Origin of the sequence: Epilithonimonas arachidiradicis (assembly GCF_003610695.1) — a bacterium.
In the GTDB taxonomy this organism is placed as follows: Bacteria; Bacteroidota; Bacteroidia; order Flavobacteriales; family Weeksellaceae; genus Epilithonimonas; species Epilithonimonas arachidiradicis.
The window spans coordinates 288,358-346,028 of the sequence record NZ_RAQH01000002.1 but is presented as its reverse complement, the minus strand read 5'-3'; the positions used below and the strand labels follow the sequence as shown (position 1 = coordinate 346,028).

The following is a 57,671-nucleotide window of genomic DNA, read 5'->3' as shown; positions in this document are numbered from 1 at the left end:
GAAACTAAAGTCGCCTTGGTATAGACTTTTTCTAAACCCTGTGGATATAGAATAAGAAATCCAAAAAAATATGCTAAACTTACTATTATACATAGTGGTGATAATATTTGCATTGTAATAATTGAAGAATTAAAATCCACTCCTCCCATAAAAGAAATTATATTTTGAGAAAATACAAAAAAATAAATTGTACAGGGCACAGATAAAATCATCATCAAATGAAGGCTTTTTTTTAAATACTCCTTGTATTGTATTTTATCATTTAAAAATAAAAAAGACAATCGCGGTAACATTACAGCTCCAATTACAGTAATAAAAGAAATAGCATACCTAATTAATTTATTTGCCATTGAATAGTAACCAACATATTTGTCTCCGGATAAAATTCCTATTAGGAAGTTATCTAGTTGCAAATAAATATTTATAGAAACTGTTGCTATAAAAACCGTGAAAATAGGCTTCAAATGCTGAAGTATGTTTATCTCTTTTACATTAATTTTTTGTTTAAGTAATTTATAGATTAAAAAAATAAAATTAATTAAGTTAGCTCCGAAACTCAACATAACCACCAAAAAGGCATACTTTTGATAATCTTCAGTTTTATTTACAAATAAAAAAATTAAGATAAAAACCAAAAATCTTACTGTTATATATCTGATAGTAATAAACTTTTGATTCTCTATTCCTTGAAAGTACCATTCAGCTCCAATATTGCTTAGGAACACCATCGAACTCATTATAATTATTAATTCTCGGTAGTTGGAAAGGAAGCTTACATTAATCAAAACAAATATCAGTAAGTAAGATAATATTGTAGTAATAAAAAGTATTAAATAGAGCTCAAATACAAGTTTAAATAACTCCTTCTCATTATCTCTTTTTTTTGACACCTCCCTAATGCCATACATAGGAATTCCAAGAGCTGAAAAGAGCACAAAATAATTTATAATAGTATAAACATATTCTACTTTTCCCAGATTTTCAGCACCTAATACTCTGGTAATGTATGGCATTGTTAATAAACCAACAATAGCCGCCGAAAATATTCTTAAAAAATTTAGAGCGAAGTTAACTTTAATACTTGGTTTCTTTATTTGGTGAGCATCCATTAGCAGGAGTTTGTTTAAAATATTTTTTGCCACCACTTCTTCTCCTCAGCTTGATAACCATAGCCATATTTATTACCATAGCCAAAATTACTCTTATGGACATCATTAAGTACAAATGCCACATTTTTAATTTTTTTCGTCTCAATATTTTTGTTAGCAAAGTCAATGAAGCCTTTCTCCGTTATCTCAGACCGGGTCACATAAACTGTAGCATCAGCAACTTCAGATATCAGGAATGAATCTGTAACCAACATTAGAGGTGCTGTGTCTAAAATGATATAGTCATAATCATTTTTCAGTGAATCCAATAATAATGAGTATCTACCATTTTGTAAAAGATCCGTCGGATTAGGCGGGATAACTCCAGAATAGATAAAATCACAGTTTGGGTGGAAGTTGCTTGGATGTATTATTTCTTTAGGACTATCTATTTCTTCATACAGATATTCGGAAAGACCTTTGGTATTTTTCATTGCAGGATTGTATCTCTGCAGTTGTGGATTTCTAATATCAGAACCTATCACTAATACTCTTTTTGTAGACGAGGCCAAAGCTAACGAAAGATTAACAGATACAAATGTTTTTCCCTCTCCTTTTATAGTAGAAGTAACAAAAATAATTTTTGCCTCAGACTTCTTTGATAGCATGAAATTAAGATTGGTTACCAGAATCCTGAAAGATTCTGCCAATGGCGACACATCATTTTTGGTGATGATCTCTCCATCTTTTCTGTATAATCTAGGAATTTCTGACAGAATAGGAGTACTTGTCCGTTTTTCCAAGTCATGTTTGCTAATCAATTTATTATTAAGCAATTCTTTAATGTATATAAATCCAAATGGAATAAGCAGACCTAAAATCCAAGCTCCTAAAACAGAGATCATTTTTTTAGGTGCAACTGGTTTCTTCAAAACATATGCGTGATCTACAACTCTAGCTTTGTTATCAGTCATCGCCATAGAGATTGCTGCCTCTTCTCTTTTCTGCAACAATAAAAGATATAGATTTTCTTTAATTTGCTGCTGACGTTCTATATTTCTGAATAATTTCTCTTGTCTCGGTACTTTTTGAATCTCTGTATTACTATAATTATTCTCACGATTAATCTGGTTTTTAGTAGCATTCAGGTTTATCAAATAACGTTGGATGCTTTCCCGCATTGCATTTTTGAGACCTGAGATATCTTTTGTAACTTCTTTTACTAAAGGATTTTCTGTAGTTGCATTTTCCAGTAATCTGTTTCTGTCCATGATCAGCTTATTATAAGCTGTTATGTTAGAAGTGGCAGTGGGATTATCCAATCCAATGTTGGTAGGAAGCACTTGGTTTGAACTACTATCGATGAATCCTAACAACATCCTGCTCACTTCTATCTGAGTTTCAATTTCTAAGCTTTTCCTTCTGGTTTCATTAGAAGTCTGTAAATTAATTTTAGCTTCGGTTTGTATATCGACAATATCATTATCTACCTTAAACCGTTCTTTATCACTTTCTACCTCTCCCAGCTCTTTGGATATCAAAACAATTCTCTCGTCAATAAAATCCTTTGTTTTTTTAGACTCTGTATTTTTATCTTTTATAGCATATTCATTATAAATATCTACTAGATTGTTCAAAATATCTTTGGATTTATCTTTATTGGAATGGGCTATTCCCAAACCAATTACCGTAGCATCTTTATCCATCAGATCAACTTCTAAAGCTTTTTGATAATCATCTACAACACTTGCGAAATCAGAGTAAGTAAAATAAAAGTCGTTCAGATCAAGCTTTTTTACCTTTTTTCTATTGAATTTTGGATTCTTTTGAATAATAAAATTAGCATACGGGAGACTGATGGTTTTATTGAAAGTAGTAATAACATCTTTTTTTAATTCCTCTGAAGACAGTGTAATCTTATCCCCTTGTATTTTTACATCAATTGGTTTCTTAGGTAATTCCTCAAACTGTTTTTCATTTACAACATGGACAATAAAAGGGTTGGTATCATTATACAATTCTACATCGTGGTATTTTTCCCGAGAATAGATAGAAACCTGAAGCTTAAGATTTTTGGTAACATCTTCTATGATTCTTTTGGACTTGAAAATTTCCAATTCATTTTCAATACTATTTGTACCCATCCCTGCGAAACCTCCTAAACCAGCAAGCACACCAAAATCTCCTGATGCGCTGGACATTTTTTTTGCATCCTTAATTAGTACAGATGATTGGATTTTATAAACCGGGGTTGTGAATTTTATATACAATATGGCAAGGATAGTTGTCAGGATCACACTTCCAAAAAACCAGTACCAGCGCTTTGTATACGGTTTGATAATCTCTCTTAAATTGAATTCTTCTTCTTTTTTCGTAACGTCCATTTAAGTCATTTATTTGTTGTTGTAGCCATAGCCGTATTTATTACCATAGCCAAAATTCTGTTTTGTTACATCATTTAATATAAATGCCACATTATTCAATTTTCCGCTCTCCACAGAATCATTTGCAAATTCTATTAGCTTTTTGTCTGTAAAATTGGATCTTGTAACATAAAGTTCAAGGTCTGCATACTTCACAAAAGTAAAAGTATCCGTAACCAGCAGTAACGGTGCTGTGTCCACTATTATATAGTCATATCTTGCCCTGAGTTGTTCCAACAATACACCTAATCTTCCATTGGTTAGCAGCTCGGTAGGGTTAGGCGGAATAGTTCCTGAGTATATAATATCACACTTATCATTAGCTGGATTTTTGAACAAAATTTCATCAACAAATGTGTTTTTATCATATAAATATTCTGTCAATCCTTTACCCGGATTTTTGCCATTATTATATCTCTGTAATTGTGGATTTCTAATATCTGTCCCCACGATGACTACTTTATTATTTGAATTAGTCAGCGATAATGCTAAATTCATTGAGACGAATGTCTTTCCCTCACCTTTAATAGACGATGTTACAAAAATAATTTTACTTTCCAATGTTTTTGGAAGCAAAAAACCGATATTGGTTGTAAGAATTCTAAAAGATTCTGCTAACTGGGAAAAGTCATTGTTTTTCACAATATGATCTACATTATTTTTTATAGCAGGAATTTCTGCAATTATAGGAATTTTCGTTAATAATTTCAGATCATTCTTAGAATTAATTTTAGTATTTAATAATTCTTTTAAATAAATAATAAAAAAAGGTATAATGCATCCTAAAATCAAGGAAACCAAAAGAATAATCATTTTTTTTGGTGCAACAGGTTTATCCGAAACAAATACCGGTTCTACGATTCTTGCCTTGGGAGCTACCACAGCTAATGAAATCGCAGTTTCCTCACGCTTCTGCAACAACAAAAGAAAAAGACTTTCTTTGATCTGCTGTTGTCTTTCAAGGCTTCTGAAGAGTTTTTCCTGATGAGGTATTTTTGTAATTCTGGATTCTATTTTATTCTGTTCAGACTGATATTCATTCAACGCAAATTGCAAAGCCACTTTATTTTTTTCCAAAGATTCTGCAACAGATCTTTTCATAGAATTAATTTGCTGCGTAATATCCTGTATGAGAGGGTTCTGAGGTGTCGCATTTTCCAGCATCCTGTTTCTATCTATGATCAATTTATTGTATGCTGCAATATTAGTATTGGATTCATGATTTTCCAATCCAATATTTACAGGCAAAAGCTGATAGCTATTCTGTTTATTAAGAAAAGAAATAAGATCATTGTTAAGCTCTAGCTGCGCATCCAGCTCCAATTGTTTTTTTCTGGCATCTGCAGAACTTTCGAGATTTATTTTTGCTTCTGTCATAAGATCGGTTATCATATGATCAGTTTTGAATCTTTCTTTTTCTGTTTCAACGTTTCCCAATTCTATGGATATCTTGCCAATTCTCTGATCAATGAATTCCTTAGTTTTCTGTGCTTCAGAATTTTTATCGAGTATGGCATCTTTATTATAAGAATCAATCAGGGAGGTCAGAATTTTCTTTGCTTTATCAGTCTGTGGATAATTCACAGATAAATTGATAATAGTAGCATCCTTATCAGCAAGATCAACCTGAATCAACTTTTGCACACCAGAAGCAGCTCCCTCCAATGTATTAAAATAAACTTCTAAACCATTTCCTATCTCACCAGCTTTTTCCTTATCAAAGAATTTATTCTTACTTATAATTATATTGGCAAACGGTAAACTGATATATTTGTCATAAACGATTTTTTGAGATAAATTGTATTCTTTGGACTCCAGTAACAATTGATTATCTTCAAAATGAATAAAAAATGCTTCTTTTGGATATTCCTTATTCTTTTTATCATTTACAATATGAATAATGATGGGAGACGTATCTCCAAAAAGTTCTTTCTTAACAATCCCGGAAGTAGAATAAACAGATGTTTGTAAATGATTGAGTACAACAATATCTCTGGCTAATTTTTTAGTTTTAAAAACTTCTAGTTCATTTTCTATACTATTCGTACTCATCCCTCCAAAACCTGAGAGTCCCTCCAAAACGCCCATATTTCCAACACCTGCTCCAAATGATTTTTTGGCATCTTTAATAAGAACAGCACTTCTCACATTGTAAACAGGCAAAGAGAATTTTATGTAAAGTAAAGCTAAGATAATAGCTAAAACAATACCCATAATAAACCAGTACCATCTTGAAAGGTATGGCTTTATTAATGCATTAATATCAAATTCTGAAGGGTTATTAGTGTTTTTTTCCATCATCTTATCAATAAGAACTGAAAAGATATTACCTGAATAATAATGCCAAAAGTCCTACTAGAACGGATGCGACAGAAATCAAAACTGTTGCCTGAGGACCGTATGCAGAAGTATTTTTCTTGGTTTTATTAGGCGAAACATAAATCACATCATTTTGCTTAACATAGTAGTAAGGAGAGTTTATAAATTCTGCATTGGTAAGGTCAATATACTCTTTAGTTGTTATTCCATTTATGTTACGAATTACCAACACATTCTTTCTCTGTCCATATATTGTTAGATCTCCTGCTAATCCCAAAGTTGTGAGTATTGTCATAGATTGTCCATCTGGCACCAAAAAGGCTCCAGGCTTATTAACTTCTCCAAGAACTGTTACTTTAAAATTCGTATTTCTGATATTGACACCCGGATCTTTCACATAAATTTTCAATTTTTCCTTAAGTTCGTCACGAAACTGCTCAATTGTTTTGCTACTTGTATTCAACTCTCCCAAGATAGGATATTGAATATTACCTTTAGAATCGACAATATATGTAGGACCTGCTACAGAACTCTGTGCCTGAACAGGAAGATTACTACTAGGAATAGAGAATTGCGATATATCGCTGGATGAATAATTTTGATTGAATGGTTTTACCACATCATTATCCTTTGCACTAACTAAGATTACCAATTGATCACCAGGCTGGATGGTAAATGTGGATGTTTGTATAGAAGTCTGAATTGCAGTCTGTTCAATATTCTGCATGTAATCGATATCTTCTTTTACTTTACATGAGAATATTAAACAAAATAATGAAGCCATAAAAATTATGGATAAAGCTCTTTTCATAAATATAATTCTAACTGAAGGTTTGCAAATATAGGAATTCTTATTTATCTAACGATTCGTAGATAGAATTATTGCTTTTAAATTCTTTAACAATGGATTTTAAAATTCTTACAATTTCTTGTTTTTCTTCTTTTCTCGAAAAATTGATTACCAACTCCGTTAATTCATCAATTTCATCAAAATGCATGGTAGGATCCTTAGATATCATAATTTTCTCATGAGAAGTTGGTAGTGTACGAGCATTGTCGCTTAAAAGTTCTTCGTAAAGCTTTTCCCCTGGTCTTAATCCTGTAAAAATAATTTTGATATCTATATCCGGTTCGAATCCAGACAACTTAATCATACGCTTTGCAAGATCCAAAATCTTTACCGGGTCACCCATATCGAAGACATAAATCTCCCCTCCTTTTCCCATAGTACCCGCATTTAAAACTAATTCACACGCTTCGGGAATAGTCATAAAATATCTCACAATATCAGGATGTGTAATAGTGACTGGTCCACCTTTAGCTATCTGCTTACGAAAATGAGGTATTACTGACCCATTAGAGCCTAGTACATTTCCAAATCTTGTAGTAATAAATTTGGTTGTATTGCCTTCTAAATTTTGTAATGATTGTACAAATAATTCCGCAACTCGTTTCGAAGCACCCATTACATTTGTTGGATTTACTGCTTTGTCAGTAGAAACCATTACAAATCTATTTACACCAAATTTACTGGAAAGTAATGCCAAATTTTTGGTTCCTAATACATTTACCAAGACTCCTTCGTGGGGATTTTCTTCAACCAATGGCACATGTTTATAAGCCGCAGCGTGATAAACCATGGAAAAGTTGTATTTAGCAAAAATAGGTTCTAGGCGACTTAGGTTAGATATATCCGCTAGTACAAATTTAAAATTGATATGAGGATAAGTTTCCCTCATTTCTAGTTCTGTATCATAAAGCGGAGTCTCGGATTGATCTAAAACAACAATTTGCAAAGGTTCTAAAAGGGCAACCTGTCTCACAATTTCCTTACCTATAGAACCGGCTCCGCCAGTCACTAAAATTGTTTTTTGAAAATGTCTTTTCTTAATTTCAGTATTATCTAATTTAATTGGCTTTCGGTTAAGAAGATCTTCAATCTGAATAGTTTTAATATGATTAATCATCTCATTACTACGTAATTTTTGCATTGAAGGTGCTTTGTAGATTTTGAGATTATTTTCTAAAAACAAATTAACCCAAAAGTCTAATTCATCCTTCTGCATAGTCTCTTTAATTAAAAGGACACCACTTATATCGTGATCTTTAATTTTTAAAGATTTTATAAAATCACTTTTTGTAATTACACTTTTACCTAAAAGCTTGATTCTAACTTTCTTATCTTGGTTAGATATGAAGCCACAAATATCAAAAGGTAAATTTGGATTAGAAATAATCGCCTGTGCTATTGCAACAGATGTATCATCATCTCCTAATATATATATTTTTTTTCTGTATGAGCTTCTTTTATTTTCTTTAATTGCATTGAAAAAAGTCTTAACAAAAAGTCTAAAGGTGAATAGAAATAAACAAGAAATTGCAAAGTAAAAACCAACAAAGGGTATTAATATTATTTTTTCACCAAACGTAAAATAGGTTATATAGTTAAAAAAAACTAATGTAATTGCAGTGCTTAGATTTGCGAATATTATCTTGAATAAATCTATAAATGTTGAATGTCTTATTACACCTAAATATGTTTTAAATAAATACATAAAAAAAACATTTAGAGATATAATCAGGCAAAACATTAATGGTAATGGGAAAAATTTATAATGTTTTACATCTAATCCTACTATTAACAAGTGAGATACTAAAATTGAGATTGATGTTATGATAATATCTATAAATAAAATTACCCATCTGGGTAGATACCTCAAATCAGATAAGCTAAAAACATTCTCCCTCAAATAAATTCTTGTTTTTTGTGGTTTAGAGAATAACATACATACTATTAGTTTTAATTATAGGTTCGTAAAGATAAATGTTTTAATTATTTATTGAAACACATCCTTAAACATGAAGCGATTCTATCTTTATCTTCCAGAGTTAAGTTAGAACCCGAAGGTAGGCATAATCCAGTATTAAATAAATTCTCTGCAACATTGTTGTCACCAAAATATTTTGACGTTTTAAAAATTGGCTGCAAATGCAAAGGCTTCCAAAGAGGTCTAGATTCTATATTTTCTTCTAATAGTTTTAACCTAACTTTTTCTCTATCTACTCCACTTACAGATGGATTTATAATTATATTATTCAGCCAATAATTAGAATAATAATCATCCGAAGGTTCTGAAAAAATTGTCACATCCTCGATATCTTCAAAGACCTTTTTATAAAATTCGTGATTAGCTCTTCTCTCTAAGATTCTTTGATCTAAAACCTCCATTTGCCCTCTACCGATACCCGCACATATATTACTCAATCGATAATTATAACCTAATTCAGAGTGCTGATAGTGTGGTGCCTCATCTTTTGCCTGAGTAGACAAAAAAACAGCTTTATCTTTATATTTTCTATTTTTCACGACTAAAGCACCACCACCTGACGAAGTGATTATTTTATTACCATTAAAACTTAAGACTGATAGATCTCCAAAAGTTCCACATTTTTTATTTTTGTACATACTCCCCAAGGCCTCAGCACTATCTTCTATGATGGGTATATTATATTTATCAGAGATTTTTCTAATCTCATCAATTTTATATGGCATACCATATATACTGACAGCTATAATGGCTTTGGGCTTGTTATTGCGGTTTATACCATCAATAATAGCTTCTTCCAAAGCAACTGGACATAAATTCCAAGTATCAGGTTCACTATCAATGAAAACAGGATTAGCTCCTAAATACATTATGGGATTAGCAGACGCTGAAAATGTCAAAGATTGACATATTACATCATCTCCTGGCTTAACTTTTAACAACATCAATGCTATGTGAATTGCAGAAGTTCCTGACATCAACGCTGCAATATGAACTCCGTCATTTAAAAACATTTCAAGATCACTCTCAAATCCGTTAACATTTGGTCCTAAAGGAGATATCCAGTTTTCATCAAAAGCTTGTTGTATATACTTCATTTCACCACCACCCATATGAGGAGATGAAAGCCAGATTTTCGATTTCACAAATTTTAATTTTATTTATTATTTACTATTTCACTTATTCAATTAAATTTTATTCATCACTACAAAGTTAATATAAAAAATCAGTTATTTATTCTCATCTTAAGTATAATTTATAATTAGCTGATATATTGATAATTTTTTTTTAACTTATTTTAATACAACACTCTTTATTATTTTCGCCGGGTTTCCTACAACTACAACATTTTCAGGAACATCATTAATTACAACTGCTCCAGCCCCAATGACAGACCAACTACCAATTGTAATATTCTGCTTCACAGATGCGCCGATACCAACTTGCGCACCTTCTTTAATTTTAACGTTTCCGGCTAAGGCTACATTAGGAGAAATATGCACAAAATCTTCTATTTCGCAATCGTGATCAATACAAGCTGATGTATTAATGATACAGTGACTTCCGATTTTTACAGACGAGTTGATGACTACGCCTGCCATTATAACATTGCCTACACCTATTTTTGTTCGTGTGGATATTATTGCAGATGGATGAACTAAATTAAAGTTGGCAAAATGATACTTTTGAGAACTACTTTTTCGATTAAAATTATTTCCGAGCGCAAAAAATACATTCTCCTTTTCAGTTAGTGTTTCTAAATTGTTTGAAACATTATAATCCAAAATCTTACTGACTTCGGGATTCTGGTCATAAATTTCATTAATTTTATAATCTAACTCTTCAGCAATTTCAATAACAACCTTTGCGTGTCCACCTGCACCAAGAATATTAATATTTTTAATTTCCATTCCCTTCAAAATTTACAGTTGTCGCCTGACCGGCAGTATTGATTCCTTCGCTTTTAATCACTTTTTTTATGGTCATCAATAATATTTTGACATCTAACAAAAAGCTCATGTTATTGACATAGTACACATCATATATAAACTTTTGTTCCCAGGTAATTGTGTTTCTTCCGTTCACCTGAGCCCAGCCAGTAATTCCTGGTTTTATGAGATGTCTCTTTTTTTGCTCTTCGTTATACAATGATAAATAACTTACTAAAAGCGGCCTTGGACCAATAAAACTCATGTCACCCTTCAAAACATTAAACAGTTGAGGCAGTTCGTCCAAAGATGTTTTTCTGACAAATTTCCCCATTTTGGTCAACCGGAATTCATCGGGCAAAAGATTGCCTGCTTCATCCTTTTGATCCGTCATTGTCTTAAACTTTATAATCTGAAAAACCTTCTCATTTTTACCAGGCCGGCTCTGAAAAAAGAATACATTCTTCTGATTGAAAAAGTATAATAAAATGATAATCAATACAAATATTGGTGACAATATCAGTATCAGCAACAGCGAAAAGATAAAATCAAAAAATGGTTTTAGAAAACTTTTATACATAAAGACAAAATAAATCCGAAATTAAAAAATTTCGGACTTAAATATTTTAAATATTAATCTTTTTACTTTTCCTTTGATAATAAAATATCAATGTTAATCCACTTAAGAATAATAAAGGAACAAGACCATTAATAGGAACCGGATTACCCGGGTTACCTGGTCCTTCTGGCTGCTCTCCTCCAACAGGTCCTGCAGATGCCGGCGAGCCTTGCTCTTCTTCAAAAGTAGCATTCTGATTTGCTTCAGCCGTGTTTAAATCCTGCACTTTATCTTGATTAAGTTTTGACGACTCATTATCAAAAGCATTATCTTTAAATTGTGCAGAAGATAACACCCCCAGGCACAAAAATGTTATTAAAAATTTTTTTTTCATCGTAGTTTAAAACTAGGCATATTTTTCAGGTTGTAAAGATATAAAAATTTAGTAAAATCCTATAAATTGTTAATATTAAATAATATTAATAATTACTTTCACATTTCTATTTGATTATTTTTTTAGTTCTGATATTTCCAGAATTTTCTGCTTTGATAATATATACCCCGTTCAACAGTGCAGATCCATCCATTCTGAATTCTTTTTTATTTGTATCAATAGATTGAATCAGTTTTCCGCTTGCATCATAAAGCTCAATTTTTCCAAGAGTTTTAGAAGACTGAATTATAAAATAATTACCATCTCTATATACAATGAAATCTGATTTGGAGCTATCAACACCTAAAACTTCGTTATTTTTATAAACAATCTCAAATCTGGCATCATCCACACCCTGATTTGCGTTAAAAGTGTAATCCTGCGAAGTCAAGTCTGTATAAGTATTATTCTGCTTATCTTTTAGATACACTTTCTGACCATCAGAAAATATACCATCTTTTTTGCTCAATGAGATCTTATACATCCCGTTTACCGCATGCTTTGTACCCAAAGGAATCACATCATCCTGAGTAAATTCTCCTTTACCTTGGATTGCCAGCTTTTTATTTGGCAATAGGGAATAAAAGGCATCGGAGCCAATCACAAACAATTCTCCATCATAATCAATTTCAAAACCATTGGTTGCACCATTAATATAGCCTAACAAAATAGTATTAGAAATATTGGCCGGCGATGTCATTTTTAACCAAAAACGATTCTTTTCAGCCCTTTTTGAATTGTAAAAGTGCGCATCTGCATCGTAGCCCATCCTAACAGAATTGGTAAAATCAATTGGAGTACCTGCTGCTACTTTTTTAGCCTTGATAATGAAACCTTGTCCTACTTTGACAGTTCCATTTGGAATAGGATTAGCTGAAGCCAATTGATAATGATCTACTTCTACAGCTGGTGTACCTCCAGTTAAATTATATATTGCATAATTGTTCCCTGTATAATTAGAACCTTGCTGAACGTTTGTTGCTGCTATATCATTATTAGTCCAGAAATATGCAGTACCATAGATTTTAGTATTATTCAAATTATATAATGCGTCAAAATCTATATTAGACGGATAAGGATTCCCTATAAGATTATAACCTTTGGTGCAGTCAAATTCTGACACAGATGATCCACAAGAGTTTTTCAAAATCTGGGATGAGAGAGATCCGTTGCGCATCTTCCCTGTAAAACTAAATTCATCTGCTGTAGAAGGTATTTCCGTACCTGTTCCGCCAGTTGGGGTATAGCTGTTTTTTCCTCTGATCGCATAACCTCTTCCTGTATCAAATACCGATGAAGCCCCCAATGTAATCTCTCCACTAATCGTAGTAACAAAAGTATCTGTCGATTCTTTGTACACAAAAAATCTGTTCCAAGGTGTTCCGGTACCAGTTCCTCCATTGGCTGAATTGTAACCGTTAGAGAAGCTATAAAGGTTTTGATTAGCCACAGGTGAGCTCCAGAACGTATAACCTTTTGTTGGTTGAAGCGCAGTTCTTTTTACGGTAATCGTATTATTGGAATTATTATCTGCTCCAACATTTTTCTGCACAAGATTAGCATCACTTTCTACAACAATCTTATTATCCGCTGGTAAAGTAATATTTCCATAAACTGTTACATCTTTCTGAGCTTTGATGTCTAATGATCCTGTATTTGTGATTTCAAGGTTGTTAGTTTCAAACGAAATAGGAATATTATACGCTCCAATTATTTTAGAGTCTAAAGTGGCTGTTGGTCCATCTATATTACTCCAAGCAGAGCCATTCCACACGACTGTATTATTTGTTGTAACGGCTATTTCATTTGAGTTGACCGATTCACAAGTTGACGTAATTGCTCTTACAACATAGTGATATGTCGTATTTTGAGAAAGTCCTGTAACAATGTCAGAGTTGACAGAATTACCTACGATAACTTTAGGATTATAATTAGCTACATAATCATTATTGGCAACATAATAATCAATAAGTACATTATCAATATATGCAACAGCAGAACCATTAACAATTTTTATTTTAACATCATTAGATGTTTCATTCACATCAAAACTATACTGTGATGGTGAAGAATTAGCAAGTGCCTGGGTTCCTAAAAGTGTTTCTACTCCGGAAACTATTTTATAAATAGAAATTGTAGTAGCAGAAGACCCTCTTCTAGCATGAAACTTCAATGTTTTTAGTTTATTATAAGATGGTGAAATAATAGAAGAACTACTCCCTCCTTCTAATTGCGCACCTGACGCTGAGTTATTATAATTGTTTGTAGCCGTTGTTGATTTTATAACTCTATTCATTGTCCAAGTTCCTGTTACTAGCTCAAAATTACCTACTCCTGTAGCATAGCTAGTCATCGTCATTCCCGATTCAAAACCTTCTGTAGCAGTATTTAACAATTCACCTTTTTTATAAACATCCAGTTCATATCCGGTTGCTCCAGCAACAGGTTGCCAATTAGCAGTAAATGTTGTTGCCGTAATATCAGTTGCTGCTATCGCAGTCGGTGCAGATATAATTCCTTTTCCTGATAGAGTAACGGTTGGAATCACTGTTGCTCCTCCTCCACTAATTGTTAATACAGCATTAGAAATTGGAGTGCAGTCTGTTGGCTTAAATCTAACATTTATTTGTTTATCTGCTAAAGTAGATGAAGAATAATTTACAGTCGTAGATGCTGCCCAAGCTGTATTATCTACAGACGAAACTTCAAATCCAGCAGGTGCAGAAATAGTAATAGTTCCTGGCGCACCTGTAAGCATTAATCCTGACAAATTAAAACTTTGAGTAGCAGAAGTTGTCGTTATAGCCTGATCTGGAAATGATAAGGATACTGCAGAAGTATTGTTAGCTAATAAAGTAGGAGGTGTTTCTTCTAGCCTGAAATCATCAACACCTAAATAATATGTTGCCGTTGCATTATTAGATGTTGCTCTAAGATTAAAATAAAAAGTTCCTGTAGTAGTTGGTGTGAATGTATATTTATACATTGTATATCCAACATTTTGTGTAGAAGTAACGAAATTACCTAAAAAAGTTGAACCTGTAGTAGATTGCTCTGCATTTACATATAAATCTCCATTGAATCCACCTCCATTAGAACCTGTAGTAGATGTTCTATAATAAAAAGTAAAATCATAAGACTTACCTGCATTAAGTGTAAAACCTGGTGTATATAAATTACTTGCTGAACTGTTATTCCACTGCAATCTCATATAATTAGAAGGAGAGTTTGCACCCGGCGAGCTTGTGGATGCTACCGCATTACTAGAAGTCCAAGATTGAGAACCTGAAGTAGTCATCCAACAATTTGGAACTACATTCGCTCCTAAAGTTGACATCGTATCAAAATTCTCTGTCCAAGGGAAAGAGGAAATATTAGTACAAGCTGTTGTAAAGTTCCCAGAAGCACTCCAAGCACTATTGGTGTCACAACCTTTAGTTCTTACCCAGAAATAGTAAGTTGTTGCCGCAGAAAGACTTGATAAGTTGGCAGTATATACACTTCCAGCTACTGTTCCATTTGGCGTAGTTCCCGCAGTCGGAGCAGTGTTAGAAGTACTGTAATAATAATCAAAACCTTTCACTGCACCTGTTGCTGGCGCTGTCCAGCTAATTGTTGCAGAGTTCGTAGTTACAGCACTTGCCGCGCCAATTGTAGAAACATTCACAGTTACTGCTGCTGATGTAAGATTCAAAACCATATCAGCAGTTTGATCATTACCACCTATCCCATATTGATTTCTGAAAACTAAATTCAATCCTTCTACGGTAGTTCCTGTAGGAATACAGAACCAATCGGCCAATTTTACCGTTGCTTTATAAACATTTGGATTGGTAGATTCTCTTGTGAACTTAATTAGTGTTGAAGTATTATTAAAATCCTGACCTGCATTTTGGTACTGCCAAGTTGCAGAAGATGTTTTAATACCTGCATGCATCCAAATTTCTAACTGGTCATTGGTGTAAAAATTATTATACCCATCAAAATCTTTAAAATAAATATTCAGTGTATTATTAACTGTGTTATTAGCACTAACTGCGTCTGTATAAATAACATAATCTGGCTGAGCAACAACAGAAAATTTATAATCTTCTGCTTCAGAACGTGTAGCTTGGGTTGTACAAGGATTTACATCATCGCCATTTGACAGATACATTGTTCTAATTCTCATTCGGTAATCTCCCACAGCCTGACCATTTGGAACAGTAATACTGCCTGTGCTGCCAGTTGTATAAGAACTACCTGAAGAATAAACTCTTTCTGAAGTTTCAAAAATCAAGTTATTGTTCCAATCTACCCAAATTGCAGTTCCTGCACTTCCGCCCGGTGTTGTAAATGAAAAATCAACACTTCCAGTAGAATACATTTCAACTTTTTGAGTAGCATAATTATCCTGATATCCTCCTGTTGTATAAGTAGATGTATTATTAATATTAGATGTATAACCTTTAGTTGTAGAAAAATTCGATATATAATTTGTAGAATTTGAACTTGATGGTAAACAATAACCATAATAGAAGTTACCTCCCGCAACCCATTCACTTTTATCCGTTGTACCACAATTGGATCTTACCCACCAATAATAAGTACTTCCAGCAACTAAACCTGTAGTAATATTTGCAGTGGTAACACCTGCTCCAACACTCCCTGTAGGAGATGCTCCAGCTAAAGGTGCTGTATTGGTTGTAGACAAATAATACTGATATCCATTTGCAGGAGCTGTAGCTGGTGCACCCCAAGTAATATTAACATTATCTTTTGCAACCATTGTCCCTGTAAAAGGAGCTACCGGTACAAAACAGCTAGGAAGGTTTTCAATATTAAAATCATCAAATGCAATATTACATCTACCAGTTCCAAAATTTGATGTCGCTTTTAGTCTAAACTTTACATTATGATTAGCATATGATGTTAAATCAATGATTTTTTCTTCCCAAGGAGAACTAGAAGAAGTATTAGATGCATTTGCACCATAAGTTGCAATTGTATTAAAAGCACCACCATCAACACTTATTTGGAATTGTAAATTATTAGCTCCACTATTAGCACCCATCCAGATTGAAAATCTTGCTTGCTTAGGAGAAACTGGCAATTGAAAACCAACAGAAGTAAGATCATAAGTGTTATATGATGCTGAAGCGTTAAAATAATTCATTCTTAAGAAACGAGCTCCTTCTTTTGCGGTACCAACACCATTAGTACCATCAGCTGTTACAGACTCCCAATGCTGTGAAGCTCCAGTAGAACCTTCCGTGGCAATAAAACAAGAAGGCAATGTTGAAGAATTAAACCCTTCATTATATGGAAAAGTATTGATATAAGTACAGTCTGTAGTAAAGCTACCATCTAAATTTGTTGATTGACAACTAGAGTTATAAGCAACAATCCTGTAATAATAGGTTGTATTAGATGGGAGTCCAGCAATAGAAACCGGAGAAGTTGTATCTGTTAGTGGATAACCAGCAACAGGCGTTGTTCTTCCAGAATCTGAATATAGTTCAAATCTATACTTGATTGTCTCCGCAGAACCTCCGACAACCGAAGCTGTCCAAGATACAGTAGCACTATTGTTTGTAACAGAACTCAATGGTAAAGTAGCAGGAGCCGGGCAAGTCGTTTTATCCCCTGTTAATGGAGAGGTTGTCAAGTAATAAGGTTGTCCGGTACAATTATTATTATATGAATAGATATAATAATAATATTTTGTATTAGAGGTCAATCCTGTTTCGGCAATTGTTGTTCCTAATGAAGCTGTAGCACTTCCTTGTAAAACCCTATAAACAATACCTCCAATAGTAGCATCTGTATTTGTAGTATATGAAGTTCCATCTACTAAAGTTGGCACTGTTGCATTTGTGCTTCTCAAAATCAAATAACCGCTTGGTGTATTAGGCGACGCTACTCCAGTAAATGTAGCATTAACGGTAGAAGCACCTGTTGTTCCAAATACTAATGATGTTGGTTGTGATGTTGGAGTTGTACAAGAAGAAGCGGATGTTCCAGTAAGTTTAAAATCATCCACAACCCAACGTTCAGATGTAGCATTATTTGTTAATGTAATTCTTACTTTTAAATTTGAAACTGATGGTAATCCGGTTATTGTTACAGTAGAATATCCTGCTGTTGTTTGAGAACCTGTTGTTGTTGGTTGAAAGTCAACAGGTGTAACATTGCCATCATAAGCTGTAGATGCAACTCCAGTAGCTGAATAAGCCCAGTATGCATTACCAGCTGTTGATCCAAGTACACGAATAGTACTATAGTAAGTAGTTCCTCCATCAGGACTTATTTCGACATTAACAAGATCAGTCGCATCAACCCCATTTCCAGTCGAGCCTATAGAAAACGCGGCTAATCGAAACGATAAAGATAAACCTGTATAGGCTAAGGTATTAAAATTTACAGAGGTCAGTGTAGCACTAGCTGTTGTAGTTGACGGTGCTGTGAATCCATAAGAATGAGATCCCTCTACTGTAAAAGCAGATGTTGCTGGCCTATCACCCGACGCTGAGTTTCCCGTATAGTAAGCCCCACCTGAAACTGTAAATGATGATGCGGAATTATTAAATCCCTCTGAAGCAATTGTAGTCTGCCCCCAAGTATTTCCAGAAAAGAACAATATAAACAGCAATAGATATTGCTGATAAATATTTTTTGTGTTTTGTTGATTAAATAAATTTTTCTTCATCGATATATAAGGTTCTATTTTAAAAATTAGAAATGAGGGCGCTAAATTAATTAATTTTTACACACTCTTATAAAAAAAGTTAAATTATTTTTAATTAATTACAAATTATAGAATTTTAATAGGAATATTCAAATAAGTGTTTAATTTTATTGACAGATGCAAAACACAGGAAAGACACTTGAAAGTGCCTTTCCTTAGAAGAATTTAAAGTTTTTATTTGATAAACTTCTTTGTCTTAGGATCGCCAGAGTTTTCTATTTTCAATATGTAAACTCCATATAACAGAGATGATGTATCAATTCTTATGTCATTGGAATTGGTGTTAAAAACTTTAATAAGCTTTCCAGAAGCGTCGAACATCTCAACCTTTCCTAATTTGTTAGAAGATTTAACAACCTGATAATTTGCATCTTTATAAACAACGAAATCAGATTTGGAATTAATTCCTGTACCCAAAACTGCATTTTCTTTATACACAATCTCAAATCGGCTGGTATCAGTTCCCTTCAACGCCGTGAATGTATAATTGGTATCAGTACTCAGATTGATATATTTATTCAATAATTTATCCTTCAAATAAATGGTTTGACTACCATCAAAAATACCCTCCGGCGTTTGCAAGCTAATGATATAGCTTCCATCGGCTGAAAATACATTTCCAAGAGTCACCACATCTTCATTGGAAAAATTATCTTCTTTGCCTTGGATCGCTAATTTTTTAGCGCCTAAAACCGAATAAAAAGAATCCGATCCTACAACAAATAATTCGCCATCAAAATCCGTTTCATAATTATTACTCGCACCTGGGATATAACCAATCAATATAGTGTTAACCATATTTTTTGGCGATCTCATCGTTAACCAAAACCTATTTTTTGTCACACCTTTTTGATAGAAAGTCCCGTTATCAGTAATTCTTATTCCATTATTAAAGTCTAATGCGCCTGCGGTTTTCGCCTGTACAATAAAAGCCTGTCCTACTTTTATATTTCCATTTGGTGTGATACCACTTGGATTTTCAGGATCATAATCTGCCCAATCATAGGCCGGCGGCACACCTCCTGAACCATTGAAGACAGCATAGTTGTTTCCTGTATATCCCGAGCCCATTTGCGTAGCAGTATAATCTATATTAGTCCAGAACCAGGCTGTGTTGTAGATTTTGGAACTATTCAAACTGTAAAGCAAATCGAAACTGATATTAGACGGATAAGGATTGCCGACAAGATTATAGCCTTTGTCTGCTCCTGCTGATTTTTGCAAACTGGAGAACTGAAGATTTCCATTGTTTGGGACTCCTGTAAAGCTATAAGTTTTGCCATATCCATCAGGCAAAGAATTTTCTGCTCGGATTGCATAACCTTTCCCCGTTTGGAAAGTAGCATCAGAAGTCACCGTAAATTTATCCGTCGATTCGTTATACTGAAGATAACCGTTTGAAGGTGTATTCGGAGAGAAACCACCCGCTCCTTTGATCGTTTGTCCGGCAACCGGTGAACTCCAATAAACATAATCGATATGTCCGGTTACATTATTCATATCAGAAACCTGTCTCTCAACCTTGATAGTTCCTTCATTAGCTATATTATCCGTCTGAATCAAATTAGCATCGCTTTCTACTACAAAACTATTGACCGTAGAATTCTGATTGGTAATTTTCTTTTTGACTTTAATAGGATAATTTGGTTTTACAAGCATTATTCCTGTAGAACTCACTGTGAGCTCACAAACATCCAAAGCACCATTAGTTTGAGAATTATAACTTCCTGCAATGATTACCTTGCTCCCTAAAACCGGTGTTCCGTTTGACCAGACATTACTTGCCCAAGTATTAGATGCCGGCCTGATTTGTACAGCTTTGGTTGCCGTATAACAAGTCTGTGTATTTTCTCTTACCTGACAATAATATTGATAATTATCCAATCCATTGACATCAGAAATATTCAACGTTGGCGATGTTGCGCCAGAATAAACACCGCCGTTTGAAACAGCAGTCCAACTTCCGGTATTTCCTAACTCGTACCATTGATAAGCCAATCCATTTCCTCCGGCAAAACCTTCCGTTGCAGTAATTGCTAAAGACGTATCGACAACATCACAAGAAAGAGAATAGGTTGGTTGCGTATTGACAACCGGCGGATTTTTAGCCACAGGCGGCTGTGCTACGTCGCTAGGAGATAAACATTGTCCACTGGATAAAACCTGGGATGTCCACTCGTTAGCATCAAAAACAGTTTTTGGAGACAGATATTCATTTTTTCTTCTGAGATAATAGCCGACTGTATTGGGTGCGTGGACATCATCTATAATCGTGGAACCTTTCATTAATCTAAATCCATCATTCGCATTAAATCCTGTAGAACCAAAACTTCCGTTACCTGTAGGCGCATACCCACACACAGAAGAACTCACTCCAATCACTGCAACAGCACCAGATGCAACAGTTCCGGTAAGATTAGCGTAAGTTGTATACGTTCCACCATAATCTCCGGCTCTCTGGATTGAATAAGTACTCAAGTTAACCGTAGCACCTGTTCTGTTATAAAGTGTAACAATACCACCAGAACCTCCGTTCTCATCATAAAGTTCGTAAATAATAATATCAGAAGCCGGCGTTACAGAACCTCCACTTCCGCCAGCACTTTCGCAATCTGTAACTAAATTATCAATCACATCAAAAGCCTGAGTGAAAGAGCATCCACTTGCTAACGTTACCACAAAATTAGCATCAGTTGCACCTGTGGGAATTAATGTTTCGATCTTTCCTGATGATATGAGATCAAATGGTACACTCGCTCCATTATAAGTAACAGCAGCGCCAGTCAAATCATTAACTGAAGTTGTAAATGTAACTTTAGTATTGGCAGGCCCACTTACTGGAAATGCCGTAATCGAAGGCGAAGTGGTACAAGTTCCCGTTCCCTGAATTTTAAAGACATAAGGATTTTCATCAGCATCATTATTCGCAATACTTACATTCGCTTCTCTGAGTCCGGCAACAGTTGGATGGAATTTAATTTTAAATGATGTTGTAATTCCATTCACTACAGGTGAAACCGCTTGTTGTGTGACAATAAAATCGGAAGGATTAAGTCCCGTGATATTCACAATTGGTGTTCCTGTAAGATTAAGATTGGCTAAACCTAAGTTTTCAATTACAAATTCTTTCTCCACAGAATCGGTTCCTAAATTAGTCGCAGCGAATAATGTATTATTAAGACCATAAGGCTCATCAAAATTATTTGGAATACTAATATTATTCCCTTTGATATTGATTTCCTGATTTGTAGGTTGAGTAATTGTAACCGTATAATCCTCTACTTCCCCATCGAATGCGGTTTCACAAGAAGTGGGAGCGGTAGAATATTTGGCGCTCACCCTCATCTTTATACTTCCGGACACAGCTGTTGTTGGTACTGTAATACTAAGAGGCGAAAGTGATGTTACGCCATCCGCTACATTAGTCGCTGTTCCCAAATCAAATTCTTCTCCGGAGTCTGCAAAATCACCATCGTGATTCCAGTCAAACCAAACCTTTGCCGCAATTGTATAATCACCATCTGTATTAACCCGAACCGTTAATGGATAAGTTTCTCCTTTTACAACGGTTGTCGTTGGTGTTGTAAAATTGGTATAACCTACAGTTTTAGTTGCCGCAGTCGCATTTTCAATCGTATTGAATTTTACATATCGGACTCCTGTATTATAATCTATATTTCCCGAAGAATCACAGTAGGTAATTTCTGGCGTAACACAGACATTAGTTCCATCGCTCCAGGTTGTACCTTTTCTTACAAAAATTTTAAAACAATATTCGGTTCCATTGGTAAAACCTGTTACAGCTTTGCTAAGCGCTGTTCCTTTATATACCACTTGATTTCCGGCATTATTCCAGGAATCATCCGCAATAATACTACTACCGTCTCCTGATGGAACATAAGTTACAGTTCCCTGATTTGCTACGATCATGACTTCATCAAAACAAGTAGCCACATTATTATGAGTCCAATTAAGAGTCACTTGAGTATTGGACGGCGTTCCTGTAAACGTTTTAACATCATCTTGAGCTATAAGATTCAAAGCTCTGGAACCAGCCGAACCATTGGAAAACCGCCTTACCGAACCGCCATCCTGATAAGCCAGAATCATAAAAGAGTAAATCCCATTCTCCGTCAAACCGGAAATGTCCACTGATGTAGCAGTCCCCTTGTAAAGTAGTTTTCCTAAAGTGGACGGGGCCGCATTATTGGTAGACGCTGCGAAGCTACTATTGGCATAGTTATAATCCGTTAAAGCTGTAGTAGGAGCTCCACTCGGAGTAGTTGCACCTGTAACTGCAAAAACCATATATCCCGTTGGCACAACTCCACTTGAAGGAGCGATCCAGGAAATAGTTCCGCCATCGTCTGTTAAACAAGCCGTGGCTCCGGTCACGTTATTAAGTGTACCAGTAAAAGTCGTAGTAAACTCCTGTACACCACCGTAGACATAAGTTGTACCATCAAAAAGATAGGCTTGAACCGCATAAGTTGTACCTTCGGAAAGAGAAGTGGCGTTATACGTTGTACTTCCAAGGGTAACAGTTACATTAGTTACTCCACCACCTCCAACAGTTGGTGTTGCATTAGTTGATTTTACAGAATATACAAAACCCTGAACAGTAGAACTCGGACAGGTTCCTTGCGTGATTGACGTCGCTCTCAAGGTAGCAGTTGTCTGTGCAAATGTTGTAATCGTATTGGTTGTAATTGCCTGGGCTGTTGCCGTAGAATTACCTGTCACTGCTTTATTAACAGTTGTTGCACCTCCTCCGGAAACGGATATATTACCATTATAAGTTTGATTAGCTGCAGTTGGAGTCAACGTAACATAAATTGTTTTCGAAGGTAAATCGCCACCGGAATGTGTAAAACCTGTAATAGATGTTCCACCTGATGCTTCAGAATAAGTGTATCCAGCTAACGAACCCAAGCTAATCGTCCCCGCTTTGAGACCTGTCCCCGAAATGGTAAACGAGAGTTCCCTGGAAGAACCATTACAAACCGTACCAAATGCCAGCGTACTTCCAACGGTCAGTGTTTCTGTAACCGCAGTAATTGTTAAATTATTAGATGTTAAATTAGAGGCAGAAGCAAGTTCACTTCCATTAACTGTAATATTAAAATTAGTCACATTAGTATCAAAATCTGTATTGTTATAAGCTAATGTAACTGTTGCCGTCGTAGAAGAATTATAGGTCACGCTTTGAATACTCACTCCAGAAGGCGCATTATTCAATGTAAAATTCGAGGAACTCAGTGTGGCATCTGCAAATGTAGTGTTTGCAAGAGTTAGCCCAACAGTTGCTCCGTTAAGCGTTGCTTCATTCAGTGTGCCGGAAGCTGTTAAGGTTGGAGGCGAAGCTGTTGTTATATTCCCTGTTAATTTGGTTAGATTATAACAGATTCCTATTGTATTATATTCGTAAACCGCAAAATGATAATTAGTTCCCGCTGTTAAACCTGTAAGATTAACCGAGCTACCAGTTCCATTATATACAACATAATTCCCAGTCCCAATTTGAGTCCCGGAACCAAAAGCTGAATTAGCTGTATAATTAGTTCCACTTACTGGATCAGCATTCACAACTCCTCCCAACCTTGCAACTACTAAGACATTATCTCCACTCCCCCTCGACCATCCAACAGTAGCAGTATTTTGTAAAATTGCAGAACTTGTAAAGGAAGTGGCTTGAGCCGCAGGAGATACACAGGATGTTGTTAATTTTGTTATACTAACATCATCCATTGTCATATTGGAAGATCCTTTAGTAAAAACCCATTTTACATACCTTGTAGTAGCTTTTAACTGATATAAACCCTTTGATGTACATGTTGTCGGTAAATCAGAGGTTCCTGATAAATTAACTAATGTTGTGTATGTGACACCATCATCGGATTCCGAAACTAATAAAGAAGAAGTAGTACTGGCATTAGATTTCACCACAAACGAAAGCTTATCTGGTGAAGAATCTAAATTAACGATTTTTAAGTCCCCACTTGTATCAAATTTTGCCCCGTTATTACCCGAACAAGCAAATGATGTTAAATAAGAATCTACCGGAGTATCTGTCCAGCCCGACGGGGTCGTATCCCAATTTGTCCTAGTATGAGGCAAAACTACTTGCCCCCAGCTATGGAAGCTCATCAAAAAGAAGAAAGAAAACAGAAGTGTTTGTAGGGCAGGAAAACCCTCAAACTTCTGCTTGAAGAATAAATATTTTTTCATTGCATTTAATGTTTTTTCAAGAAAACAAATATAAGTTTATTTGAAATACAAAAATCAATTAATAAAAATTTAACACTTTTCTAATCGGTAGTTTAATTTTCAAAAGCAAAACAAAAAAACCATCTCGATTGAGATGGCTTGGTATTACTGGTTTTATAATTATTATTTGATAATCTTCTGGGTTCGTACGTTACCAGAATTTTCCGCTTTCACGATATAGACACCATATGGTAAAACATTAGCATCAATAACGAGCTTTTTCTCCTTAGAATTAATGCGCTTAATCAATTTTCCTCCCGCATCATAAAGTTCAACATTGCCAAGCTGCAAAGAAGATTCGATGACGAATGATTGTCCGTTTTTGTAAACCTGAAAATCTGATTTCTTGACTTCGTTATTATGAAGCGTTTCTGCCTTATAAACGATTTGGAAACGATTATTATTGGTTCCTTTGGTTGCTGCAAAATTATAGCTTTCGTTGTTGCTAAGATCGATATACTTACCCAGTAATTTATCTCTTAAATATATTTTCTGATTATCAAAAATACCCTCTGCAGTCTGAAGTTTGATTTTATAGGTTCCATCGGTTGCAAATACATTTCCTAAAGTAATCACGTCATCCGTTGAAAAGTTATTTGATTTACCTTGGATGGCCAACTTTCTTGCACCTAACATTGAGTAGAATGAATCTGAACCTACAGCAAATAATTCGCCGTCAAAATCGGTTTCATAATTATCTGTTGCGCCATTGATATATCCTATAAGGATGGTGTTGACCAAATTAGATGGCGAAGTCATCGTGAGCCAAAATCTATTTTTCGGATTCGATTTTTGGTAAAAATTACCATTATCCGTCACTCTGATACTATTACTAAAATCTAATGGCTGATCTTTCCCACCTGCTTTTGCCTGAATAATGAACGCCTGTCCAACTTTGATTTTCCCGTTCGGGATGATGGATCCATCGTAAGGATTTTCCGGATTGTAAGTTGCCGGCGAACCACCCGTTCCGTTATAGACGGCATAATTATTTCCGTTATAGCCAGATCCCACCTGTTCAGCTGTATAGCTATTATTGGTCCAGAACCAAACTGTAGAATACATTTTGGTCGGGTTCAATTGGTACAGTAAATCAAAATCGATATTAGACGGATAAGGATTTCCCACCAAATTGAATCCATGATTAACACTTGTCCACTTCAAATTCTGATATTGGATATTACCGTTATTTGGAATTCCGTTGAAATTGTATGTTTTTGTATAACCATTAGTTCCGGTTTCTGCACGGATTGCATAACCTTTTCCGGTAAGGAACGTTGCATCATTAGTCACCGTAAACTTATCATTCGACTCATTATATTGTAAATAGCCGTTTGCCGGAGTATTGGGAGAGAACCCGTTTGTACCTTTAATGGTTTGCCCGCTAACCGGAGAACTCCAATAGACATAATCCATCTGTGTGGAGATATTATTCATATCGGTGACTTGTCTCTGCACCTGGGTATCACCCTCATTACTTAGATTATCAGTTTGAATTAAATTCGCATCACTCTCTACAACGAAGTTAGCTGCAGATCCATTATTCGTAATTTTCTTCTTAACAGTCACCGGGAAATTCGGTCTCACTCTCAAAGTTCCTCCAGCATTGATGGTCAAATCACAAACATCCAATGCACCATTGGTCTGGGTATTATAGCTTCCTGCGATAATAACTTTGCTCCCAAGAACCGGTGTTCCATTAGTCCAGACATTGCTTGCCCAGGTAGTTGCAGCTTCTTTGATTTGAATTGCTTGTGTTGCGGTGTAACAAGTCTGCGTATTTTCTCTTACCTGACAGTAATACTGATAATTATTAAGACCATTAACATCACTTATCATTAAAGTCTGAGTCGTCGCCCCTGAATAAACACCCCCGTCTATAACTGCCGTCCAGGCGCCTGTGTTTTTCAACTCATACCATTGATAAGTCAAACCTAATCCACCTGCAAGACCTTCTGTTGCAGTAAGCACAAGAGAAGCATTGATGACATCACAATTAATTATGTAATTAGGCTGAGCCGTAATAACTGGAGGTGTTCTGATAACCGGAGGCTGAGATGCCACATTGGCGAGACACTGCCCGGAAGCCACATCTTCGGTTATCCATTCCGACTCTACAAAAGTTGCTTTAGGAGATAAATATTCATTCTTTCTTTTCAAATAATAACCTACATAATTAGGCGCTTTGAAATCATCAACCACAACAGAACCTTTTCTTAGTTGTAAACCATCATTTGCATTGAAACCACCCGTGATGTTGCCGTGACCTGTTGGCGTGTAGCCACAAGCCGATCCGGTAACTCCAACTACAGCCAAACCACCAGCAGGGAGACTGCCTGATAATATTCCATAACTTACGTAATCCACGCCATAGTCATTGGCTCTGTAGAACCCATAATCCGCTAGATTAACAGCAGCATTAGTTCCGTTATAGATAGAAACCGTTCCCCCTGATCCGCCATTTTCGTCGTATACTTCATATATCATAAGATCTGTTGCAATAGTACCAGAACCAGATCCTGTTACCGCTTCACAACCTGAAGCATCTTCTTTGATCAATGTAAAAGCAGTCTCGGAATCACAGTCTAAAGCAGTATCAACGATAATATCTCCGTCAGCAGTCGCCGGAACAATTGCTTTGATTTGTGTAGCGCTGATGTAGTGAACAACTGCATTTGCTGATCCAAACTTAACTGTTGAGGCTGCCGTGAAGTTAGTTCCAGTAATTGCCACGATGGTATTGGTAGGTCCACTTGTTGGGAATGCTGTGATTGTGGCTGGAGCACAGCTGTTAGCGCAAAATATTCTAACTGCATCTAAGAATCCTCTTCTTGTTGTTGAAATTGTTAATTGAGAACCAGCTGGTACATTTTCAAATTGAGCAGTTACAGTTTCAAAACCATCTGCCATTTTATTATCATAAGTTACATTTTTTGTAATACCATTTATTGTAATATTAAAACTACCTTCAACAGTAGTCCATCCTTTTACATCTAGCTCTACAGTAATATTACCACTCACTTCAGTTAAATTTCTTGAAGTAATTGTTCCACTAGCTGTCGTTCCAATTCTAATTGCGCCACCTGCCTGATAAACAGTAGAAGTCGTCGGAAAATTGGTATTCCCGGACCAAATCGAGCTTGAACCACTTGTACTAGTATTATTACCTGCCGTAATTGCATTAAAAGTCTCTTCAAAGCAAGGTCCGGTTATCACCGAAAGTGTCACTGTATTAGAAGTTCTGCTACCACAATCGTTACTTACGATGACGTGATATTTATATCCATTTTTAGATAATGACACATTTGTAAGAGTCAATGTATTACTGCTTGTTCCTACATTCACCCAGGTGCCGGCTGAGCCAGTAGAGCTTTCCTGCCATTGGTAAGTGAAGGGCGCAGATCCAGAAGCTGCTATTGAGAAGCTTGCATTAGCTCCAGTTACGACACTTTGGTTGGTTGGCTGAGTCGTGATATTTGGCGCTGATAATATAGAGATTGGCTCTTGTGTTACATAAGAACCCGTGCTCCAGCAGAAACCATTATAAGCACGCACATAATAATTACCTGAGGCTGTAACAGAATAAGGCTCAGAAGCCGAAGAACCATTAGCAAAAACTACCCGATTGGCTGTAGATGTTCCTGTAGCTGTTGTCTGCCAATAAAAAATGGCACCTGCCGTCATATTGGCTTCATCTTGAGTCCCTATTTCATAAATAAGAACCGCAGTACTACACACCGGATTTTCCGAAGGTGTAATTTCACCATTCGGAGTCAAAGGAATTTGACAAGGTGTAGTTACTGTTCTCGGATTATTAGTAATTGTTGTTGTATTGTATATATAATTATTTGAACAAATATTGTATTCATAAACTCTGACATAATATGCCTTAGATGGTTCTAAACCTGTTATTGCTACACTATTTCCTGTTCCAGCATAGATAACTTGCTCTCCACCACCGTAAACTGTATTAGCTATAGGTAAAGCATTTGAACTAACCGGATTGGTAAAATTATTAACTGTATTGATGACAACTACTCTACCAACGCCATTACCAGAGGTTAAATTCACAGTCATTCCAGATGAAGTTACCGAAGTGAATGATGTAACTGATGACTGTGTAGTAGGTGCTAAGCAAGCCGTGACACTTCCTGACAATGTGACCTCAGCATAATTGGCTTCTATAGCACTTCCTCCACTTACAAGAACGGTATCAGCATAATTAGCATTAGTTGTTAAACCTGCTTTCAAACGGACATAGAATGTTTTAGAAGCACCGGTGTAACTAGCTGGAAGTGCCAGTGCGTGACTATAAGGCCCAGTTTCGCTTTCCGCAATTTCAAATCGATCATCTATCGTTACCAATTCTACCGGATCTGTATCGGTATTTTCCAAATCGCTACCATTCAACACAAAAGATTGTGAAGCAGAAGGACCGTTACTTTCCACATAATTGAAACCGGATAAAGAAGTCGGCGTTACTGTAAATTTAGGTGGATTTTTTATCCAATGGGCATACAAAGTTACTGTTGCACTAGAACCAGAGTGAGTATAAGTAGCTCCTGCACTATAGTCTGCTTCAATACCTGCTGCCGTTGTTTTCCAACCACCAAAAGTATATCCTGTTCTTGTAAAAGCTGAACCATTATTGAGAACAAGCGTACCAGATTTAACACCGGTAGTTCCGTTATAGTAACCATCCTGGCTAGAAATTGTTCCCGAACCACCATTGTTATTGTAAATAACATTAAATTTCCAGCGGGCATATATCGTGATATTGCTACTTGGCATCGGCGCAGGCCCGTAACTAGAACCCGGTGTATTGATGACACCTCCGCTAACACCATTCGGAATACTATACCAGCTCGAAAACAAATAACCACTCTTCGTGAGTGTTGTAGGATTTGCTAATATAATTCCCGGGCTTTGCCCTCCTGTGAAACTATCATTAGCAGGAATGGTACTTGCATCACTGGTTTGATCATTACCATTATAAGTTAGCGTGTAAGTAACAGGTGCAGTAACTGTACCGATAACAGAAACATTTCCTGTGGTTGCCCCAGTACTGGCATTGGTCACGTATGTTGTCGTACCGCCATAAGTCGCAGCAGTTAATCCGCTTTTCAATCTGACATATACGGATTGTCCTGCAGAAACATTTCCTTCTGCAGCGGTATAAGTGATAGTACTTGTATAGGTACCTGTTGAAGTTTTTGAAATTTCAAAATTAATAGGCGCGGTCACAGTAACACCTGCTGTTAAATTAGTACCTTTTAAATTATAGGATTGCGCTGCCGAAGGTCCAGAACCTTGAACATAGTTTAGCCCTGTTATAGAAGTGGGTGTAAGTGTAAGAGTTGGAGTCGCAGCAACTGTTAACTTATACAAAGTGATATCTTGTTGGCTTCCTGTATAACAAGCAAATCTGGGAGCACTTGTATTGTATTGTAAAGATCTCCCGCTAACTCCGAGATTCTGAACATCGAATGTTCCTCCGGAATAAGTAAAACTCCATCTTTGATTATTAGTAGTTACAGCAGATACAGCTTGGATATTGTTACTACTCCCTGTATAAGATGCGTAAACGTTTGCATCTTCATTATATATGGTCTTTCCCGTTCCGTTAGTTTCTATTTTCCAAACAATTGTCTTAGAAGGATTTGTAATTGTCGTGCCAGAAGTCGGAGAAATTGATGTATTTGCAAAAAACGTCCCATTATGAGTATTATTCATTGCTTGAGTTGTACCATAAGCTATAACGTAATAGCCATCAGTAAAACCCGAAGCAGCAGTAACCTTAGTAAACGTACCGGTTCCAGAATATTGAGAAAAGACCTTTCCACCAATTAAAATTAAAAAGAAAAAAAATAAAGATTTGATACACTTTAAAAGAAATTGTGTTCTCAGAAAGAATAAATGTTGATCCATAGCATTTGTTTTCATTAAGCAAGCAAATATAACCGCATAAGAAAAACAAACGCCTGAGTTTTAAAATGTTAATATAAATGTAAAAATACTGTCAAAATCGCATCAATTTTGTAGATAAAGCTTATTTGTTAAAATTCCATTTTCCGAAATTTCATAAACATTTAACCTTTAGTTTATAAAAATTTGGAGTCACACATAAAAAAGTAAGCTTGCTTTTACCAAAAAGCAAGCTGTAATTTTTAAATATTAGCTGATATTATCATTTATTCTAGATCAGCACATGATATTGCCTGCGAATCCTTCACATAAATTGTACCAGTAAAAGTTCCTCCAAAATCATTGATGTATCTTTGAGCACATTCATACTGCTTAAAATAAATTTGAATATTGTTCGTCGTTACAACATAAGCTAAGATTAAATTATTATTTTCAATTTTTGAAACATTGATTGACGTTGTTGTAGATTTATTAGTTGTAAAAGAAGTTATCGTCAATACAGAGAAAAGAATTGTTGATGTTAAGATGATTTTTTTCATAATATTAATTTTTGAAATTATACTTACTTTTTTGTTTTTAAGTCGTTGTTCAGTTTTTTCGACCTTTTTTATATATGTCAGCTAACATTCAAATTTAAACAATAGTCAAATACAAATACATAGATATCCTTTTTTATGTTATTTTATAACCATCATCTGGCTGTAAAGATTTTCCAAGTGTAAAATTTTTGTAAAAGGGCTTTTGACTTTTTTCAGTTCTTCTTTGGCGTAGATGTAGCTGTATCGGGAAGCGATGTTGTGCATATTGGAAACCAGCACCAGCCAGCATTCTTTCGTCTTGCTGTTATATAGAGGATATTTGGTATTCTTCTTTTCGATGACTTCCAGAATTTTGTCAGAATGCAGCTCATCAAACAGAGACAACTGATACTCCAAAAACAAAAGAACGCCTTTCTGATGAGGCGTTCTTCTGATATGTCTTACGAATTTTGTTTTTTTGTTATTGGTAATCGCAGACGAGATTTCTTTGATCAATTGTTCCGGTTGGTTATAAAAATCATCCTGGAAGTAATCGATATTAAGATGATAGATACCTTGGAGACTTTTATATTCTGACAACAATTTTTCCACAGTTCGAAAGATATGATTGATATAACTTTCCTTTTTCTTGAGTTCAAAGTGGTTGATGATCTCCGAAACTTCTATTCCAATCCGATTTCCTTTATAATTAATGATAAAATCGGGACTTTCTCCGGTTAGGTTTTCGATTTCCATTTCGGGATAATGCTGGAACAATGTATTGAGTAACAAAAGCTCAGTCTTTTTTTGATATTCCTCGCGTTCGTGCAGATTAGCGCTACCTATAGAGTCATACCATTTTACCAGATTATCTGTTTTGCCACTTTTGGAAGCGACGCAAATCTCAAGGTTCTTTTGAAGGTCTTCACAAAAAATCATATCATTTTTATTAGAAATTAAACCTGTTCTAAGATAGTAATTTATTGATTACAAAATATTTATATGAATAAAAATTAACAGTAATAAAACAAACAGAAAATTATAAAGTTTCACAAACAAGCAATACAAACCAAAAGACATCAATTCCACTTCTCTTTTATGACTTTATACCACCTAAACTACCGTACAAAAAACTAATTATTATATTTGCAAGCTTATAGACGACCTTAAAATATATATACGAACTATGGATTTCAAAAACTTCAAGATGCCTTACAGCATCAATCCAAGCTACTCCAAAAGAACAGCCTATTTCTCTATGGAATTCGCTATAGACCAGGCGCTCAAGATATACAGTGGCGGACTTGGCTTCCTGGCAGGATCTCATATGAGAAGTGCTTATAACTTAAAACAGGATTTCGTAGGAATCGGGATTTTGTGGAAATATGGTTACTACGATCAAAGCCGAAATGCAGACCAAACCCTCAATCCAATCTGGACAAAAAAAATGTACAGTTTCCTGGAAGATACTGGCATCAAATTTCAAATTGAAATCCATAATGCCCCGGTTTGGGTAAAAGTTTGGTATTTAAACCCTGAAACTTTCAAGACTTGCCCGATGTTTTTCCTGAGTACAGATGTGCCGGAAAACGACCACCTTTCAAAAACAATTTCTCATAAATTATACGATGCTAACGAGTCTACCAAACTGGCCCAATACATTCTTCTCGGAAAAGGAGGCGCTAAATTGCTAGACGAAATGAACTTCGAAAGAGATATTTATCACCTGAATGAAGCGCACGGTTTGCCCGCAGCATTTTATCTTTTGAGAAAATACGGTGGCGATCTTGCTAAAGTGAAGGAAAAATTAGTTTTCACAACACACACGCCAGAGGAGGCAGGAAACGAAAAGCACAACATCCACCTTTGCCACGACATGTCCTATTTTTGCGGATTAACGATTGATGAGGTTAAGAAAATCGAAGGTGTGGAGGACGACAGATTCAACCACTCGCTTTGCGCTTTGAGGATGTCCAGGATTTCCAATGGTGTTTCCCAGCTTCACGGTGTCGTTTCCAGAGATATGTGGAGCAAATATCCGGGAATCTGTGAAATCAAATCCATTACCAATGCTCAGGAATTCAAATATTGGGCAGATAAACCTTTGTATGATTCTAAAGACGAAAGCGACGACGCACTTTTCGATTACAGAAAGAAACATCTTAAAAAAAGGATGTTCAAAATCGTAGCCGACCAAACAGGAAAACTATTTGACCCAGGCGTTTTAACGATCGTTTGGGCAAGACGTTTTGCCGGTTACAAAAGAGCAGATCTTTTATTAGCTGACAAAGAACGTTTCAGAAAAATGCTGGAAAACAGCAAATATCCGGTTCAGATCATTTGGGCAGGAAAACCTTACCCAATGGATTATGGCGCGATTTCAACTTTCAACAATCTGGTTGAAGAAAGCAAGAATCATAAAAATATGGCTGTTCTTACAGGTTACGAATTATCTCTGAGTAAGTCTCTAAAACAAGGTTCTGACATCTGGCTCAACAATCCGAGAGTCCCAAGAGAAGCATCCGGAACGAGCGGAATGACTGCTTCTATGAACGGTTCTGTCAATCTTTCTACAGACGACGGCTGGATCCCGGAATTTGCAAAACCTGGAGAAAACTCTTTTGTGGTTCCAAAAGCTGATTACCATCATTGGCCAACAGTAGAGCAAGATAGCTTTGACCTGAAAAACCTTTATGATGTTCTGGAAAATCAAATCATTCCAACATACTATGACAATCCTAATCAATGGAGAAAGATCGTCCAAACAGCAATGGATGATGTTAAATTCCAGTTCGGTAGTGATAGAATGGCTGATGAATATTACAAATTATTGTATTAATGATTTTTTGTCATTAAATATTAGAACCTCTTCAAATGAAGAGGTTTTTTTGTTTGAAGAAAATTTTTAATTTAGTTTTCAGAAACTTATTAACTATGATCTTCGATTTTCTCTTCCCGAATCGATGTCTGGATTGCAATCAGCTGATTGACAAGCAGGAGGTGGTTTGTGAATTGTGCTTGGACAAAATCAATTTCTCAAATCATAATTATTTCGGAAATAATTCTCTGATGGACAAAGCATCATTACAAATTCCTGTAGAAAATGCTTACTCGCTTCTGTTTTATGAGAAAGAAAGTCTGGCACAGAGAATCATCCACCAGCTCAAATATAATCATCGGGAAAAGATCGGAAAAGTTCTCGCCAAATGGATTACTGAAAGAATAGATTTCCGTAACCACAAACCGGATTTGCTTGTAACAGTTCCGCTCCATTATAAAAAACTGAAACAACGCGGCTATAACCAGCTTCATCTATTTGGAAACGAATTGTCGAAGCATTATCAGATTCCTGTCAATCATACTTTATTAAAAAGAATAAAACATTCCCGGGCGCAAGCCAAGAAAAATCAAACCGAAAGACTGAAAACAAAAAATGCTTACCAATTGACTGAAAATATCAATGATAAGCATATTCTTTTGATTGATGACGTTTACACCACCGGAAACACAATGTCAAATATCGCCTGGGAAATTCTCCGTAATTCCAAGAATGTAAAAATCAGTATTTTGGTAATGGCGATGGACGTTTGATTAATTATTATTGATTAATTGTTAATGATAAATTTAACAACTAACAATTATCGCTGCAGTTTTTCGCCGTAAGACAAATCGCCTGCATCACCTAAACCCGGTGTGATATAACCTTTTGAGGTCAGACTTTCATCCAAGGCGCCAACCCAAACTTTCGCATCCGGATAAGCATTCTGAATCGTCTCAACACCTTGTCTGCTTGCGATGGCTGCAACAATATGAATGGAAGTCGGTTTTCCGTTGGTCAACAAATCTTTAATCGCTTCAATCAGAGACGCGCCTGTTGCAAGCATCGGATCTGCTACGATAAGCGGACGAGCGTCTAATTTCGGACAAGTCAGATAATCTTGTTTGATAGAGAAATAATCGTTTGCGTCGTGTTTTCTGTAAGCTGCAACGAAACCGCAATCCGCCTTATCAAAATAATTCAAAATCCCTTGAAACAAAGGAACCCCGGCTCTCAGAATAGTGGTGATAACAGGTTGTGTTTCAATTTCTTTAACTCTGATGGTATCAAGAGGCGTTGTGATTTCAATCTCTTTCTGATCGAGTGTTTTACTAATTTCGAAAGCTGCAATTTCTCCAATTCTTTCCATATTTCTACGGAATTTCATTCGGTCTTGTTGTACCTCAACGTTTCTTAAATCATTAATCCAAGAATTGACAAGAGAGAAATTATCTGATAATATTGTAAACATTAGTTATTGTGATTTTTATTTATGAATATTTAAAATTAATAAAAAACCCTTTCAGAACCTAAGCTCTGAAAGGGTTGAAAATTATTTTTGTCTGAAATAAACTTCGATTGGAACACCTGTAAAACCAAACTCTTTCCTAAGCTGGTTTTCGGTAAAACGTTTGTATGGCTCTTTCACATATTGCGGAAGATTACAGAAAAATACGAATTGTGGCGACGGTGTTGGTAGCTGCACACAATATTTGATTTTGATATATTTTCCTTTGATTGCCGGTGGCGGCGTTCCTTCAAAAATAGGAAGCATCACTTCGTTCAATTTAGACGTTTTGATTTTTTTCTTACGGTCTTCATAAACCTGCATTGCCACCTCAACCGCTTTCAGAATTCTTTGTTTTGTCAAAGCAGAAACGAATAGAATTGGAACATCATTGAACTGACCGATTTTATGTTTGATAGCCGCTTCGAAATCACGCATTGTGTTAGTTTCTTTTTCAACCAAATCCCATTTGTTCACCAAAATAACGATACCTTTTCTGTTCTTTTGAGCCAATCCGAAAATGTTCATATCCTGAGATTCCCAACCCAAAGTTGCATCTACCATAATGATCACAACATCGGAATATTCGATAGAACGAATGGAACGCATCACGGAATAAAATTCCAAATCCTCGTTAACCTTAGATTTTCTTCTCATTCCGGCTGTATCCACCAACACAAATTCGTGACCGAATTTGTTATATAAAGTCTGAATACTGTCTCTTGTTGTCCCGGCAATATCGGTAACAATGTTTCTCTCAACATCCAACAAAGCGTTTGTCAACGTCGATTTTCCAACATTCGGACGACCTGCGATCGTGATTTTTGGCAATCCTTCGAACGGATCCTTATAATCTGTCGTCGGGAAATCGCTGACAACCTGATCTAGTAATTCTCCGGTTCCGGAACCTGTTGCAGAAGACAAAGTAAAATATTTTTCAACACCTAACTGGTAAAACTCGGTGGCTGGCAATTCTTCTTTGGAAGAATCTACTTTGTTCACCACCAGATAAACCGGCTTGTTGGATTTTCTTAATAATTCGAAGATTTCCTGATCTGTATCGGTAAGACCTTCTTCCACATTCACCATAAAAATGATAGAAGTTGCTTCGTCCACCGCTAACTGAACCTGTTTACGAATCTCCTGCTCGAAGATATCGTCTGTTCCGACATCATAACCGCCTGTATCGATTACCGTGAAGTCGACACCATTCCAATCGGATTTTCCGTAATGACGGTCACGTGTAACACCAGCTGTAGAGTCTACAATAGCTTCTCTTCTTTCTAATAATCGGTTAAATAATGTGGATTTTCCTACGTTGGGGCGCCCAACGATAGCGACAATGTTTGACATAAATTTGTTTAATAATAAGATTATTAATGGGTTACTCTTACTTTAAGAGCCCAAAATTTTTGCAAAGATACGAATTTACAAACAAGGTTAGAGCTTGAAGTTGCAAAGTCCTGAATTTAAATGAATAATGATTTCTCAAACTACAAAGTATTTTGGAAAGCTTTTTGTAATTTTATTGAAAATCAAACTATGAAAAAAATATTAATCATCCTTTTAGCAGCATTTGTTATGATTCAGTTTTTTCCAATTGATAAAACCAATCCTGCAACCAATGAAGGAATGGATTTCTTAAAAATCAAAAACACACCTGAACCGATTGCGAAACTGATTCGGAACTCTTGTTACGACTGTCATTCCAATGAAACAACATATCCTTTTTATAGTAATATCCAACCTGTTGCGTGGCTACTGAAAAACCATATCGACGAAGGCAGAAAAGAACTTAATTTTTCTACATTCGCAACGTATGAACCGAAACGTCAAGCCCATAAACTGGAAGAAGCCGCCGAATATGTGGAACAAAGCAAAATGCCTCTGGAAAGTTATCTGCTAGGTCATTCTAATGCAAAATTGACTGACGCACAAAGAAAAGAATTGGCACAATATTTTAGAAAAATACAGAAACAAACAGAAACCAGCCCATTATGACAACAGAAATCTCAGCCAGTTTTAAAGATAAATATATTGTTTTCTATGATGGTGAATGCGGTTTTTGCAATCATTGGGTACAGTGGATTCTGGAAAAAGATAAACATGATAAATTTCTATTTGCTTCTCTTCAATCCGGATTTGGTCAAAAATTCCTGAATGAAAGAAATCTTCCGAACCAGATTTTCGACACACTTTATCTTTGGCAACCGGAAAGTTTTTATCTTACGAAATATCAAGCTGTTTTGAAAATTGCAACTGAAATTGGCGGAATCTACTCTTTGGCTGCCATTGGGAAAGTAATTCCTGACTTTATAGGCAACCAGTTTTATAATTTAGTTTCCCGGAACCGGAAAAAGCTGGCCGCAAATCAATGCTTTTTGCCAAGTGCTGAACAACGGAAAAAATTCATAGAATAATAGCATAAATCAATCCTAAAAAGATTTTTTGATTTTGCTGAATGTGTATACTCTTTAGCTACAAAAATATCATCTATTAAGTATTTAACAAATTTTAATAATTAAGACAGAAAAAGCGACAAATGATTGTCGCTTTTCTCTTTATTTCAAAGAAAGTCCAATTTCTGACTACTAATTTCTATAAAATTAATAATCCTTAGTGCTTCTTTTCGGCTCTCTTACTTCCGGCCATTTTGCAGGTTCACCTTTTTCATTATTCGGCATTACACGTTTCTCCCTGCTTACAAATTCCGGGTCTTCTGACGCCATATAAGCTAAAGTCGCAGTTAAAATTACATTATTCTTCAATTCATCAAAAACGATTTTGTCATAAGTATCTTTGGTCGTATGCCAAGTGTAACCGAAATAACCCCAGTTAAGCGAACTCAAGGAAAATCCCGGAACTCCCGCAGCGACAAACGAAGCGTGGTCAGAACCTCCACCACCAGGCATTCCCGGGAAAGTGGATTTGATTTGGTCTCTCACTTTTTTAGGTGCTGCATCCAGCCATCTTCCGATATAAGCATAAGAATCCTTGAAACCCTGTCCGCTGATGTCCACTACTCTACCCGTTCCGTTATCCTGATTGAAAACTGCCTGCACACCTTTAACAATTTCAGGATTATCAGCAACAAAACCTCTTGAACCGTTCAGACCTTGTTCTTCACTTCCCCAAAGTCCAATGACAATGGTACGTTTTGGATTGGGATAATATTTTTTGAGGATTCTCATTGTTTCGAGCATTGTCAAAGTTCCCGTTCCATTATCAGTTGCACCCTGCGCGCCGTCCCAAGAATCAAGGTGAGCGGAAAGAATCACATATTCGTTTGGTTTTTCTGAACCTTTTATCATTCCGATAGTATTGAAGGATTTTGCTTCGGGAAGAACTTTGGATTGAGCATCCACTTTGATTCTCGGTTTTGCACCTTTTTCCGCCATTCTATATAACATTCCATAATCTTCCAAATCGATGTCGAACATTGGAATTGATTTGGTTTTAGCACCGAAAATACGATTGGTGCTATGGATTCCTGTCCAGTTGGAAATGGCGATTCCTGCTGCTCCGGCTTTCTCTAAAGCTTCTGGCAATGTTGTATTATCATACCCTATGTTCTTGATATAATCTGCGAAATCTTTTTTAGCTTGTTCTTTTTCAGCTTTCAGTTTTTCATATAATTCCGGAGTCGCAAATTCTTTGATTTGCTCATCTGAACGTCCGATTTTCTGATATTGCGCCATTAAAACAATTTTACCTTTTGCAGAAGGCAACCATTTATCAAACTCAGCTTTGGAAGATACTTTTGGAAGAATCACCACTTCTGCTTCTACCGCTTTTTTAGTTGCGGGACTCCACGCTAATTGGGTTGCAGATAATGTTTTAGTTCTTGGATAAACCAAATCTACGTGTGTTGTTCCGCGCTGCCAGCCTTTCCAAGTTCCGAATTGCTGAAGATTCGCATCGATTCCCCAAGATTTTAATTTATCGGCTGTGTAATTGTTAGCGGCTAACATCTCAGGCGTTCCAACAAGACGCGGTCCGATGCCGTCTAGAAGTTCGTAAGCCATATCTTCCAATTGGGAATTGTTATTGACTTCATTCACAAAACTTTGAACGATTGGATTAAGTTTTTCTTCGGATTTAGTTTGAGCGTTGGTTAAGGTAATTTGAGCTGCAAAGAAAACTGCAGACATTGCTAAAAATGAGTTTCTCTTCATATCTTTTATTTGATTCCGATAAAGATAAGAATAAGGGTTTTAAACGCAAAGATTAAATAACGAAACTATTACTAAGCTCGAGATCCTTCGATTAAGTATTTTTAGGTCTCTATCCTGAACGTTGTCAGGCTGAGCGGAGTCGAAGTCAAATTGAACTTAATATAAAACAAAACCCTTTCAGAGTTTGAAACTCTGAAAGGGTTGAATATTAAGAATTATTTTATTTTAAGGATTCGTCGAGAAAATAGAACCATTAGCAATCAATGCGCGTCTGTTCATTTTCAGGATATCTCTTACCCATTCTGCAAAATCTTCTGGCTGAAGAACCTTGTCCGGATTACCGTCTGTCAAACCGCCATTGATGCTCATATCGGAAGCAATCGTGCTCGGAGTCAAGGTAATAACACGGATATTTTGCTTTCTCCATTCTGCCATCATCGACTGCGAAAGAGAAACGACAGCCGCTTTGGAAGCTGCGTATGCCGACATATTCGGTCCACCTTTCAATCCCGCTGTGGAAGCGACATTCACGATGTCACCTTGTCCTTTTTCTTTCAAAAACGGATAAACGGCTTTGGCTGTGTAATAAACGCCGAAAAGATTGGTTTTAATCACTTGTTCCCAGGTTTCAGACGGCATTTCCTCGATGCTTCCAAAATCACCGATTCCTGCATTGTTGACCAAAATATCGATTCCGCCTAATTCGTTTGCTAAAGATTCGATTCCTGCTTTTACTTCTAATTCGTTATCGACACTAAAAACCGCATAAGCTACTTTCACGCCGGTTTGTTTCAGTTCGTTAACTGCTATTTTGAGATAATTTTCGTTTCTTCCCGTGATACCAACGTTCACACCTTCGTTGGCAAGAATCTGAGCTACAGCTTTTCCAAGTCCTCTTCCACCGCCAGTGATAATGGCATTTTTACCTTTTAAATTCATAATTCAATCTATAAAATTTGAAGGTGCAAATTTACCAAACACACGTTTAAAATCCGAATAAAGTCTTATGATTTAATACAAGTTTATCATTGAGGAATTCAATTGGACTTTACAATATACTTATTTTTTTGAACACAAAGCGCACGAAATTTTTTATGCATTGCTGGTTATTAAGTTCACAAAGCCGTAAACTTAAAAAAGAAAAGCAAAGACTTATATAAGCGTAAGCGCCTTTGTGAACTAAAATATCCAAAATATTATATATTCTTCGTGAGCTTTGTGTTCAAAAATTCTCAGATAACAATTACATTAAATTATATATTTAATAAAATTTAACCTGACTATGCGACAAAATTATTTGCCTTTTAATTGGTCAGGAATGTTAGTCGTAATGAAATTGATTCCTTGATTTTTGAGTTCTTCGTAAACTTTGATATCATTCACAGTCCAGGAATTGGTAATCAAACCAAGCGAATTGGCTTCTGAAATCCAAGTCGGGTTTTTCTCGAAAACGCTGTAATGGTAATCCAATCCGTCCAAACCTTCGGCTTTGATTTGCTGAGGAGAAAGATTTCCTTCAAGATACTGGACTTTTGCAAACGGATTTTGTTTCTTAATTTCTTTACAGATATTAAGACTGAACGAGATGTAATCGCTTTGGCTATCGAGCCCGAGTTCTTTTACAGTTTTCAGAACTTTGGTAACGATTTCGTTTTCACGTTCTTTGGATTTGGTTGGCTTTATTTCGATAATTAATTTGACGGAAGCATCTTTTTTGCCTTGTTTCAGATAATCTTTCAGGGTTGGGAGTTTTTCGCCATTGGATAATTTTAGTTTTCTCAAATCGGAAAAATCAGTTTCCGCGATTTCCATTTTTCCGTGATGTTCGTCGTGATTAATCACCAATTTCCCATCTTTGGTCATATGAATATCGAATTCGGTTCCATAAATTTTCAGTTTCTGAGCATTTTCTAAGGACTGAATCGAATTTTCCGAAGTTTTGGGCTGTGTATTCCAAAAACCACGATGGGCGATAATCTGAGTTTGAGCGTTGATAAACATAGCCGTGACAAGGGTTAAACTACAAAAGACTTTCTTCATTTTTCAATTTTTAGGATGACTAATTTAGTCATTTTATTTTCAGTGATTCTGGATGTTTTGGTTATTTTTGCTTTAAATAATTTCCTAATGTCCGAAAACATTCAGCAAAAGATAGAATCCCTGAGAGAAGAACTTCATCAGCATAATTATAATTATTATGTCTTAGATAATTCTACGATATCTGATAAAGACTTTGATAAATTACTAAATGAACTACAAAATTTAGAAACAAAATATCCTGAATATCAAAATAACAACTCGCCAACTCAAAGAGTTGGAGGTACAATAACTAAAAATTTTCCGGCAGTTCAGCATCAATATAGGATGTATTCATTAGATAATTCTTATGATTTTCATGACCTTGAAGATTGGGAAAAGAGAATTATCAAAACTATTAATGAGCCAGTAGAATTTGTAGCGGAATTGAAATATGATGGTGCTTCTATTTCCATTCTTTATGAAAATGGAAAACTTGTACAAGCTATAACTAGAGGCGATGGATATCAAGGGGATGATATTACCGAAAATGTTAAAAAAATTTTTGATATTCCATTAGAGATTTCAAAAAAAGACATACCAAAAAGATTTTATTTTAGAGGTGAAATTTATTTAACTTATAATAAACTTAATACAATCAACAGATATAGAGAATTAGAAGGATTAGAACCTTTTATGAATCCTAGAAATACTGCTAGCGGAAGTTTAAAATTACAAGATAGTGCAGAAGTAAGAAAGAGAGGTTTATGCGCTGTTTGCTATCAGTTAATTATTGATGATAATGCTTTCCCTACAATGTCTCATTATGAAAATCTCAAATTAGCAGAATATATGGGATTTAAAATTTCTAAATATATAAAAGAGTGTTATTCTATGGAAGAGACTAAAGAATTTATATTGGATATCACAAAAAAAAGAAAAAATTTAGATTTTGAAATCGATGGAATTGTATTGAAAGTTAATTCCTTACAACAACAAAGATTATTAGGATACACTGCTAAATCTCCACGCTGGGCAAGTGCTTATAAGTTTGAAGCCGAGAGGAAAGAAACAACTTTGCTATCTGTGAAATTTCAAGTAGGAAGAACTGGAACCATCAATCCTGTTGCAGAACTTGAGCCTATATCTTTAGGAGGAACTCTTGTTAAAAGAGCAACCCTTCATAATGAAGATATTATTAAGAAATTGGACTTACATATCTTAGATAGAGTATTTGTAGAAAAAGGAGGAGAAATTATCCCAAAAATCGTAGGTATAAATCCTTTGATGAGAAGTTTGTATTCAGAGCCAGTAACATTTCCTATAAATTGTCCAGAATGTGAAACTAAACTTGAAAAGCTTGAAGACCAAGCTGCATATTATTGCCCAAATTATCTTCATTGTCATCCACAAGTTGTTGGCAGAATGATTCACTATGTTTCCAGAAAAGCCTTGAATATCGAGAATCTTGGCGGAGAAACGATTGAGCAACTCTACAGAGAAAAGCTGATTGAAAACCCTGCTGATTTTTACACACTCAAAAAAGAACAGCTTCTTCCTCTTGAAAGAATGGCTGAAAAATCTGCTCAGAATATTCTGGACGGGATTGAAAAATCCAAAGAAGTTCCATTTGAAAAAGTATTATTCGGAATCGGAATCAAACACGTTGGAGAAACGGTGGCGAAGAAACTGGTCAAGAATTTTTCTACAATTGATGAATTGAAAAATGCAACTTTGGAAGAGCTTTGTCAGGTTGAAGATATCGGAATGAAAATCGCGGTCAGCATCATTGACTTTTTCCAGAATTCTGAAAACATCCTGATGATTGAACGTTTGAAATCTTACGGCGTTCAATTGGAAAAAGGCGAAAATACCAACGAAGTTTTGTCCAATGTTTTGGAAGGAAAAACTTTCCTTTTCACTGGAAAATTGTCGCTTTTCACAAGGGAACAAGCGGAAGAAATGGTGGAAAAACACAATGGAAAAAACATCTCTGCCGTTTCAAAAAACCTCAATTATCTGGTGGTTGGAGAAAAAGCCGGTAGCAAACTAAAAAAAGCCCAAGATATCGGAACGATTACAATTCTGGATGAACAGCAGTTTTTGGATTTGATTGGATAATTTGAGTTGGAGGGTTTGAGAGTACAAGCGTTTGAGTTATGAGAAACGTTGATTGAATGTCGAATCTCCTAGCCCTGATTGCAGTGGAAATCCCGCAGTGAGGCGGCGGAGCGAAGCCGACCGAGCGAGGAATTGCAACGGAAAGCAGGTTCCCGGCTCCTAAAAATGAGTTTTCTGATGAAAAATGAGATTGAAAATAAACTGATGAACAAGAATACCAAACCGACGAGTATGCGGATTTTGGTGTATGATTTTTTGGATTCTCAGAATGTGGCTTTGTCTTTGTCGGAGATTGAAAATCAGTTTGAAAATGCTGATAGAATTACAATCTACAGAACGCTGAAAACATTTGAGGAGAAAGGAATTGTTCACAGCATCCAGGAAAATAGCACGACAAAATATCGGCTTTGCGAGGACGATTGCAACGAGAATACACACAGCGACAGACATCTGCATTTCTACTGCAAAATCTGCAAACAGACGACCTGCAAAGAGAATGTGACGTTTGCAGACCACCCGAATCTCGGTTTCCGAATAGATGAAGTGCGGTTTTTTGCGAAAGGGATTTGCGAAAACTGTCTCGACGAAACTTTGCAATAGTATTGCACTTTCCACAGCTGTAATTTCGCAGAAAAAATTAGCTATGGAATTATTGATCAAAATCTTTTTACCCGCTTATTTTATTTTGTTTTTCGGGATTTCTTTTGTTGCGAAAACGATTATTGTTGCCAGAAAAATCAGGAAAAACCCTTTGGTTTTGCCTCAGGACGAAAGTGCTTATGCGTTGGTCGGCAATTATTTCAAACTTTGTCTGGTTGGGATTTTCGTTTATGTTATTTTGTTTCCGTTTTTGTCGGAAAGTTCTTTTCTTTCTATTGATTTTCTTGATGTCGAGTTCCTAAAATTCGTTGGATTGATATTCATGTTATTAGCTTTGATTTGGACGATTGTTGCTCAGAATCAAATGAAAAATTCTTGGAGAATCGGGATTGATAACGATATGAAAACTGAATTGGTAACTTCCGGATTATTTTCGATTTCCAGAAATCCTATTTTCTTTGGAATGGTTGTAAGTTTGGTCGGTCTTTTCTTTCTTACACCAAATGCGGTTTCTCTATTGTTTTTGATTCTGGGTTATGTATTGATTCAGATTCAGATAAGACTGGAAGAGGAATTTCTTTATAGACAACATGGGGAAAAGTATCTGGATTATTTGATTAGAACAAGAAGGTTGATATGATAGATTTTTCTTAATTTTAATCAATATTTTTCTATGGAATTTTTGGAAATGTTCGCCTTGCAAAATGACCTTTTATTAATAATCATCTCAGTTTTTATCGGTCTTATTATTGGCGCCGAAAGAGAATATCGTAATAAATCTGCCGGTTTAAGGACTTTCATATTGGTAAGTTTTGGGTCTTGCTTATTTACCATTCTTTCCATCAAAATCGGAGTCGAGAATCCAGACAGACTAGCCGCCAATATTATTACAGGAATTGGTTTTCTTGGTGCTGGTGTTATTTTCAAAGACGATAATAAGATTGGAGGTATAACGACCGCCACAACGATCTGGGCAACCGCTTCTCTTGGAATGGCCATTGGTTCCGGTCACATTGCTCTAGCTCTTTTGGGAACGATTCTGGTTTTATTGATTCTCAGTCTGTTGACTTATCTCCAAGATTACATTGATAATCGTCATAAAATCAGGGAATACCGCATTGTAACAAGCTCCAAGGATGACTTTCAATATTGTGAAGCGATGTTTAAAAATCATCATTTGAAGTACCTCATCATCAAACAGCAATTTACGACAGGAAGCCTTGCCACCACTTGGAAGCTGACTGGGAAAAATACAAATCACGAAGCACTTATTCAACAATTGATGAATGATGATAAAATCAATTCTTATCAATTTTAATCTTTAGACAAAGCAAAACAATTCATAAAACCCGGATCACATTTGCCAAGCCATCAGATTACGAAGCCATATTAAAAAAGGCATTCAGAATTTTCCAAACACCTTTTTACTTTAATTAATAAATATTATAAATCAATTCTGATTTTTCCTCAGCCATTCCAATCGTCGTTGGTCCGGTAAATGTTTGACAGAAAAATTTTCAAAAGTCGCTTTGAAACCGTTTCCGTCCGGACTTGCTGCCATAAAACCAACCTGAACCGGTGTGTTGTCCTGCAGATAAGCATTTCGCATCATTACATATTCTTTGTCATCAAATGAATAGAAAATCTCTACAGCATCCAATCTTCTGACTGCCTTTATCCAGACGAATGGCGGTGTTTTCTCGAGAACAATCACACTCCAATCACTGGTTTTGTGAGTCACAACTGTACTCAGATTAAATTTTCCATCCACGAACTCAACGCCGGCTTTGATATAATTTTGTTCATCAATTCTGAGCATCAGTCCCATTTGGTCAAATCGGGCTTTGTAATCTCCGGTGATTTTAACTTTCGTTTCGAATTCTCCACCGTAAGTTGAATAATAAAAAGGCGCATCATCCACCGTAAAACCATAATGCGAAATTCTCCAATAATCGCTTTGCGGCGTGACGGTCATTGTAAGTCTTTTGTCTTTGATTTCCCATTGTGAAGGCTCGTTGAACCATGTCATTTTTTCCAAAGATTGTGCTTTTGTTTGGAAAAGAGCCAACATCAGAATTGATGCTAATATAATTTTCTTCATTCTTAATATAATTTTAAACGCAAAGTTTTTTAGTTTGATTCAATGTTGTAACCGTCACAAAGACGTTTTACTCATCAAAGTCAAGTAGTTACATTAAACCACAAAAGACATAAAAGAATTTCAGCTGGTTATTAGTTTGGATTATAAGAAAATATGAACTTTTAAATATTCCTGAACTCGTACTTTTATGCCTTTTGTGGTTTTTATTTTTATATTTCCCTGATGACTTTACAAGGATTGCCGACGGCTAAAACATTCGCTGGAATATCTTTTACGACGACGCTTCCTGCACCAATGACAGCATTATCACCAATGGTTACACCCGGAAGAATGCTACAACCTGCGCCAATCCAAACATTATTTCCGACGGTGATAGGTTTTGCATATTCCAGTCCTGTGTTTCTGGTTTCTACATCAAGAGGATGATTCACGGTATAGAATCCGCAATTGGGAGCAATGAAAACATTGTCTCCGAAAGTCACTTTGGCGCAATCGAGAATCACGACATTGACATTGGTGTAGAAGTTTTCCCCGATTTCTATGTTGTAACCGTAATCGCAGTAGAAAGGCTGCTCTATCAGGAACATTTTCCCTGTTTTGCCAAATAGCGTTTTGATAATGCCTTTTCGCTCCTTCATTTTAGAAGGTTGAGTCTGATTGTAGCGGAAGCACAAATCCTTGCTTCTCTGTCTTTCCTCCACCAGTACTGCATCATTCGCATCATATAATTCGCCGGAGAGCATTTTCTCTTTTTCGTTCAGATTATTCATTGTATTTTTACATCTTGACAAGGCAAATTTAGATTCATTAGCCTGAATAATCAATACTGATAAATAACCATTTTTTGACTTAAAATAAAAAAGACTAAACAAGTAATGAATCCTTTCGATAGAATTTTCAATCTTAAAATAAAACTAATCTTATCAGTTATAATGTTTCTTGTAAATAACTGGACTTCTGCTCAGACAAAATACCAAAAAGATTTCAATGAATTTTGGACAGATATCAATGATAATTACGCCTATCTTGACCAGCAAAATATTGACTGGAAAAAAGTCAAACAAATCTATGAGCCTCAATCTTCCAGGATTTCCAATGATGACGAATTCATTACATTTATGGAAAATGTTTTAAACGAATTGTACAACGGGCATTCATCCTTAAATACTAATCTACCAAATTCCAACAGATTAGTCCCTTCCGGATCGGATTTGTATCTCGAAAAAGTTGGCAATAAATACATTATTAAGGATCTAAGAAAAGGATTTGGGGCTGATTTGGCAGGTTTAAAAATCGGAATGGAAGTTACCGCTTACAATGGAAAGTCTGTTGATGAACAACTGAAAAAATTCTTACCAAAATTTACAACCCAACATACTCAAAAGATGTATCAATATGCCATTGATATGCTGTTTGCAGGTACTCACGATATTAAAAGAGAAATTAAAGTTGTCGAGAACGGAAAATCGAAAACTTTTTTTCCCATCACCTATGGAAACAGTAATGAATTGCTTTTCAGTAAGGTTCTGAATGATACTACTGCCTATATCAAAATCAATAATTCTTTGGGAAACAACAATCTCATTGCAGAATTTGATAAAACATTGGATAACTTTTTCCAGTTCAAAAATCTGATTATTGACTTAACTGAAACTCCTAGTGGCGGCAATTCTACTGTTGCAAGGGCAATAATGGGCAGATTCACCAATCAGCTTTTACCTTTTCAGGTGCATGAGTTTGATGAAAAAGAATTTGAAACCAAAAGACATTGGGAAGAATACGTGACACCACGCAAAACAACTTATAATGGTAAAGTTTATATTCTGGTTGGACATTGGACGGGAAGCATGGGCGAAGGGATGGCAATTGGTTTTGACGGTATGAAAAAAGCCAAAATAATCGGAACCAAAATGGCTGGTTTGCTTGGCGCAATCTCTAACTTCCAAATAAACGAAACCAAGATTGGATTCCAGTTTCCGACGGAGAGATTATATCATATCAATGGAACACCAAGAGAAAATTACGTTCCTGAAATCCTGACCCAAAATATCGAGGTAACACTTCAAAAAGCGCGAGAGATTAAATAATTATTGATGAAGAATATTCAGTCTGATTTGAATGAGCAATTATTGCAACAGGATTTTGTTTACGAAACAGAACAATTGCAGCTGGAGCAATGCCAGTTAATAGCTCAGAACTTTGTGGAACTGGAAAATGGAATCGCAATTCTCAGCGACCTCAAAAACAATAAAAGCTACATCTACTCAGGCAAAATCGCCGATGAACTCAATATCTTTCAGAATAGAAATCAGCTTGAAATTGAAAGTATCTGGGAAGATGAATTGTTTAACATTCTGAATCCTGACGATGTTTTGCAGAAGCACATCCTGGAGCTTCAGTTTTTTCAGTTTATCAAGACGGTGGCGTTTGATAAGCGTAAGGATTTTTGTATCATCTGCAAACTGAGATTATTGAGTAATTCAAGATCTTTGATACATAAGATGTTTTATTTTTCAGATGTGCATCATAAGAATGTGGAGCTGGCACTCTGCCTTTATCATTTCGATTTCTTACCGTCCTCAGATTACACAGGAATGATTATCAATACAGCTGAAGGAAGCATTATTCAGCAGACCGAAGTTGAGAATTCTAATTTTCTGTCTGCCCGTGAAAAGGAAATTCTGAAGATGATTCAGTCAGGAAAAAAGAGTAAGGAAATTGCGGATGTTCTCTTTATCAGCATCAATACGGTGAATCGTCACAGACAAAATATCCTTGAGAAGATGCGGGTTTCCAATACCACGGAAGCTTGTACATTGGCAACGAGACTGAAATGGATTTGATTGAGTGGGAGAATGTGATGGTTTGAGAATTGAGAGATTTTTGAGAAACTATCTTAGTCGAGCGAATAAAGACCTTTTACTCGGGCGAACGAAACACCTTTACTCGAGCGAACAAAGACTCTTTACTCGAGCGGACAAAGACCGTTTGTCTGAAAGATTACTTATCGCCCGTCATTTCCTTCAAATTCTCATCCTTCATCTTAGCCTCTATTTTCTCAACCTTAAGGCTCTGTCTCAGGTAGCCGAAGAGGCTCATATACCAGTTAGCAATCCATACCAGCGAGAAGAACGCCAACAAGTAACCGCGCCAATCATCGTAGAGCAACTGGAATTTGGTGATAATTAAAAAAATAATGCTGATGTAATGGCTGAAACAATATTCGCAGGTGAAGAGATAGAAGAATTTTCGCTTAGCAATGGATTGCGTGCTGCCACATATTTTCTGGCAATACTCCCTGGGTTCACGGAAGATTTCCTCGTGGGTCACTGTCCAGGCAATACACGCTACGGGAATGGCTATCAGAAAGAGATAAAGTACCTGGGATAGTAATGGTATCATAACTTTGATTTTGAATGGATTGATAATTCAACTACAATTAAAATCAATGCCAAAAAAACTCAGAACCAATCAAGATTCTGAGTTTCTAACAAATAACTAAAAAAAATAAATTAATGAGCCGCGCTCAGGTCGATTTTCTCGCCTTTGCCTTTTCGTTCTCTTACGAAGAGCACAAAGGGAATACATATCAAAAACATCAATCCCAAATAAAGGAAAACATCCATATAAGATAATACTGTTGCCTGTTTGGTTACTGAGAAGTCCAGCATTTGATAAGCAGCGTTCAGCGCTCTGTCTGGCGTATAACCCTTGGCGATGAAGCTGGCTTTGAGTGCTGCAACTCTCTGCTGAACATCAAAATCGTTGACATCCAAGTGCGATACAAGATTACTCCTGTAAAGCTCGCTTTTATTGGCAATGAAGGTCGTAATCGCAGCGATTCCGAATGAACCTCCTAACTGACGCATCATTCCCGTGAAAGCGGCGCCTTGTCCAATTTCAGGACCTTTCAGCGTACTTAGTGATAATGATGTAATCGGAATGAATAGTAAACCCAGTCCCATTCCTCTTACAATCAGCATCCAGAAGAAGGCGTCTTTTCCTGTGTCTGGTGTCAGGATTTTATATCCCCAGAAACTGTAAACGAAGAAGATGAATAAGCCTAATGCTACCAATATCTGTTGCTTGGCACCCCTGGTCAACAATTGGCCAATGATCGGCATCATAAAAGCGGTCGTTAATGCGGCTGGAATCATTAATGCTCCGGACTGCAGCGCTGTCCAACCCAGAATACTCTGTGTATAAAGCGGAACAATAAACGTTGAGCCGTACAACCCGAATCCCAGAATGAAAGACATCACGGTTCCAATCCTCAGATTTCCATTCTTGAGAACGCGTAGTTCTACAATCGGATATTTGAAGGTGAGTTCTCGCCAAATAAATAATATGAATCCTACAACAGCTGTAATCGTCAATACCACAATGGCTTTACTGGCAAACCAATCATCCTCGTGACCTCTTTCCAAAATGTATTGTAAAGAACCCACGAACGCTGCCAATAATCCAATCCCGATCCAATCGACATCGGAAGCTGAGCGTTTTTCTGAATATCGCGGACTTTTCACAAATTGTAATGTCAGCAACGTCGCAATAATTCCCAACGGAATATTGATGTAAAAGATGTAAGGCCAGCTATAATTATCAACAATATAACCTCCCAATGGCGGACCAAGCGTTGGCCCGATAATTACGCCCAATCCGTAGATGGCCTGAGCCATACTTCTTTTCTCGATAGGGTAAGATTCGGTAATGATGGTTTGTGAAGTTACCAAAAGTGCTCCTCCACCAATCCCTTGACACAAACGGAAAAATACCAGTTCCCAGATGTTAGTCGCATTACCACAGAGAAAAGAGAAAATCGTAAATATGATGATAGATACCGCAAAGTAATTTCTACGCCCGAACTGTTGGGATAACCAGCTGGTCATCGGAACGATAATCACGTTACCAATGGCATAAGCCGTGATTACCCAGCCCACTTCGGAAAGTGTTGCCCCAAGATTACCTTTCATCTCATTAAGTGCCACGTTTACGATGGTGGAATCCACAATCTCAAGAAGCGCACACATAATCGCCGTGATGGTAATAATGGTTCTGCGAAATCCGTATTCTACTAATGAATCGTCTTGCATAATTTTGAGTTGGATGCCGGATGTCAGAGGTCAGAAGTTTTTAAATGCTTTTTGTTCCCTCTTCCAGCTTCCTTGTTTTTATTTTAATGAAACGACAGTTTGAACATTCATCCCGACGCGGAGTTTTTTCATAATGTCCGGGTTTAGATTGTCGAAAGTAATTTTAACAGGAAGTCTCTGAACGACTTTCACGAAGTTACCACTCGCGTTATCCGGAGGCAACAATGCAAAGGCAGAACCTGTGGCCGGAGAGAATGAACTGATAGTTCCCTGGAATTTTTGGTCAGGATAAGCATCGATTTCAATTTCTACTTTCTGGCCTTCTACCATTTTCTCAACCTGAGTTTCTTTGTAGTTGGCAACAACCCATTTTTGGTTGCTCAAAACTATGCTGAACAATTGTGAACCTGCCTGGATATATTGTCCCACCTGAACAGGAATCTTAGAAACATAACCATTTTCTTTAGCCGTGATGACGGTGTAAGACAAATTTAGTTTTGCATTTTCTACATCCACCTGTCTTTGTTTCAATTGTGAATTGGCGATGCCGACATTTTGATAAGTTGCATTGGACTGTGATGTTGCAACACCTGTCTGGACATTGGCCTGATTCTTTTGGTCAATCAAAACCTGAAGTTGTTTCTGTGCCGTTTGATAAGCTGCAGATGCCTGTTCATATTGTTGCTGCGTGATGGTGTGGTCTTTTACCAATTCAGAATATCTTTTCATATCCTGTTCAGTTCTCCAGACATTAACTTTGGCCGCTTCGATTTGTGCGTTAGCCGTCTGTACTGCCGCTCTGGAGTTACCGATTCCGGTCTTTGCTGCTTCCGAACCAGCCTGGGCAGATGCAACATTGCTCTGAGCCGTTCCTAACGCTGCTTCTGCCTGCTCCAAAGCCATTTGCTGATCTCTGTTATCAAGAACAACAAGCGTATCTCCTTTTTTCACAAACTGATTATCTTTAACTTTTACTTCTGCAACGTAGCCCGATATTTTAGAAATTACCGGACTTACGTCTGCTGCGATTTGTGCATCGTCCGTTTCTTCATGAGCCTGACTGTACTGGTATTCTCTGAAGCCGAAGAAAGCGCCAGCCAAAACTGCAACTGCTAATACGATGTAAAAAACAGGGCTTTTTTTCTTTTTTTCAGGAATCTCTCCCTGCTCAAATTTTATATTGTCTTGTGCCATTTTATTTGTTTAAAGTTTTTTGTTCTAAGTTTAAAGTTCTTTATGATCAATTATTATTAACCGATTATTGATTAATAATTCCTGTTGTTTGTAATAATTTTTTATGAGCCAGTGCCGCGTCTGCTTTGGAAGTGATGACATTCACATTGGCTGTGATTTTCGCAGTGTCTGCATCCAGAAGGTTGGTAATGGTTTCCAGTCCGTTGTTATATTTGTTCAATGTGATTCTGTAATTCTCTTCTGCTTGTTCCAGTGCTCTTTGATAAACATCGATTTTCTTATGCGCATAAAGGTCATTTTGATAATCACGTTTTACTTCCAAAGTCACATTGTCATTTAATAAATCGTTGTTTGCTGCCAGTTCCTGCTCTCTGGCTTTGGATTGCATCAGACTCGAATTCTTTTTCCAGATATTAGAAAGATTATATTGAATTCCAACTCCGACATTCACAGCATTGGTAATCGTTAAAAGTTTCGGAATATCCGCTGCAACGTAACCACCTGTGAAAGCTAATGAAGGAAGGTTCTCTGCTTTTGCAGCCTTAGTTCCAAGCGCAGCAGCTTTTCTTTGATAATCCAAAGCCTGGATATCTTTTCTGTTTTCTCTGGCTAAATTCAAATAAAAATCATCCGGTTTTCCAAGATCATCTTCGCCGATATAGTTAGAATCAACCTCGATTTCCGTATTGTCCGGAAGACCAAGGAGCAAATCCATATTGATGTTGGCAATGCTGTAATTGTTCTGCGCTTCCATTAGCTGTAACTCAATATTAGAAGTTTGAAGTTGTGCTTTTAACCGATCATTTCTGGCAATGACGCCATTGTTTTCCAGCTTGATGAAGGACTCATCTCTTTTCTGAGAAGACGCTAAATTCTCTTTCAGTAATTTCACTACTTCATTCGCTTTGAAAAGATTATTGTACGCCTGAGAAATATTGTAAGCAATCGCGTTCTTATCGTTTTCAGATGTTAGTTTAGAAGCCTCAACAAGATATTCAGCAGATTTGATTCCGTATTTGATTCTTCCTCCCGAGTAGATTGGAACGGAAAGATTGGCAGAACCATAAAGTACATTGCTCACTTTTGGTCCGCCACCAGACATTCCGGGGATTTTGATATCCACATTCGGTTCCAGTGGAAGGTACAGATAGCTTCCGGACACCTTGAGCTCTGGTAACTGTCTGTTCTTCGCTTCCAGAAGATTTGCGGTAGATTCTTCAATTTTAGCTTGATCTATCTTTAGATTTTTGCTATTCGCTATTCCCAACTTCACAGCTTCTTCCAGACTCAATACTCTTTTTTCTTGGGCAGAAACAAAAGAGAAAGTGGTTATTAAGAATACTGTTGCAAAAAATTTATTCACTTTAGTAATTATTGTTATAGTTGTGTTTAAATATTAATTCTGATAACCAACAAGCGCTCTCACAATGGTTTTCACGTGGTCAGATGCTTCCTGGAAATATTGATTTTCATAGAGTTTCTCATCGAAATCTGAGTTATGTTTTTTCAGATATTCTTTATAAATTTTGATGCCGTGCATCGCATTGAAAATCGTTCCTGAAATGGTACATTGTAAAAGATGATAAGAAGGTTTTTTAGTAAAAATCCCTTTTTCCAGACCTTGTTCTATAATCTTTTGATTGATTTCTATATAATTGATTTTTGATGCTCTAAGAAAATTCTGAATATTTTTATTCTGACTGATAACTTGTTGCGTATGAACAAGCAAAAAGAAGTCTCTCAATCTCTGAACTCGGTTTACGAAATTATCTATAAAAGCATCAATTTTTTGAATTTCGTTCAGTTCATTATTTTCCAGAATATTTTTAGCAAAGTTGAGTCCTTCTTCCATTCTCCATTTGAAAAGCTCTTCCATCAAGTTTTCCTTTGAACCGAAATAATAGGAAATCATAGAAACATTAACTTTTGCTTTGGTCGCAATGTCCCTTACCGAAGTCCCATTATAGCCGTTGGCAGCGAAGAGCTTCTCCGCAACCATCATAATATGTTCTTCTTTTGTTGGCATAATTGATTTTTAACGGCGCAAAGTTAAATCAAAAACACATTCAATCAAACATTTGTTTGATTAATTTTTTATTAAAAGTTTATCGAATTTGTCTATAATATCAAACTGGTGAATAGAAGCTGATATCACTAATCTTTAAAAATCTAGGAACAATCATATTAACCAATCCTGATTGATAGATCTTGCAAGAAAGTTTAAGCGGATTTGTGGATATAACGGGTTAACTTAATTCCCATATCCGTCAAAACAATTTTAGAATTGGCGTTTCTGGAAATGTGGTAGGATGCATCTGTAATTTCCTCAACAATGGAAACGATGTTTGCTCCGTGAATGAACTTAGAAAAAGATTGCCAGTTAAAATTACCTTCACTCAGCTTCTTGTAAACTAGATTATCATTTCCGTAATTTTGAAGCATTGCCAGACGGAAAATCTCAATACAATAATTGAGGAATTTCATTTGCTTTTCACGATTCCATTCGGAGATTTGACGTGCCCATTTTACAATTTCGCGGAGAACTTCGGGTTTCTTTTTTGCCTGAAAAGCATTCCGAACCCATTGAATAAATAGGGTTTCAAATTCTGAAGCTCCTTCATTATTTTCTGACAGTGATTTTGCAAGATTCCAATCACCTTGAGCTTGATAAGCAATTTCTTTTGCAGAATTGTGGTTTTGAAGTTTTTCTAAAATATCTTTATCATTAATTCTCGGAACATTGACAATCTGACATCTTGATAAAATGGTTGGCAATATATCATTGGTACTTGGAGCACAAAGAATGATGAACGTATTTTTTGGAGGTTCTTCCAGAAACTTCAGGATTTTGTTGGCTGCAGCATCATTCATTTTATCAGCTCGCCAGATAATCAGAATTTTGCTCCCACCTTCAAAACTTTTCAGATTGAATCTTTGTCCGATATCTTCCGCTTCATCTGCAGAAATGAAAAACTGTTTATTTTCCGATTCCAAAAAGCTTGTCCAATCATCAAACGATGAGTAAGGATTTTCCAAAATCATTTCTCGGAAATTGTCGAAAAAACGTTTGCTCAGCGAAACATTCTTATCAGAAAAAACAGGAAAACTGAAATGTAAATCGAGATGATTGAGATTCTCGACCTTATGAACAGAAGCGGGATTTTCTTTCTCAAAAATCTCCTGAGCCATTGCTAAAGCCAATGGTAAAACACCAAAGCCTTCTTCTCCTACGAAAAGTTGCGCGTGCCCTACCCTGGAATCCTGGATACTATCTCGTAAAAGATTTTTGATGGATTGCTGGCCTATAATCTGTTCCCATTTCATACTCGCAAAGATAAATATTAGTTTTTAGTTGTTAGTATTTAGTTGTTAGTTTTATGAGGATGCAATTTTGCACCTATCAACAACAATCTATTAATATATATAAACAATCGACTAAACTCGCCGAATTGTCGAAACTACTTAACAAACTTTAACCCAAATATATTTTTGCAATTCATTATTAATTAAGATATTTGCGCATTGAAATTTTAAAGGATGAAGAGAATTTTTGTTTTATCATCATTGGTAGCAGGATATTTCCTAAACGCTCAAAGTATTGGGAATTCGCCGTACGGGGCTTATGGAATTGGAGATGTAAAATATGATAACACAGTCGATATTAACTCTATGGGTGGTATTACCACAGCTTATATTTGGGACTTTAATAATAATTTTAATTTCCGAAATCCAGCTGCAAACACCAACCTGGAGCTAACTACTTTGAAAGTTGAAGGTACTAACGAGAATAACTATTATAAGTCTGATTTTAACAATATCAATTCGACTAAACACTCGACGTATCTGTCTAATATTACGATAGCTTTTCCGATCTCGAAAAAAGTAAAATTCGGGTTGGGCTATCAGCCTTATAGTTCCAAATCCTATAATATTGTAACATCTGATGCTTTAGAATCATCTCAGCAACCGACGGACCAAGTGACGGCAGTTCATCACTTCCACGGTGAAGGAACACTGAATACAGTCCAGGCGGCGTTATCTTATCAGATCAATTCCCAGTTCGCGGTTGGTTTAAGGTCCAATTTCTATTTTGGGAAACTATATGACATAGAAGAAGTAGCTTTCACCGGAGCAGAATTGACAAGTGGATATGCTAACAGCTACAGAATCCAGTCATTTAATTTCACTTTAGGTACGACCTATCAGAAAAAGCTGGCAAATGATCATAAATTGACAGTTGGTGCAACATATACTTTCGGTAATACCGGGACTATGAAAAATACTTACACTAACAGTACTTATTATTATCTTCTTGGCGAGACAAAAGCTTACGAAACGATCATCGAAGAAAAAACGACGTATGATAAAAAGTTTCTTCCGCAAGAAGGATCTTTGGGCGTAGGTTATGGTAAAGATGCGAAATGGTTTATCGGAACTCAGGTAGACTATAAAAAAGGAGAAACTTTTAACTTCTTAGGACAGGCTTTGAACTATCAGGATTCTTACAGATACTCTGTGGGAGGTTGGTATTTGCCAAACTTCAATAATTTCCGTTCTTACTTTTCACGAGTTATTTACCGTTATGGCGCTTACTACGAAAAAGGTAACCTGCAGATCAACGGAACTAACATCAACAAGTACGCTGTCACAGCTGGTGTAACGCTTCCTTTCGAGAAAAGCAATATCAATCGTATGAACAGCATTGATCTTGGAATTGAACTCGGAAAAAGAGGAACACTTGATAACAATCTGATTCGTCAAAATTTTATAAATTTGAGAGTTGGAATCAATTTCGCAGACAAGTGGTTTGGAAAGAGACTCTACAACTAATGTTATAAGAGACCGATATTGATAATCTATGAAGGATTATTGCTACAAAATATTTAACCTTAAAACATCACAACAATTCATTTTGTTGCTGATGTTTTTTCTTATGCAGTCTTGTGAAGAAGATATGACAAAGGTTAACAAAGACAAGAAAACCAATTTTGCTTCTCAGGTCATCTATAATGGGAACATTATCCAAAGAGA

Annotated in this window: 39 protein-coding genes (2 of these 39 only partly in view); 12 read left to right on the top strand and 27 right to left on the bottom strand. The window is 36.1% G+C overall.

The window, feature by feature from the left end:
• The 14 genes from BXY58_RS05475 to BXY58_RS05410 all read right to left on the bottom strand — a co-directional run.
• On the bottom strand, positions 1–1,109 hold the 5' portion of the coding sequence (locus tag BXY58_RS05475; RefSeq protein ID WP_120212812.1) for a flippase. 358 nt of this gene lie to the left of the window's left edge; only the first 1,109 of its 1,467 coding nucleotides appear in the window; it begins with the start codon at positions 1,107–1,109; its stop codon lies beyond the left edge, outside the window.
• Positions 1,110–1,123: 14 nt separating this feature from the next.
• On the bottom strand, positions 1,124–3,472 hold the full coding sequence (locus BXY58_RS05470; protein ID WP_120212811.1) for a GumC family protein: 2,349 nt from the start codon (positions 3,470–3,472) through the stop codon (positions 1,124–1,126).
• Positions 3,473–3,481: 9 nt separating this feature from the next.
• The gene (locus tag BXY58_RS05465) at positions 3,482–5,812 is read right to left on the bottom strand and encodes a GumC family protein (RefSeq protein ID WP_342353442.1); all 2,331 of its coding nucleotides are present in this window, start codon (positions 5,810–5,812) and stop codon (positions 3,482–3,484) included.
• A 25-nt stretch (positions 5,813–5,837) separates the two neighbouring features.
• A complete protein-coding gene (locus BXY58_RS05460; RefSeq protein ID WP_120212809.1) occupies positions 5,838–6,641 on the bottom strand; it encodes a polysaccharide biosynthesis/export family protein in 804 nt (267 codons plus the stop codon).
• 40 nt (positions 6,642–6,681) lie between these two features.
• On the bottom strand, positions 6,682–8,616 hold the full coding sequence (locus tag BXY58_RS05455; protein WP_120212808.1) for a polysaccharide biosynthesis protein: 1,935 nt from the start codon (positions 8,614–8,616) through the stop codon (positions 6,682–6,684).
• A 47-nt stretch (positions 8,617–8,663) separates the two neighbouring features.
• Positions 8,664–9,803, bottom strand: a complete 1,140-nt coding sequence (locus tag BXY58_RS05450; protein ID WP_170144198.1) for a DegT/DnrJ/EryC1/StrS family aminotransferase — start codon at positions 9,801–9,803, stop codon at positions 8,664–8,666.
• A 147-nt stretch (positions 9,804–9,950) separates the two neighbouring features.
• Positions 9,951–10,568: an acetyltransferase gene (locus tag BXY58_RS05445; RefSeq protein WP_229728399.1), complete on the bottom strand. Its 618-nt coding sequence runs from the start codon at positions 10,566–10,568 to the stop codon at positions 9,951–9,953.
• Positions 10,558–11,166: a sugar transferase gene (locus tag BXY58_RS05440; RefSeq protein WP_120212806.1), complete on the bottom strand. Its 609-nt coding sequence runs from the start codon at positions 11,164–11,166 to the stop codon at positions 10,558–10,560. The genes BXY58_RS05445 and BXY58_RS05440 overlap by 11 nt, the downstream gene beginning before the upstream one ends.
• A gap of 46 nt (positions 11,167–11,212) precedes the next feature.
• Positions 11,213–11,539 (bottom strand): hypothetical protein, encoded by a 327-nt coding sequence (locus BXY58_RS05435; protein ID WP_120212805.1) that lies wholly within the window; start codon positions 11,537–11,539, stop codon positions 11,213–11,215.
• A gap of 106 nt (positions 11,540–11,645) precedes the next feature.
• On the bottom strand, positions 11,646–18,266 hold the full coding sequence (locus tag BXY58_RS05430) for a fibronectin type III domain-containing protein (protein WP_120212804.1): 6,621 nt from the start codon (positions 18,264–18,266) through the stop codon (positions 11,646–11,648).
• Between the two features lie 213 nt (positions 18,267–18,479).
• On the bottom strand, positions 18,480–24,533 hold the full coding sequence (locus BXY58_RS05425; RefSeq protein ID WP_120212803.1) for a GEVED domain-containing protein: 6,054 nt from the start codon (positions 24,531–24,533) through the stop codon (positions 18,480–18,482).
• Between the two features lie 162 nt (positions 24,534–24,695).
• Positions 24,696–30,500 carry an InlB B-repeat-containing protein gene (locus BXY58_RS05420; protein ID WP_170144197.1) on the bottom strand — a complete coding sequence of 1,935 codons (5,805 nt, stop codon included), beginning with the start codon at positions 30,498–30,500 and terminating at the stop codon, positions 24,696–24,698.
• Between the two features lie 263 nt (positions 30,501–30,763).
• Complete coding sequence (locus tag BXY58_RS05415) at positions 30,764–31,036, bottom strand: hypothetical protein (RefSeq protein ID WP_120212801.1); 273 nt, start codon at positions 31,034–31,036, stop codon at positions 30,764–30,766.
• Between the two features lie 138 nt (positions 31,037–31,174).
• Complete coding sequence (locus BXY58_RS05410) at positions 31,175–31,954, bottom strand: hypothetical protein (protein WP_120212800.1); 780 nt, start codon at positions 31,952–31,954, stop codon at positions 31,175–31,177.
• Between the two features lie 247 nt (positions 31,955–32,201).
• Between BXY58_RS05410 and glgP the strand changes: the two genes are divergently transcribed.
• Positions 32,202–33,854, top strand: a complete 1,653-nt coding sequence (gene glgP, locus BXY58_RS05405) for an alpha-glucan family phosphorylase (RefSeq protein ID WP_120212799.1) — start codon at positions 32,202–32,204, stop codon at positions 33,852–33,854.
• 95 nt (positions 33,855–33,949) lie between these two features.
• Positions 33,950–34,606: a ComF family protein gene (locus tag BXY58_RS05400; protein WP_120212885.1), complete on the top strand. Its 657-nt coding sequence runs from the start codon at positions 33,950–33,952 to the stop codon at positions 34,604–34,606.
• Positions 34,607–34,653: 47 nt separating this feature from the next.
• Here the strand turns inward: BXY58_RS05400 and upp are convergent, their stop codons facing one another.
• Positions 34,654–35,304 carry a uracil phosphoribosyltransferase gene (gene upp, locus BXY58_RS05395; protein ID WP_120212798.1) on the bottom strand — a complete coding sequence of 217 codons (651 nt, stop codon included), beginning with the start codon at positions 35,302–35,304 and terminating at the stop codon, positions 34,654–34,656.
• Positions 35,305–35,385: 81 nt separating this feature from the next.
• Complete coding sequence (gene der, locus BXY58_RS05390; protein ID WP_120212797.1) at positions 35,386–36,693, bottom strand: ribosome biogenesis GTPase Der; 1,308 nt, start codon at positions 36,691–36,693, stop codon at positions 35,386–35,388.
• A 189-nt stretch (positions 36,694–36,882) separates the two neighbouring features.
• On the opposite strand from der, the gene BXY58_RS05385 reads away from it, so the two are divergent.
• Positions 36,883–37,341 carry a heme-binding domain-containing protein gene (locus BXY58_RS05385; RefSeq protein WP_120212884.1) on the top strand — a complete coding sequence of 153 codons (459 nt, stop codon included), beginning with the start codon at positions 36,883–36,885 and terminating at the stop codon, positions 37,339–37,341.
• Positions 37,338–37,760 (top strand): thiol-disulfide oxidoreductase DCC family protein, encoded by a 423-nt coding sequence (locus BXY58_RS05380; protein WP_120212796.1) that lies wholly within the window; start codon positions 37,338–37,340, stop codon positions 37,758–37,760. Before BXY58_RS05385 ends, BXY58_RS05380 begins: the two co-directional genes overlap by 4 nt.
• A gap of 186 nt (positions 37,761–37,946) precedes the next feature.
• Here the strand turns inward: BXY58_RS05380 and BXY58_RS05375 are convergent, their stop codons facing one another.
• From BXY58_RS05375 to BXY58_RS05365, 3 genes are all read right to left on the bottom strand, one after another.
• Entirely contained in the window at positions 37,947–39,515 is a 1,569-nt protein-coding gene (locus BXY58_RS05375) for a M20/M25/M40 family metallo-hydrolase (protein ID WP_120212795.1), read from the bottom strand.
• A gap of 225 nt (positions 39,516–39,740) precedes the next feature.
• Entirely contained in the window at positions 39,741–40,454 is a 714-nt protein-coding gene (locus BXY58_RS05370; RefSeq protein WP_120212794.1) for a 3-ketoacyl-ACP reductase, read from the bottom strand.
• A 354-nt stretch (positions 40,455–40,808) separates the two neighbouring features.
• The gene (locus tag BXY58_RS05365; RefSeq protein ID WP_120212793.1) at positions 40,809–41,555 is read right to left on the bottom strand and encodes a glycerophosphodiester phosphodiesterase family protein; all 747 of its coding nucleotides are present in this window, start codon (positions 41,553–41,555) and stop codon (positions 40,809–40,811) included.
• Positions 41,556–41,642: 87 nt separating this feature from the next.
• Between BXY58_RS05365 and ligA the strand changes: the two genes are divergently transcribed.
• From ligA to BXY58_RS05345, 4 genes are all read left to right on the top strand, one after another.
• Entirely contained in the window at positions 41,643–43,652 is a 2,010-nt protein-coding gene (ligA, locus tag BXY58_RS05360) for an NAD-dependent DNA ligase LigA (RefSeq protein WP_120212883.1), read from the top strand.
• A gap of 177 nt (positions 43,653–43,829) precedes the next feature.
• Positions 43,830–44,252 (top strand): Fur family transcriptional regulator, encoded by a 423-nt coding sequence (locus BXY58_RS05355; protein WP_120212882.1) that lies wholly within the window; start codon positions 43,830–43,832, stop codon positions 44,250–44,252.
• Positions 44,253–44,295: 43 nt separating this feature from the next.
• The gene (locus BXY58_RS05350) at positions 44,296–44,892 is read left to right on the top strand and encodes a methyltransferase family protein (RefSeq protein WP_120212792.1); all 597 of its coding nucleotides are present in this window, start codon (positions 44,296–44,298) and stop codon (positions 44,890–44,892) included.
• Between the two features lie 33 nt (positions 44,893–44,925).
• Positions 44,926–45,570: an MgtC/SapB family protein gene (locus BXY58_RS05345; protein WP_120212791.1), complete on the top strand. Its 645-nt coding sequence runs from the start codon at positions 44,926–44,928 to the stop codon at positions 45,568–45,570.
• A 132-nt stretch (positions 45,571–45,702) separates the two neighbouring features.
• Here BXY58_RS05345 and BXY58_RS05340 read toward each other — a convergent pair whose 3' ends face one another.
• On the bottom strand, positions 45,703–46,353 hold the full coding sequence (locus BXY58_RS05340; RefSeq protein ID WP_120212790.1) for a DUF1349 domain-containing protein: 651 nt from the start codon (positions 46,351–46,353) through the stop codon (positions 45,703–45,705).
• Positions 46,354–46,562: 209 nt separating this feature from the next.
• Positions 46,563–47,123, bottom strand: a complete 561-nt coding sequence (locus BXY58_RS05335; protein ID WP_120212789.1) for a sugar O-acetyltransferase — start codon at positions 47,121–47,123, stop codon at positions 46,563–46,565.
• Between the two features lie 105 nt (positions 47,124–47,228).
• On the opposite strand from BXY58_RS05335, the gene BXY58_RS05330 reads away from it, so the two are divergent.
• On the top strand, positions 47,229–48,440 hold the full coding sequence (locus BXY58_RS05330; RefSeq protein WP_229728400.1) for a S41 family peptidase: 1,212 nt from the start codon (positions 47,229–47,231) through the stop codon (positions 48,438–48,440).
• 6 nt (positions 48,441–48,446) lie between these two features.
• The gene (locus BXY58_RS05325) at positions 48,447–49,196 is read left to right on the top strand and encodes a response regulator transcription factor (protein ID WP_120212787.1); all 750 of its coding nucleotides are present in this window, start codon (positions 48,447–48,449) and stop codon (positions 49,194–49,196) included.
• A 157-nt stretch (positions 49,197–49,353) separates the two neighbouring features.
• Here BXY58_RS05325 and BXY58_RS05320 read toward each other — a convergent pair whose 3' ends face one another.
• From BXY58_RS05320 to BXY58_RS05295, 6 genes are all read right to left on the bottom strand, one after another.
• The gene (locus tag BXY58_RS05320) at positions 49,354–49,755 is read right to left on the bottom strand and encodes a hypothetical protein (RefSeq protein ID WP_229728401.1); all 402 of its coding nucleotides are present in this window, start codon (positions 49,753–49,755) and stop codon (positions 49,354–49,356) included.
• 110 nt (positions 49,756–49,865) lie between these two features.
• Positions 49,866–51,446, bottom strand: coding sequence for a DHA2 family efflux MFS transporter permease subunit (locus tag BXY58_RS05315; RefSeq protein ID WP_120212786.1), 1,581 nt, complete (start codon positions 51,444–51,446; stop codon positions 49,866–49,868).
• A gap of 78 nt (positions 51,447–51,524) precedes the next feature.
• A complete protein-coding gene (locus BXY58_RS05310) occupies positions 51,525–52,640 on the bottom strand; it encodes an HlyD family secretion protein (RefSeq protein WP_120212785.1) in 1,116 nt (371 codons plus the stop codon).
• Positions 52,641–52,704: 64 nt separating this feature from the next.
• Positions 52,705–54,003 (bottom strand): TolC family protein, encoded by a 1,299-nt coding sequence (locus tag BXY58_RS05305; protein WP_229728402.1) that lies wholly within the window; start codon positions 54,001–54,003, stop codon positions 52,705–52,707.
• A gap of 33 nt (positions 54,004–54,036) precedes the next feature.
• Positions 54,037–54,666, bottom strand: coding sequence for a TetR/AcrR family transcriptional regulator (locus BXY58_RS05300; RefSeq protein WP_120212783.1), 630 nt, complete (start codon positions 54,664–54,666; stop codon positions 54,037–54,039).
• Between the two features lie 194 nt (positions 54,667–54,860).
• A complete protein-coding gene (locus BXY58_RS05295; protein WP_120212782.1) occupies positions 54,861–55,964 on the bottom strand; it encodes a DNA polymerase III subunit in 1,104 nt (367 codons plus the stop codon).
• Between the two features lie 213 nt (positions 55,965–56,177).
• Between BXY58_RS05295 and bamG the strand changes: the two genes are divergently transcribed.
• Both bamG and lptC read left to right on the top strand, forming a co-directional pair.
• The gene (gene bamG, locus BXY58_RS05290; protein WP_120212781.1) at positions 56,178–57,470 is read left to right on the top strand and encodes a BamG family beta-barrel-assembly machinery protein; all 1,293 of its coding nucleotides are present in this window, start codon (positions 56,178–56,180) and stop codon (positions 57,468–57,470) included.
• Between the two features lie 91 nt (positions 57,471–57,561).
• Positions 57,562–57,671, top strand: partial view of an LPS export ABC transporter periplasmic protein LptC gene (lptC, locus tag BXY58_RS05285; RefSeq protein WP_229728405.1) — the start only. 421 nt of this gene lie beyond the right edge of the window; the window shows 110 of its 531 coding nt (coding positions 1–110); the start codon lies at positions 57,562–57,564; the stop codon falls past the right edge of the window.

Excerpts from the sequence above, each read along its gene's own strand:
- BXY58_RS05330 (WP_229728400.1), top strand. The coding sequence starts at position 47,229 with ATGAATCCTTTCGATAGAATTTTCAATCTTAAAATAAAACTAATCTTA.
- glgP (WP_120212799.1), top strand. The coding sequence starts at position 32,202 with ATGGATTTCAAAAACTTCAAGATGCCTTACAGCATCAATCCAAGCTAC.
- BXY58_RS05355 (WP_120212882.1), top strand. The coding sequence starts at position 43,830 with ATGAAAAATGAGATTGAAAATAAACTGATGAACAAGAATACCAAACCG.
- upp (WP_120212798.1), bottom strand. The coding sequence starts at position 35,304 with ATGTTTACAATATTATCAGATAATTTCTCTCTTGTCAATTCTTGGATT.
- BXY58_RS05440 (WP_120212806.1), bottom strand. The coding sequence starts at position 11,166 with ATGTATAAAAGTTTTCTAAAACCATTTTTTGATTTTATCTTTTCGCTG.
- BXY58_RS05325 (WP_120212787.1), top strand. The coding sequence starts at position 48,447 with ATGAAGAATATTCAGTCTGATTTGAATGAGCAATTATTGCAACAGGAT.
- BXY58_RS05310 (WP_120212785.1), bottom strand. The coding sequence starts at position 52,640 with ATGGCACAAGACAATATAAAATTTGAGCAGGGAGAGATTCCTGAAAAA.
- BXY58_RS05340 (WP_120212790.1), bottom strand. The coding sequence starts at position 46,353 with ATGAAGAAAATTATATTAGCATCAATTCTGATGTTGGCTCTTTTCCAA.
- BXY58_RS05335 (WP_120212789.1), bottom strand. The coding sequence starts at position 47,123 with ATGAATAATCTGAACGAAAAAGAGAAAATGCTCTCCGGCGAATTATAT.
- BXY58_RS05315 (WP_120212786.1), bottom strand. The coding sequence starts at position 51,446 with ATGCAAGACGATTCATTAGTAGAATACGGATTTCGCAGAACCATTATT.
- BXY58_RS05410 (WP_120212800.1), bottom strand. The coding sequence starts at position 31,954 with ATGATTTTTTGTGAAGACCTTCAAAAGAACCTTGAGATTTGCGTCGCT.
- ligA (WP_120212883.1), top strand. The coding sequence starts at position 41,643 with ATGTCCGAAAACATTCAGCAAAAGATAGAATCCCTGAGAGAAGAACTT.
- BXY58_RS05445 (WP_229728399.1), bottom strand. The coding sequence starts at position 10,568 with ATGGAAATTAAAAATATTAATATTCTTGGTGCAGGTGGACACGCAAAG.
- BXY58_RS05350 (WP_120212792.1), top strand. The coding sequence starts at position 44,296 with ATGGAATTATTGATCAAAATCTTTTTACCCGCTTATTTTATTTTGTTT.
- BXY58_RS05430 (WP_120212804.1), bottom strand. The coding sequence starts at position 18,266 with ATGAAGAAAAATTTATTTAATCAACAAAACACAAAAAATATTTATCAG.
- BXY58_RS05385 (WP_120212884.1), top strand. The coding sequence starts at position 36,883 with ATGAAAAAAATATTAATCATCCTTTTAGCAGCATTTGTTATGATTCAG.
- BXY58_RS05300 (WP_120212783.1), bottom strand. The coding sequence starts at position 54,666 with ATGCCAACAAAAGAAGAACATATTATGATGGTTGCGGAGAAGCTCTTC.
- der (WP_120212797.1), bottom strand. The coding sequence starts at position 36,693 with ATGTCAAACATTGTCGCTATCGTTGGGCGCCCCAACGTAGGAAAATCC.
- BXY58_RS05375 (WP_120212795.1), bottom strand. The coding sequence starts at position 39,515 with ATGAAGAGAAACTCATTTTTAGCAATGTCTGCAGTTTTCTTTGCAGCT.
- BXY58_RS05365 (WP_120212793.1), bottom strand. The coding sequence starts at position 41,555 with ATGAAGAAAGTCTTTTGTAGTTTAACCCTTGTCACGGCTATGTTTATC.
- BXY58_RS05425 (WP_120212803.1), bottom strand. The coding sequence starts at position 24,533 with ATGAAAAAATATTTATTCTTCAAGCAGAAGTTTGAGGGTTTTCCTGCC.
- BXY58_RS05465 (WP_342353442.1), bottom strand. The coding sequence starts at position 5,812 with ATGATGGAAAAAAACACTAATAACCCTTCAGAATTTGATATTAATGCA.
- bamG (WP_120212781.1), top strand. The coding sequence starts at position 56,178 with ATGAAGAGAATTTTTGTTTTATCATCATTGGTAGCAGGATATTTCCTA.
- BXY58_RS05460 (WP_120212809.1), bottom strand. The coding sequence starts at position 6,641 with ATGAAAAGAGCTTTATCCATAATTTTTATGGCTTCATTATTTTGTTTA.
- BXY58_RS05470 (WP_120212811.1), bottom strand. The coding sequence starts at position 3,472 with ATGGACGTTACGAAAAAAGAAGAAGAATTCAATTTAAGAGAGATTATC.
- BXY58_RS05370 (WP_120212794.1), bottom strand. The coding sequence starts at position 40,454 with ATGAATTTAAAAGGTAAAAATGCCATTATCACTGGCGGTGGAAGAGGA.
- BXY58_RS05320 (WP_229728401.1), bottom strand. The coding sequence starts at position 49,755 with ATGATACCATTACTATCCCAGGTACTTTATCTCTTTCTGATAGCCATT.
- BXY58_RS05345 (WP_120212791.1), top strand. The coding sequence starts at position 44,926 with ATGGAATTTTTGGAAATGTTCGCCTTGCAAAATGACCTTTTATTAATA.
- BXY58_RS05295 (WP_120212782.1), bottom strand. The coding sequence starts at position 55,964 with ATGAAATGGGAACAGATTATAGGCCAGCAATCCATCAAAAATCTTTTA.
- BXY58_RS05380 (WP_120212796.1), top strand. The coding sequence starts at position 37,338 with ATGACAACAGAAATCTCAGCCAGTTTTAAAGATAAATATATTGTTTTC.
- BXY58_RS05415 (WP_120212801.1), bottom strand. The coding sequence starts at position 31,036 with ATGAAAAAAATCATCTTAACATCAACAATTCTTTTCTCTGTATTGACG.
- BXY58_RS05420 (WP_170144197.1), bottom strand. The coding sequence starts at position 30,500 with ATGGATCAACATTTATTCTTTCTGAGAACACAATTTCTTTTAAAGTGT.
- BXY58_RS05400 (WP_120212885.1), top strand. The coding sequence starts at position 33,950 with ATGATCTTCGATTTTCTCTTCCCGAATCGATGTCTGGATTGCAATCAG.
- BXY58_RS05435 (WP_120212805.1), bottom strand. The coding sequence starts at position 11,539 with ATGAAAAAAAAATTTTTAATAACATTTTTGTGCCTGGGGGTGTTATCT.
- BXY58_RS05455 (WP_120212808.1), bottom strand. The coding sequence starts at position 8,616 with ATGTTATTCTCTAAACCACAAAAAACAAGAATTTATTTGAGGGAGAAT.